Here is a 56462-nt window from a genome sequence, read left to right on the forward strand (position 1 = left end):
CCCGGATGGGTTCGGACTGGAGCGGGGTCAAGGTGGATGGTGGGGGCCCGCGCGATCCCTCGGCTGGGTCGGACGCCATGCTGGCGGCCCGGCAGCGAGTCCGCGCGGCACTCAGTGCGGTAGGCAGCGACCTGTCCGGATTATTGATCGATCTCTGCGGCTTCGTGAAAGGTCTGGAGATGATTGAAGCCGAGCGCCGTTGGCCGGCGCGTTCGGCCAAGGTCGTCATCCGTATCGCCCTGGCGCGGCTGGCGGAGCATTACGGGCTGGAGCGGGAAGCAGTAGGGCCTAGCCAGTCACGCCTGCGCCTATGGCGTGACCGTGCCTGAAGGGCTCAGGCGGCCAGTTGCGCGGCATCCCGGTGGATACGCTCGGCCATGGCCCGAACTCCGTTGGAGCGCTTCGACGTCAGGTGGGCACCAAGGCCGATCTGCTTGAAGACCTGGAAAACGTCGACTTGGGCGATCTCCTTCGGCGTCTTTCCATCGTGCAAGGCCATCACCAGGGCGATCAATCCTTTGGTGATGAACGAGTCGCTGGTTCCTCTCAAATGCAGACGCGGAGGCTGCTGCGAATGATCGACGTTAGAATCGACCCAAACCTGGCTTTCGCAACCATGGACTCGATTCTGCTCGGTGAGCAGTTCATCCGGGAAGGGCGGCAAGGCACGGCCGAGTTCCATCAGATACTCGAGCTGGTCCGGCCCGTCGTCGAGGATTTCGAAATTGTCGATGATCGTTTCGATGGGCGGAAGCATAATGGCGGGCTGAACTCTTACGAATGCCGACACGGCGCGCTGTGAAGGCGCGGCCCGTTGCAGCCATATAGGAAGCGGGGGCCACCCAAGCGACCCTCGCTGGCGCGAAAGTCCGTTATTCCGAGGGATGGACCAGAGCTTCGGGCAGTTGAAGCTCCATCGGATCCGAATGCGTTCCGGTGCCTCGCACCGCGATCTCGGCCTGTGCGGCATAGGCCGCCACCAGCCGGGGGCCAAGATTGGGCACATCCGCCACGCTGGCAGCCGGCTGATCGCCGCCGGAAACGATGGTGAGCCGAACCGGAGCGCCCGCCGTGGCATCGATGGTGATCGAGATCGTGCAGGACACGGAATCGGACGTGGCGTCGAGGCATTCGGCGACGACCTCGGCGACGATCATGCCCAATGCGTTGGCTGTCCTCGGCTCGACGAGGCTGGTGCCGCGCCCTCCCACCGTCACGCTGATCCGCCCGGCCCGCCGCAACTGGCCGAGGCCGGAGGCGAGCCGGTGGAGGTAATCGCGCAGGTCGATAGAGGCGATATGTGGCGCCTCATGCAGATGCTGCTGGACGAGGGCGATCGCGCGGACGCGCTGGCCGAGCGCCTCGAAGCTGCCGCGGCAAGGTGCCGGCGCGGCGCGGCCGTAAAGGCCGATCAGGCTCACCATCACCTGGAGGTTGTTTCTGACCCGGTGATACACTTCCGCGAGAAGGGCCTCCTTCTCGACGAGCGCGTGTTCGGCATGCTCCTCGGCGCGCTTGCGGTCGGTGATGTCGAAGCACGAGGCGAGATAGCCCTGGAACGTCCCGTTCTCGGTGAGAGGGCGGGCGTTGTTCAGCAGCCAGCGATAGGCACCGTCATGGCGGCGCAGGCGAAACTCGATGGAGTACGGCGCGCGCGATGCGAAGGCCTCTTCGACCAGCGCCGCGTGCCGGTCGAAATCGTCTGGATGCAAGCCACGCCGCCAGCCATGACCGAGCTCGTCGTCGCGGGACCGGCCGGTGAAGTCGAGCCAGCATTCGTTGTGGTGGATCGCCCCGCCCTCGGTATCGGAGCGCCACATCATCAGAGGCACGAAATCCGCGAAGCGACGGAAATCGTCGCACGGCACGGCCTCGTCGCTGTTTGCCTCGGTCGACTGTGTCTCCGCGGCCATGGTGCTCCTACTCTAACCGCTGCGCGACGCTCGCCCGACGATATCTATCGGCGCCGGTCAACGTATCGGACATGGCACCGTTCCTACGGCTTGGGTCTGCCGATGCACATAGATCGATAAACTAGCAAGCCTCGTGCAAACCCGGCTCCGGGCCGGAGGCGGCGACTTCAGAGCATGCTGGGCAGAATCCGGTCCGGCGGACGATGTCCATCCATGAAGGTCTTGATGTTGATGATGACCTTCTCGCCCATATCGGTCCGGCTCTCATGCGTCGCCGAGCCCATGTGAGGCAGGAGCACGACCTTGCCAGAACGCGCCAGCTTGACGAGGCGCGGGCTCACGGCCGGCTCCTGCTCGAACACGTCGAGGCCGGCGGCGGATATCTCGCCCGCTTCGATCAGGCGCGCGAGGGCCGTCTCGTCGATTACCTCGCCGCGGGCCGTGTTCACCACGATCGCCTCCGGCTTCAGCAGCTTCAAACGGCGGGCCGAGAGGAGGTGGTAGGTCGCGGGCGTGTGGGGGCAATTGACCGAGACGATGTCCACCCGCGCCAGCATCTGGTCGAGGGATTCCCAATAGGTCGCGTCGAGCTCGCGCTCGATCTGCGCCGGTGCCTTGCGCCGGTTGTGATAATGGATCTGCAGGCCGAACGCCTTCGCGCGGCGAGCGAGGGCCTGACCGATCCGCCCCATGCCGACGATACCGAGGCGCTTGCCGGTGATGCGGCGGCCGAGCATCCAGGTCGGGGACCAGCCTTCGTCCCAATTGTCGTCCGGAATGATCCGGGCGCCTTCAGCGACGCGGCGCGCCACAGCGAGGATCAGCGCCATCGTCATGTCGGCCGTGTCCTCGGTGAGGACGCCGGGGGTATTGGTGACGGTGATGCCGCGCTCCAGTGCGACCGCCACGTCGATATGGTCGACGCCATTGCCGAAATTCGCGATCAGGCGAAGGTTCGGGCCGGCCTGGGCGAGGAGACCGGAATCGATCTTGTCCGTGACGGTGGGAACGAGGACGTCGGCTTCGCGCAAAGCGGCGGCCAGCGCCTCGCTGCTCATCGGCTTGTCATCGGGGCTGAGGCGAATATCGAACAATTCGCGCATGCGTGCCTCGACCACCTCAGGCAGGCGACGCGTGACCACAACGAGTGGCTTGCGCTTCAACGACGACATGCACCCTCCGCGAACGTTTCTGCTAGGCCGGTCTCTGCCGTGAGCCGGAGTTCATGCCGAGGCTTGACCTCGCATTAACCACGCATCGGCCAGACAGGTCCCATAGCTCCGACGCCTTGGCTGCCGGTTCCCGAGGCTTCTCTACCAGAGAGGGCACGGAACACAACGTACCCCCGCGCCCGAAGCATCGCGCGGGGATCGCTATACGAGGATTCACGATGCCGATCGTGGCCATGACGATCATGGAGACATGGCCGTCCGGGAAAATGACGATCGCGAACCTTTGGGAAGACCGATGATGCGCCTGCCTGGATTCCTGTTCTTCACCTGCCTGACGCTGGCCTCCTCATGGGCAGCGCTGCCTTCGAGGGCGATCGCAGCCCCTGCAGGCGCGGGCGATGCGAATCGCGGCCCCGCGACGGGCCTGCCCCTACCCCGCTACGCGAGCCTCAAGACGGATCGCGTCAACCTGCGCGAGGGACCTTCGAAGGATCACCGCACACTATGGGTGTTCCAGCGTGCAGGCCTACCCATTGAGATCGTCGCCGAGTTCGAGACCTGGCGCCGTATCCGGGATTCCGAGGGGACCGAGGGCTGGGTGCTGCACTCCCTCCTTTCCGGCCGGCGCACCTCCATCGTCATGGCAGCCAAGGGAGGAGATTCTGCGATCCCGCTCCATGCGCGGGCGGAAGAAGGGGCGAGCGTGGAGGCGAAGCTCCAGCCCGGCGTCATCGGCAGCGTCAAGAGCTGCACCGGAAGCTGGTGCCGGGTCATCGTCGCGCTGCCACAGAAGAGCGGCGACGTGGACGGCTATATCCGCCAGGACCGCCTCTGGGGGGTGTACCCCAACGAGAAGATTGACTGAGCCGGAACGCGCAGTTCGGCGGACATGAAAAAGGCCCGGCTGAGCCGGGCCTTTTTCATGATGGCGGGCAGGAGGCCGTAGAGGTTCAGGACTGACGCGCACCGTGCCGACGGCGCAGGCGGACGATAACCTCGACCCCGGCGATCTCCATGCCTTCGGGCGCATCTGGGAGCGAATCGACGGTGATGCCGCAATCGGGCATGTCCAGCACCTGTCCCTCGTCTTCCAGGAAGAAGTGGTGGTGCTCACTCGGGTTGGTGTCGAAATAGGCCTTCGACCCATCGAGAGCCAACTGGCGTAGCAGGCCAGCCTCGGTGAACTGGTGCAGCGTATTGTAGACCGTTGCCAGTGAGACCGGCACCTTGGCGCGCATAGCCTCGTCATAGAGCATTTCCGCCGTGAGATGGCGGTCGCCGCGCCCGAACAGGAGCCAGCCGAGCGAAAGCCGCTGGCGGGTCGGACGGAGACCGGAGCGGCGCAAACGGTCGCGCAGGTCGGACAGGGGACATCCCCGACGACCGGCAGCCGAAGCGGCGTCGAGGGGAGCGCCACGAGCGTTCAGCATGGCTTGCAGCGGCAGCGAGTTGGACATCGGCGGTACTGACATCTCACGTAAATAACACAATACAGCGGGAACTCTATACGAACCTCCCCCCTCGTCGCAACCCGAGCTGGTTGATGGGTGGCCACGCGGTGTGAACATGAGGCTTGTTTAAAGTCATTCCATTGAACACGACGAAAACGAGGTGTTTTGAGGCGCAAAGCCGCTGTGTTAACGAAGCGCCGCTCGCGAGCTCGGATCGTGTCGTGGCCCTGGATGGCCATGCGCGTCCGATGTTTCGAGGGCGATGTCCGGCGTTTCGAGCGCGCCCTCCACCAAGGACCGACACACCGATCATGTCTTCCGATCCCGAATCGTCCGCCGCCGCCGGTTCAGCACAGACCGCCCCCCGCGCCTCCCACTACTCCCATGAGGAGTTGCTGGCCTGCGGTCGGGGCGAGCTGTTCGGTGCCGGAAACGCGCAGCTTCCCTTGCCGCCAATGCTGATGTTCGACCGCATCACCTCGATCGGGACCGAGGGCGGCGCCTTCGACAAGGGTCATGTCCTGGCGGAATTCGACGTGCGGCCGGACCTCTGGTTCTTCGGTTGTCACTTCAAGAACGACCCGGTCATGCCCGGCTGTCTTGGCCTCGATGCTCTCTGGCAGCTCGTGGGCTTCCATCTCGGATGGCTCGGTGCCCCAGGGCGCGGCCGGGCGCTCGGCGTCGGAGAAGTGAAGTTCAGCGACCAGGTGCTGCCCACCGTGAGCAAGGTCGTCTACGGGATCGACATCAAGCGCGTGCGCCAGGGCAAGCTCGTTCTCGGCATCGCCGATGGCTGGCTGGAGGCGGACGGCGCCCGGATCTACGACGCCAAGGATCTGAGGGTTGCCCTGTTCCAGGCACAAAGCTAACCCCGCTGCCGGTGCATCTCGGGGCCGACCGCCATCGCGGTGGTTGAGAATGCCCCGACATCATCCTACCTGACACGCGTCGGTGCGACGGCGCTTCGGCGAAAGAGAAGAGCGTTTCCATGCGGCGTGTCGTGATCACCGGGATGGGCATCGTCTCGTCCATCGGCAACAACACCCAGGAAGTCCTTGCCTCCCTGCGCGAGGCCAAGTCGGGCATCGGCCACTCGGCCTCCTATGCCGAACTCGGCTTCCGCAGCCAGGTCGAGGGACGACCGAGCATCGATCCTGAGGGGATCGTCGACCGGCGCGCCATGCGCTTCCATGGCGGCGGCACGGCCTGGAACCACATCGCCATGGATCAGGCGATCAGTGACGCCGGCTTGGAGGCTGGGGACGTTTCCAACGACCGCACCGGAATCATCATGGGCTCCGGCGGGCCCTCGACGAAGGCGATCGTCGAATCCGCCAACCTCGCCCGGGAAAAGGGCCCCAAGCGCGTCGGCCCCTTCGCCGTCCCCAAGGCGATGTGCTCGACGGCCTCGGCGACGCTCGCGACTTTCTTCAAGATCAAGGGCGTGAACTATTCGATTTCGTCCGCCTGCGCGACGTCCAACCACTGCATCGGCAACGCTGCCGAAGTGATTCAGGGCGGGCGTCAGGACATTATTTTCGCCGGCGGCTGCGAGGATCTGGACTGGACGCTTTCCGTCCTGTTCGACGCCATGGGCGCCATGTCCTCGCGCTACAACGACACCCCTGCCCGCGCCTCCCGTGCCTATGATGTCAACCGCGACGGTTTCGTGATCGCGGGTGGTGCGGGCGTCCTTGTTCTGGAAGAACTGGAGCATGCCAAGGCACGCGGCGCTCGCATCTACGGCGAGCTCGCGGGCTACGGGGCGACCTCCGACGGCCACGATATGGTGGCCCCCTCCGGCGAAGGCGCCGTGCGCTGCATGAGGCAGGCGATGGAAGGGCTCAAGGGCGCGAAGATCGATTACATCAACCCCCATGCCACCGCGACGCCGGTGGGCGATCTCAAGGAGATCGAGGCGATCCGCGAGGTCTTCGGGCGCGGCGACGATTGCCCACCGATCTCGGGCACCAAGTCGCTGACCGGTCATTCGCTGGGAGCCACCGGCGTCCATGAGGCGATCTATTCTCTCCTGATGATGCAGAACGGCTTCATCTGCGAGAGCGCCCATATCGACGAACTCGATCCGGCTTTCGCCGACATGCCGATCCTCAGGCAGCGCCGCGACAACGTTCAGCTCGGTCACGTCGTGTCGAATTCCTTCGGCTTCGGTGGAACCAATTCCACTCTGGTCCTGAAGCATATCGACGCTTGAACGGCTAAGCTTATCTAGCTCTACTTGGGTCATACTGTCCATATATCGGCCATTTTCTCGGAACCGCGAATTCGACTTCGCGTTTCCGGGATGGAGCCGAAAGTCTGCGATGGTGATGATCCTGATTTCCTTGAGTGCGCTGACTGGCCTCGGTGTCGCGGCCACGGCCTGCATTCGGGCTAAGCAGGCGCTCTTCGACACCGCACTCGACGAGACGCGCGGCTATTTTTGATCGCTCGCCATCCCCACAAGCCCAACGCGATAGTCGATCCGTACAAGGCCCGCACCCGAGTCCCGGTTCGCAGTGGGATTGGACAGTTCATCGATGCCCGCGCTAAGCGTCCTCGCAATGGCCGGAACTGTCTGACATTTCGGCGCGAGGGATGCGAGGATACGGATGACGGGTTTGATGGCAGGCAAGCGCGGCCTGATTCTAGGGGTCGCCAACGATCATTCCATCGCCTGGGGCATCGCCAAGTCCCTGCATGAGCACGGGGCCCAACTCGCGTTCACCTATCAGGGGGAAGCTCTCGGCCGCCGCGTGAAGCCGCTGGCCGCCTCCCTCGGCTCCGATATCGTGGTCCCCTGTGACGTGGAGGACATCGCCAGTGTGGACGCGCTGTTCGCTACCCTGGATGAACGCTTCACCGACGGGATCGATTTCGTGGTCCACGCCATCGGCTTTTCCGACAAGGGCCAGCTCAAGGGCCGCTATGTCGACGTGACCAGCCGCGAGAATTTCTCGCGGACCATGGTCATCTCCTGTTTCTCATTCACGGAGATCGCGCAGCGTGCGGCCAAGCGGATGCGCAAGGGTGGCGCGATGCTAACGCTGACCTATGGCGGTTCGACCCGGATCATGCCGAACTACAACGTCATGGGGGTCGCCAAGGCCGCGCTCGAGGCATCCGTGCGCTATCTCGCGGGCGATCTCGGCCCGGAGGGAATCCGCGTCAACGCCCTCTCGGCCGGCCCGATGCGGACTCTGGCCGGCGCCGGCATCGCCGATGCGCGCCTGATGTTCAATCACCAGCGCGCCCACGCTCCCCTGCGGCGCACGGTGACCCTCGAGGAAGTGGGCGGATCTGCGGTGTATCTGCTCTCGGACCTTTCCGGTGGCGTCACCGGCGAGGTCCATTTCGTCGATTCCGGCTACAACATCATCTCGATGCCCCGGCCCGACGTGCTTCAGGCACAAGACGAGGCCGGCGTCGCCGACGCCTGATCCTCCACCCGGCTCAGGCGCTGGCCGGTTCGGGCGGGTTGCTCTCCACCAGCCCGAGAATATCCTCCCAGCGGGACACGAAGGCGGCGACGCAATCCGGATCGAAATGGGTTCCGGCATGCTCTTCGAGGTGCCGGCGCGCCGCCTCGGGAGTCCAGGCCTTCTTGTAGACCCGCTCCGAAATCAGCGCATCGAACACGTCGGCGACGGCGACGATGCGGCCTGCCAGGGGGATCTGCGTCGTGCTGAGCCCCTGCGGATAACCGCCGCCATCCCAGCGCTCGTGATGGGTCAAGGCGATGTCGGAGGCGAGTTGCAGCAGATGCGAGGGGCTGTCGTACAGCATGCGATAGCCGCGGATCGCGTGGTGCTTCATCTCCTCGCGCTCGCTGTGGCTCAGCGGTCCCGGCTTCATCAGGATGCTGTCGGGGATGCTGATCTTGCCGATGTCGTGCATGGTCGAGGCCAGGGCGATATCGTTGGCGTCTCCCTCCGACAATCCGAGGCCCTCGGCGATGGCGATAGCGCAACCGGCGACCCGCGTGAGGTGGTCCCCCGCCTGATCGTCGCGGAACTCGGCCGCCAGCATCAGGCGGCGGATGATCTCGCGTTCCCGTGAGGCAGCCTCGGCGCCGGCACGGTCGACGTCACGGCTCATCGCATCCGATTGCCGGTCGAGTACCTGGCGAGCCAGAGCGAGTTCGAGCAGGTTGCAGACCCGGATCTGAAGGTCGAGTGGATCGATCGATCCGGTCATCACGTCGGTGGCGCCGGCCTCGACAGCCGGGCGCCGCAGGGCGGGGGAAGACCCGAGAAACAGGATTGCCGTGCGGGCGTGCCCCCCGTAGGCGCGCAGGTCCCGGATCACGGCCGAACCATCGATCCCGCTGTCGGGATCGTGCATCACGATGACGAGATCGGCCGGTTGGAACAGTTCGTCGCTCGCGGCGGCTTTCGCCCCGGTGACCAGCCGGATGGCGCAATCGAGACTTCGCAGGTTCAGGACGAGATGGACCGGCGCAGAGGCGCAGACGATGGCGATAAGGGCCGAAGCCGTCTCTACGGATGCGGGCATGGCAGGCATCAGAACACGGTCTCTCCCGACCTTCGAAAGCAGCGGCGGCTGCCGGACGATCCGGAAGACGGAACGCACGCGGGCGAGTCCGCGACGGACGCACGTTCCATCGCCGGAAGCACGGATACAAGGCTCATAGACGGAAATTGCGGCTGAGGATCGCGCCTCAGTTCTCTGACTTCGCGGCCCGCCTCCCGTGTCGCTTCTTGAGCGCTCTCCGCCGAAGTGGATGCCGGTTCGGCGAAAAAGGAGCGCGGCAGAACAAAGGCCTGAAGATGTGCCCCGACCCAACGTGGTCGGGCGCAGCTCTAGCGCCGGCCGGTCGATCCGAATCCACTTTCTCCGCGCCCGGATGGGGGTTCGGATTCGTCTGGATCGAGCGCGTCGACGATGGTGAAGTCCGGCCGTGTCACGCGGGTGAAGACCAGTTGCGCGATCCTGTCGCCGGGATGGATGACGATGGTCGCCGTCGGGTCGGCGTTGCGGTTCCAGGCCGAGACCATCAGAGGCCCCTCGTAATCCGCGTCGATGACGCCGGTCCCGTTGCCCAGCACCAGCCCCTCGCGATGTCCGAGGCCGGAGCGCGGGAAGACGAGGCCGCACCAGTTCGGGTCGCGGATCAGTACGCTGAACCCCGCAGCGATCAGCACGGGGGGAGCCTGAGGGGTAAGGAGCAGGGGCTCGTCGAGACAGGCATGGAGGTCGAGCCCCGCCGCCGCTGACGACCCCCAGCGCGGAAAACCCCATTCCCGCAGGCGGTTGTCGCGGATGAGCAGACCGACTGTCGGGGCGGCGGACTCGCCGCTCACGCCGCCCGTGCCGCGATGACGTCGGCGAGCGCGACGATGTGGGACGCCTCTACCGCATGGAGCCGCTCGATCATCCGGCCACGGAACGCGATGGCCCCGCGCGTCCGGTTCTCCGGCTCGGCGAAGACAGCGATGATTGCGCGCGCCTCCTCGATCTCATCCTCCGAGGGGCCGAACAATTCGTTGGCGGTGGCGATCTGGCCGGGATGGATCAGCATCTTGCCATCGAACCCGCTATCGCGACCCTGCTCGCATTCGGTGCGGAATCCGCTCTCGTCTCGGAATGCATTGTAGATGCCGTCGATCACGTCGATCTCGTAGGCCCGTGCCGCCATGACCACGTTCATTAGCCAGGGCATCAGGGCCGGACGGCCCGGTACTCCGAGCCGGACCCTACTGGTCTTGGCGAGATCGTTCGGCCCGACGAGCAGGCATGACAGGCGCGTATCCACGTCGCGGGCGGCGCTGGCGATCTCGTTGATGTGCAGGATGGCCAGAGGCGTCTCGATCATGGCCCAGACACGGGTATGGTCCGGAGCTCCGAGCCGGCGCAGGCGAGAGCCGATCGACACGAGGGCATCGGGGCCGGAGACTTTCGGAATCACGATCGCGTCCGGTCCCGCCGGCGCGATGCGGGCGAGGTCGGCCTCACCCCATTGGGTGTCGAGGCTGTTGATCCGCACCGCGACCTCGCGCCGGCCATAGGGCCGGGAGGCCACGGTGGCGGCGACGGCGTCCCGTCCCTCCGCCTTCATCTCGGGTGCGACGCCGTCTTCGAGGTCGATCATCACGACGTCGGTGGGCAGGCCGCGCGCCTTTTCCAGAACCCGCGGATTGGAACCGGGCATGGCAAGGACGCTGCGACGCGGACGGATGTCGGTCATGGGGCGTCGATTTCCCTGAAGCCGTGGCGTGATGCACGGCCGGCGATACCGCTCGCCCTCTCCGGTTTCAAGCTCTCACACTGTGGCGGGACCGTCCGAGACCCGATGCTCGGGCGCCGCTCGGATTTCGTGCAGGCCGGTCCGGTCTCGAAACCAGAACACCCGCTTGAACGGATTCGCCCCGGATTCCGGATACGAGGATGCCAATCTTCGAGCGAGCAAAACCGCTTCGCTCCGGGTCTGAATGGCATGGGCCAGCGTCTTCCAGGAGCTTTCGCCGTCACTGCCAATTCTTCGGACGTAGATCGAATGCGCCATGATTGACCTCCGCTGAACGAAAACTGGATGAACAATAGTTATCATTCAAGTCGCCCCGGCGGATTGTGGTGGCGCCAAATTCCTCGAAGGTTAACAGATTTTAATATAATCTCAGTTATTTTTAGCCCCGCCCCACCACGGGCGAAAAGCGCTAGAGCAATAGTGGCAAAGCATTAGCGGTGGGTCGAACACAAAGCCAAGCTCCGGCGGAACCGTCATCGGGTTCGGCATTTAAGTTCATATCGCGTGGTCCGTTTCGACCTGGGGGGTCATGTGGGCCAGGCGAAAAGACCCGTGCGCGAAAACTTCCCGTCATCCTCACCCGATCTCTCGAAACTGCTCTTTGACGAGGCCGCCGACGTCGATACCACCCAATGCGTTGGAAGGTCCGTTAGCATTTGATAGCGTACGCTGGTGGAAACCGCTCATGATCGGTGCCGACGCCATGTTCCCGAGACCATCGGCACCCGCCGCAATCGATGACCGACACTGCCCGACACAGGAAGCCGCGAGGCTCGCCGCCCTGCGCTCCTGCGGCATGATCGGCGCGGGCTCCGATGCCGGCCTCGACCGCATCGTCAGACTGACCGCGTCGAGCCTCAGGATGCCGATCGCTTGGGTTTCTCTCATCGACGAGGAGTTCTCGTGGCTCGTAGCCCGGATCGGCGTCGACCTGCAGCGGATGCCGCGGCATGGCCTTCCCTGCGAACAAATCATCGCGCGTTCCGATGTCGTGGTCGTCAACGAGGGTGACGGCACGCCGGGCCACCGGGATGGCGGCCTCTTTCGCGATCTGCCGGATGTCCGCTTCCACGCGGGCGCCCCTCTGATTACAGGCGACGGCCACCGGATCGGCTCACTCTGCGTGCTCGATACCGAGCCGCATGCAGATTTCGACGAAGCAGACCGGGACAGGCTCGCGGACTTCGCCGGCCTCGTGATGGACAGACTGGAAAACCATCGGACGCAATCGGCCAACGCCGCGGTGTTCGGGTTCGCCAAGGCTGCCGAATATGCCCTGTTGGTCGTCGATGGCGCGGGTACGATCGCCTTCTGCAATCCCGCGGCTGAGATCCTGTTCGGGCATGGTGCGGGCGAGATGCTCGGGCGGCCCATCGAAATCATCATTCCCGAACCGCTCCGGGCCGCTCACGCGGCGGGATTTCGACGGATCGCCGCCGGGAACGCGTCACATCTCGCTGGCCGCACCATCGAGTTGATGGCCCTTCATCGCGATGGCAGCACGTTCCCCATCGAATTCTCGATGTCGCTCTGGCAGGAGCCCGGCGGGATCGGGATGGGAGCGCTCATCCGCGACATCAGCGAGTGGCGCGCCCGCGACGCCAAACTGCTCCAGCTGGCCCATCACGATAAGCTGACCGGCCTCACCAACCGTGCTCTTTTCGACGAGCGCCTGGATGGAAGCCTCTCGACGGACCGCTACGCCACGGTGATGCTGCTCGATCTCGACGGCTTCAAGGAAGTCAACGACAGTCTTGGGCACGCCGTCGGAGACGCGTTACTCCAGGCTGTGGCGATACGGCTGTCGTCCTGCGTCACGCCCGAAATTACGGTGGCGCGTTTCGGCGGGGACGAATTCGCTCTTCTCCTGCCGGGACAGGGCAACCCGCTGAAAGCGGAAACCCTCTCCGCGAGAATCCTCGAGATCTTCCAGACCCCGTTCCCTGTGGCGGGACACGTCTTCCATGTAGGCCTCAGCATCGGAGCGGCGATTGGTGGTCCCGGCGCCGCCCGCGACGAGTTGATCGCCGATGCGGATCTGGCGCTCTATCAGGCCAAGCGGGACGGGCGGCGCTGCTTCCGTCTGTTCGAACAATCCATGCGTAGCGCGGTCGTCGCCCGCCGGGCGCTGCACGACGAACTGACCCGGGCAGTGGAGCATTCCGAACTGGTGCTGCACTACCAGCCGCAGGTCGATCTGGATTCCGGTCGGATCATCGGTGCGGAAGCCCTGCTGCGGTGGGCGCATCCCAGCCGCGGCCTGCTGTTACCTGCCACCTTCATCGACGCCCTCGAAGCCCATCCCCTCGCGGCCTCCGTCGGCCACTGGATCGTCGACGATGTGTGCCGGCAATCCGCCATCTGGCGCTCTCTCGGCCTCCCGCCCCTGCGGATCGCCGTGAACCTGTTCGGCGCTCAATTGAGGAAAGGCCGGCTGGCGGGCGAGGTGATCGCTGCGCTCGAGCGTCACGCCGTGCCACCGAGCCTCCTCGAGATCGAGGTGACGGAACGGATCGCCCTACAGGCCGACGACACCCTGCTGAACCCGTTGCGCGACTTGCACCGTCACGGGGTCTCCATCGCGTTCGACGATTTCGGCACCGGGTATGCCTCGCTCAGCTCGCTCAAGCGCTTCCCGCTGACACGGCTGAAGATCGACCGTGGCTTCATCCGCGACATCCTCACCGACCGCCATGACGCCGAGATCGTGCGGGCGGTACTCGGCATGGCTCAGAGTTTTGGCCTCGACGTCATCGCCGAGGGAATCGAGACGATCGAGCAGGATATGATGCTGCGCATGATGGGCTGCCGCGAGGGGCAAGGCTATCTCTATGGCCGGTCCATGTCAGCCGAGGCGCTGGCCGCCCTCGTCACGAGCATGCGGATGGAAGGAAGAACCGGACCGAAAGCGGCCTGACGGAACCTTGTATCAATCCGCAGTGGACCCAGCGGTCACGCGGAGAGCCGTCGATCGCGCGGCTCGGGCTCAGAGGGGACGAGTCGCGCTGGCCTTCTGGAGAAGCCAGCCCTTGGCGCGCTGGATCAGGGCCGGGCGGACCCGCGACACATCCTCGTCGTCCAGCAGGGGAGAGGTGGACAGGGCGGCGAGATACGCCGCTTCACTGCCGCGGCAGGATTTCACGGCGGATTCAGCGGCGAACGTCCGGCTCGTCAGGACGGCTTGCAGGCCGAAATGGCGTTGAAGGCATCCGCGCCAGGACGAATGCAGGGTGGCGACTTCGGAATCCTGCGCTGAGACATGAGGATTCTCGGCCAACGCCTGGGATATGCAGGACAACGGGACCAGGGCAGCCAGCAGGATGACTGCGGACACGCGGCTCAGCTTTGTCATGAGGAGAGTTTCCCGAACCCGGTCACCCTCGCCCATCCAAGCTTAACAAGTCGCTAATTCATCGCCTTTGAAGCGATCCCTCGACGGGATGCTGCCGCATCCGGGACCATGCTCTCTATCTGTTGGCCGTCGTCACCGGCGACGCGGCGCGGCCGAGGGAAACCCAGGCCATGGAGCTCTGGCTTTCGCGCTTGATGAAGGTGTAGCCGGTCTGGCGCCAGGGAAGGACATTGTTGGTCTTGTTGTCGAGGACGAGATCGCCGCGGTCGGTGATCAAGGTCAGGACGGCATGTCCCTCCCCCTTCTCGTCGATGACCACGGTCATCCGCATGGCCCGGCGCGGCAGGCCGGCTTCGGCGAGAAACTTGCGCTTCAGAAGCTGAAAATCCTCGCAATCGCCAGCGCCGGATTCCGCGAGGTCCCAGCGGTCGGCGACGCCGAGTTGCTCCATGTCGGTGACGGCGCGGATGGACTTGTTCACGCGGCGGTTCACCGAGACGATGGTGTTCCAGATCCCCGGGGTCAGCGTGATCGTGGCCGGCTCGGCGGCATTGACCGCGCATTCAGCGGCATAAGTCTCGCAGAACGTGACCCAGGCGCTGATGGGGCGGGCTGCGCCGGCGGTTGAGATGGCGCTCGGCACATTGGGGAGAGAGGCCAGCGTCTGAGCGGAAGCGACGTCCGGCACGGCGGCGAGGGACGCGAACGCGACACCCGAAACCAGGCTCAAACGCCCGATCGTCCGCCTAAGGGAGGCGACCGCATCGTGGAACTTCGAAATCGCGATCCGCATGGCCGCCGCTCGTCCCGTTAATCTGTTGTTAACGAAAGTCTCACGGCCACGGGGGAACGGCAATCGGCGGGTTAAGAAAAGGTTAACGCTGTGGATTTCAGGGTATCGCGGCGAAAGCCGGGGGACGTTGCACGGGCGCCACGAGGGTCCGCACCGACTGCGCGCCGCACACTACCCGGCTGAGCCGTGGCAGAGTGCGGCGGCCGGGGACGCCCTACGCGTCGGGGATGTCCTGGCTGATGCCGAGGGCAGCGAGGCCTTCGTCGAGGAGGTCACCGGCATCGGGCGAGCCCATGATCTCGCGCAGGGCGCCTTCGCCGACGGCTTCGCGTTCGCGGGCGAAGCGGACCGCCTCCCCCCATTCCTCGGCTTCCATGTCGCCACGCCCGACATAGAGAAGAGCCAGGAGGTTGGCCCGCTCGTCGTCGTTGAGGCCGTTGATCATGGAGCGGATCTCCGATTCCGTGGCATCGTCGGCGCTCGACGTGAGGACGTCGGTGGCGCCGTCATCGATCGGGTTGGACCCCGAATCGGGATCGGTCGGTCCTTCCTTCACGTCCAGCGCCCTGACCCGGAGAATGATCTCGGTGACCTTGTCGACGGCGATATCCATGAGACGATCCTGTGATGCGCACCGCCGGCGGCGGCGTTTCCTGGCCGGACGCGACGGCCCTTGTGGGGCGCCGTCCTTGAGCAGCGTCAACCCGCCAGAGCCGCCACGGTTCGCGTGACGCGCTGGATCGCCGGGCTCGATGGCTGCCGAGGCGCCTGGGCGGGCGTCCTCCTCGATCTGGATGATCCCGGCCGCTACCGCGCGATGCGGTTCACCCGCGTCGCCGATCTCCTCGACGGTCCGGAGGCGCCGGTCTGCATTGGGATCGACGTCCCGATCGGCTTGCCCGACCATATTGAAGGTAGGGGTCGCGTGGCCGACAGCGCGGCCAGGGCCTATCTCGCGGGCGGGAGATCGAGCGTCTTCCCGGTACCGCCGCGCGCGGCGGTTCATGCCGGCGACTACGAGGAGGCCAAGGCTCTCTCCCGCGCCGCCAGCACACCGCCCTTCGCGCCCTCCATTCAATGCTGGAACATCACCCGCTACATCCGCGAAGTCGATGACCTCCTTCTCTCGCGACCTGAAGCCCGCCGCGTGATCCACGAGGTTCACCCGGAGGTGGCGTTTCGCCGCCTCAACGGTGACCGGCCCCTCACATCCGCCAAGAAGGGACCAGAGCGGCAAGGGGGGCTGGCGGAACGCCGCGCGCTTCTGCGAAACGCCGGCCTTCCCGCCCCGCTGGTGGATGCGGCGCGACCACGGGGCGTAGGGGCCGACGACCACCTCGACGCTCTCGCCGCTTTGGTGGTGGCCCGCGACATCTTTCTGCGACGCGCCATCCCCCTGCCCGATCCGCCGGGACGCGACCGGCACGGTCTGCCCGTGGTGATCTGGGCTCCCGCTGGTCATGGTCCGATTCCCTGTTAAACCTTGACCATGATTCACCTTCCGACGACCGAAGTGCCCGGACGCTCTTCAAACGAAGAGACTCTCATTCATGGGTTTCGCAGGGAGGAAATTCTTGCCGCTCCCCTTCGCGACGCAGCACGTGCCCTGGTCTTCGACCCGCAGGACCGGCTGCTCCTGATCGCGTACGAGGCGCAACGGCCGATCGATCCCTCGAAGCCGGAGGATAGAACCTTCTGGTTCATGCCGGGTGGGGGTTTGGAACCCGGCGAAAGCCACGCGGAAGCCTGCCTCCGGGAACTGGGCGAGGAAATCGGGGTTTTCGATGCCGAGATCGGCCCACAGGTTGCCGCCTGCAATGGGCCGTTCTTGCTGTTCCCGCTGCTGCGCGATGCCCGCGAACGCTATTTCGTGGTGCGTTTGCCGAATGACGAAGTGGATACCACACGCCTCGCCGAAACCGAGGACAGCACGGTCCTCGGTACGCGCTGGTGGACGCTCGACGAGTTGGACGCCACCGGCGAACGGATCGAGCCGGCGGGCCTCGCTCGCATCGCCAGACGCATCGCGAACGGTGAGCGGCCCGATCCACCTGTCATGCTGGCTTGGCATAAGGTGTGAACCCGCACCGGGCCATCCACCGGAAGCTGGGCTAGGCCAGGCGTCGGAACCAAGTATGGCACGGGCCGTGGCTGCCAAAGCTACGTGTCGATAACCGGGCCGCTACGGCTGCCCTCAACAACAACGCTCAAGGAAGGCAAACGCATGTTTCCAGAAAAGCTGACCACAGGATACCGGTCGTTCCTCGATGGACGCTTGTCGGACGAGGCCAAACGCTACGCCGCACTGGCCAAAGGCCAGAATCCGGAAGTCCTGCTGATCGGCTGCTGTGACAGCCGCGTTTCGCCGGAAGTCATCTTCGATACCGGACCGGGCGAACTCTTCATCATCCGCAACGTGGCGAACCTCGTTCCCCCCTTCGAGGAGGGCGGCGAGTATCATGGCACATCGGCGGCCATCGAATTCGCCGTACAGGCTCTGGAAGTGAAGCACATCGTCGTGCTGGGCCACGCCACCTGCGGCGGCATCAAGGCCTATGCCAACCCGCCGGGCCCGCTATCCACGAGCGACTTCATCGGCAAATGGGTATCCCTGGTGAAGGGAGCCGAGGAGAAGCTCAAGGTTCAGAAGGGGCCGGATCACCTGACCCGCCTCGAATACGCGACCGTGGCTCAGAGCCTCGAGAATCTGCTGACGTTCCCCTTCGTCCGCGAGCGCGTCGCCGACGGCCGCCTGGCGCTCCATGGCGCGCATTTCGGCATCGCTCATGGCGAGCTTCGCCTGCGCAATCCCGAGACGGGGGATTTCGAGCCCGCCGTCGATGGTGGGGGGAAGCCGATGACGCCCGCCTCCCTGATGCATAGCAGCGAAGTCTGAGCAGATTCGCCCCCGTATCTGAATGGATACGGGGGCGGTCGTTTCAGCCAAGTCGGTCAGCCAAGTCGATTCACGAAGAAACGCCGGGCCTCGCCAGCCCGGCGTTTCTCGTTGCAAAGGATAGCGCCGCCGCTCCGAAGGACGGCGACGGGTCCCGAGACTTCAGCGAGCGCCGGGAAGACGCTGCGCCATCTGGTAATGCTGCTGCAGCACCGGAAGCGCCTGCTCGGCATGGGCGCGAAGCGCAGGGTTCGTGCCGGTCTGGGCATAGGACTGGTACATGCCGATCGACATCTCGTGCGACTTTACCTGGATCTGGCCGTAGAGGCGGTCGAAGCGCGGGCCGGCCGGGGCAGCGGCGAGTTCCGCGAGCATGGCCTGCTGCTCGGGGCTGACCGGGACCATGGTGGTGCCGGCGGTGGTGTCAACGTCGCCGTTGAAAGCCTGGCTACCGGCGGCGGCGCCACGGCTCGCGCCGCTACCGATTCCCTCGACGGCACCGACCGGGCCACCGCTCAGCGTACCGGCGACGACGCCGGTGGCAGCGCCCGTGGCCGCGCCGACTGCACCGCCGGCAATCGCCAGCGGGGCGCCGATCAGACCACTGGGGCCGCCGTTACCGGCAAAGGTGCGTTCGCCGCCGGCCAGGGCCACGTTGGCGGCGCGGTGGTCGCGCACGGCGTCACGGGCGAAACGGATCACCTGAGGGTTGCGGCTCTTCGACAGCGCGAGCTGGCTGGACTGAACCTCGAACGCATTGGCCTGCATCGCCTGCAGGCGGAAATCACCGGACATGGTCTGTGCGGCGGCGGGGGTCGCCATGGCGACGGCAATAGCGGAGAACGCAACGTACTTGTTCATGATGAGAACCTCTGGATAGGATCTGAAAACGTCTGGGCGGCGGTCAGGATCGCAGTTATGCAGATCGGCATGACCAACAACGCCACGTTTGGCGGACAACGATACGTCAACCGTTGGGTTCCAAACAAATGTCGTTCTGCATGCGGGCATTCTACTGACGTTCGTCATCATAGACCCAAGATGCACACCGTCTTATAGCCAAGCTTTATCGATACACCCGGCACCTACGATGAGCCCCCCACGGCGCGCCATCTTCCCCTACGCCGCAGAAAAAGCGGGGGTTCACGGGGAGGCGGAGTTTTCCCGAACGCGAAACCGCTTTAGCCTGCCGCCCCGACGACGTTGATGTGGATGGAGGCTCCCGGCGATGAAGACCCTGCTCGTTCCGGTGGCGCTCCATGACGCCCTGCCCTCGGTATTCGCCACGACGCTTCTGGTCGGACGTCGATTCGGCAGCTTGATCGAGGGAATTTCCCTGCGGCCGGCGCTCGCCGAATATGTGCCGGTGGACATGGTCGGCGGCATGACATGGCTGCGCGACGAAGAAGCCGACAAGGCCGAGGCCGAGGCCGCCGGGAAGCGCTTCGTCGATTTCCTCGTCGACGCCGGTATTCCCGTCGCTACCGAGGGTCCGTGCACCCCGGAATTCGTGGCCAGCGCCGGAACACGCTATCGCTGGCGGCCGGACGTACCGGCGGGCGATGCATTCCTCGGCCATCACGCCCGTCTGTTCACCGCCACCGTGGTCGGGCGCCCGGGCACGGGCGATGGCGCGCCGCGCATGACGACGTTCGAAACGGCGTTGTTCGAGAGCGGCCGGCCGATCCTGCTGGCGCCGCCAACTCCTCCGACGAGTGTCGGCGACGCGATCCTCATCGCCTGGAACGGGTCGAGCGAGACCGCCCGGGCTGTGGCCTTCGCCATGCCATTCCTGCGGAAAGCGTCCCGCATCCGCATCATCAGCGCGGAGGGCGGCATGGTACCGGGCCCGAGCGCGGAGGATCTGGCCAAGGCGCTCGCCTGCGAGGGAATCTTCGCAGACCACAAGGCCTTCTCCGAGGGTCGGCGCACACCCGGAGACATCTTCCTCAATGAGGCTCGGGATTTCGGCTGCGATCTTCTGATCAAGGGCGCCTACACGCAGAGCCGCCTGCGCCAGATGATCTTCGGGGGGGCAACCAGCCATGTCCTCGCCCATGCCACCATGCCGATGCTGATGGCGCACTGACAGCATCGGTCGCTCCCTGATAGCGCGCAATTGATTTGTGCGCATACGAACCCGATGCCACCCTGCGCGTTGTCGAAGCGCTTTCCGCCGCAATGGGGGAAGCGTTCGGCCCGGTTCCGAGAACCGGGACGGCTCCACCGCGAGGCATTTCATGACACGACGGATCATCACGGTCGGCACGCTGTGCCTCGGCCTCCTCTCGGGCCTGCCGGCAACGACTTCCTCCGTCCTCGCCGATCCCGCGGTGGTTCGCGTCCGGGGCACGATCGAGGCCGTCGAGGGCGACCACGTGACGATCAAGCCCCGGATCGGACAATCCGTATCGGTCAAGTTCGCCGATGCGATGAAGGTAGCGGCAGCCAGCAAGGCCGAGATCGGCGACATCAAGCCCGACAGCTATATCGGCACCGCCGCGACGCCTCAGGCCGACGGTACCCTCAAGGCCCTCGAAGTCGCCGTCTTCGCTCCGAGCATGCGCGGGACCGGCGACGGTCATTATCCGTGGGATCTCGAGAAGGAAAACACGATGACGAACGGCGCAGTGGGCGCGCTCACGGGCACTGCCGGCCGCACGATCACCGTGACCTATAAGGGCGGCGAGAAGACCATCACTGTCCCCGAGGACGTGCCGATCGTCGCCCTGAACCCGTCGGACAAGTCCGCCATCAAGGTCGGCGCCCGCGTGGTGGCGATCACCAAGGCGGATGCAACCGGCGCGGTCGTGGCCGACCGGTTGATCGTCGGCGAGAACGGTACCGTCCCGCCGATGTGACCCGCGCCTCAGCGCGACTTTGATCGTCCGGGGCATCGGCGCAGCCCCGGCACCGAGGTGTGATTCCTGCCGCCTGCCTCGGGTACTACGACGCCGAACTCCCACGCCTTGAGGGCACGCCATGCTCAAGTCCTTTCTGACGACGCTCACCTTGACGCTCGCCATGACGGCCACCGCCGCGCGGGCCGATGACATCACGCGCTATCGCGGGACCATCGAGAAGGTCGACGGGGCGGTCGTCACCATCAAGCCGCGCGTCGGGGAGTCGCTGACGGTGAGCATGGCGCCGGATGTGAAGGTGCTGGCGGCTTCCACCGGCAGGCTCTCCGACATCAAGCCCGACAGTTACATCGGCACGGCGGCGATCCCGCAGCCGGATGGAACGCAGAAGGCACTGCAGGTCACCGTCTTCGCCTCGTCCCTGCGCGGCACGGCCGACGGCCATTATCCGTGGGATCTCGGCTCCAACTCCACCATGACCAACGGCGCCATCGGAACGATCTCCGGCACCGAGGGTCGTAGCCTGCTGGTCAAGTATCAGGGCGGGGAGAAGAAGGTGACCGTACCGGAAGACGTGCCGGTGACCCAGGTCGATCCGGGCGACAAATCCATCGTCGTCGACGGCGCGAAGGTCGTCGCCTTCACCAAGAAGGGCGCCGATGGAAAGCCTTCCGCCGTGATCCTGATCGTCGGCCGCAACGGGACCGTTCCATCGATGTGACGGCGTTGTGCCCTCCCCTCTCTATGGGGGAGGGTACCGGCGGAGCAAATGGGAGTGGGCGGGGTACGCGAAACGCCGTTCGAGATGCATGTCAAAGGTCGAACACGCGATGTCACCGTCTGCCGCCGGCCACCCGCGCGTTGTGGTGATCCACCCCCTCCTTGTGCGCGTGACACATTGGATCAACGCGATCGCGGTGTTCTGTATGCTGTTCAGCGGGTGGGCGATCTATAATGCCTCTCCGCTCTTCCCCTTCGTATTCCCGAAATGGGCGACGCTCGGCGGATGGCTCGGCGGGGCGCTCGCCTGGCACTTCGCCGCCATGTGGCTGTTCGCCCTGAACGGCCTCATCTACGCACTCTACGGCCTGCTCTTCCGTCACTTCGCGCGTTCGTTCCTGCCGGTGAGCCCGGCGGCGTTCTGGCGCGACGCCACGGCCGCCCTCAAGCTGCGCCTGCCCCACCGGATCGGCCAGTACAACGCAGTGCAAAGGCTCGCCTATCTGGTGGCGTTCCTCCTCGGCATCCTGCTCCTCGCCTCGGGGCTCGCGTTGTGGAAGCCGGTTCAACTGCAGGGGCTGGCCAATCTCTTCGGCGGCTATGAAGCGGCACGGCGCGTCCATTTCCTCGCCATGTCCGGCCTCGTCGGCTTCATCCTGCTCCATCTCACACTGGTGATCCTGGTGCCGCGGACCCTCGTGGCAATGATCACCGGCCGCGCCCGTATCCCCGTCGATCCGGTGGAGGCACGCTCATGAGCCGTGATGAGAACGAGGCGAAACGCCTGAGCGGGCTCCGCCTCGAGATCCAGCCGGAACTGGTGAAGCTGGAGCGCCGCCTGTTCCTACGCTCCGGCCTGTCGCTCGGTGCCCTGTCGCTGCTCTCGGGCTGCGACCTCTCCACCGGCGCCAACGGCACGGTGATCGATCGGGCGCTCTGGGCGATGTCGCGGGCCAACGACCGGGTCCAGGCCTGGCTGTTCGATCCGAACACCCTCGCACCGACCTATCCGGCGAGCATGATCGACACGCCGTTCCGCTTCAACGCCTACTACCCACCCGACAATATACCCGAGATCGACGAGGCGACGTGGAAGCTCGATGTCGGCGGCCTCGTGGCCGACAAGACACCCTGGACTCTACAAAGGCTGCGCGCCCTGCCGCAGGAGAGCCAGATCACCCGGCATATCTGCATCGAGGGCTGGAGCCAGATCGGCCAGTGGAGCGGCGTACCGTTGAGGTCTTTTCTCGAACGGATCGGTGCCGACCTCACCGCGAAGTATGTCGGCTTCAAATGTGCCGACCGCTATTACGGCAGCCTCGACATGCCGAGCGCCCTCCACCCGCAGACCGTCCTGGCACTGGATTTCGGCGGTGTGCCGCTGCCCCTCGAATATGGCTATCCCCTCCGCGTGCGCGTGCCGACGAAGCTCGGCTTCAAGAGCCCCAAACACATCGTATCGGTCTTCGCGACCAATGATGATCCCGGCGGCTATTGGGAGGATCAGGGCTACAATTGGTTCAGCGGCATCTGACCCCGGGGCCCGGCGCACTGGGGCCGACGGTTAGTCCAGACATCGTCTCGGGCTCTAAAAGCACAAGCCTGCTCCAGCTTGATGAAGATGGGGGAGGATCTTTCCAGAAGCACCTGGACTTTGAAAATCCCTCTCGTTGACCCGGGAGGGTGAGAATAGGCACACTACATCCCAGCCGTAGAGAACGTCGTTTCTCCGCGAAATGCTTGCCAGGACTATCGTGTCCGGGCGCTGAGCTTCGATGGGATATCCGTGCCGAGCCACTTCGAGTCGCCCCCCGCCGATATCAACGCCTGTCCGGCAGCGATGAACGTCGCCGCCGCTGCAGAGCGGTCTGCAAGGCGGGCGCCGAGCGGAGCGAAACTACGGCAGCGTCGCGGACGCTGTTAGCGGTCCATAAATCCAGATCCCGTCCCTGCCGCCGCCCCCTCGAGGCCGAGGCCGGCCGGATGACGGTCCTCCCACATAGAAGACGACGCCCGTAGGAGCGAGTGATGGTTCTCGGAGATCAGGTCGTGTTTGCGAGGCTCGATGTCGCCGAAGCACTCGGAATCTGGCGCCATGCCACCGGACGCATTGTGGATGTCTTTCCCGCGGCCGGTGGCGCACAGGCCGTGGACGTCCACTTCGAAGGCCACGGCCTGCTCGTGGGCTACATCGCGACGCTGTTCCAGCGCGTCGGCTGATCTCTAACTCTTCGATCATGACAGGGCTCGTCCGAGCCCGCCCAGGACGCGAGACATATGACTGCCGGTGCTCAAGCCTCGCGCCGTTCCGGCGATCATCCGAACAGCAACATCCTGCGCCCGCCTCTGCGCAACGTGAGCCGGACCACGGCCGAATCCGACGTCTGGAACGCCATGCGCGCCGAGGCCGAGGCCGCGCTGATCGAGGAGCCGCTCTATGCCGGGATCATCCAGGCCACGGTCCTCGACCAGCCGAGCCTGATCCACGCCTTCGCCTACAGGCTCGCCCACCGCCTCGGCGACGGTGATCTCGCCCGCCTTTCCACCCGCGACCTCTGCCTCTCGGCTTTCCAGGCCGATCCTTACGCGGGCGACCATGCGGTGCGCGACCTCGTCGCCATCCGCGAGCGCGACCCCACCTGCCGACGCTACCTCGACCCCTTTCTGTTCTACAAGGGCCTTGCCGCCCTGGAGGGCTACCGCGTCGCCCATTGGCTCTGGCACCAGGGCCGCGTCACCCTCGCGCTGCATATCCAGAGCCGAATCTCCGAGGTGTTCGGAGCCGATATCCACCCGGCCGCGCGAATCGGCTCGGGGGTGTTCATCGACCACGCCACCGGGGTCGTCATCGGCGAGACCACGGTGATCGCCGATGACGTCTCGATCCTGCAATCGGTCACCCTCGGGGGCAACGGCAAGGAAAGCGGCGACCGGCACCCCAAGATCGAACGCGGGGTTCTGCTCAGCGTCGGAGCCAAGGTGCTGGGCAACATCCGCGTCGGCGAAGGCGCGAAGGTCGCCGCCGCCGCTGTGGTGCTGCACGACGTTCCCGCCCACACCACTGTGGCGGGCGTGCCGGCCCGCGTCGTCTCACGGATCGTCACGGCCGAAGATCCCGCACAAAGCATGGATCAGTTCTTCGGCGACGGGATCTAGCGAAACGATTTTTCAGCTCTTGGTTTTCGCCGAACCCCCTCGGGGTGGATTAAAAATCTCTCGATTTGGCGAATGATAGATCAGCATTATCATATAAGTCAGCGAATAGAATATCTGATCTAAGATATCCAAAAAATATAGAAATTAATTCCGTTGACCCGTTTCTGTAACAAGAGTTAGACACAGCCCATCCCTGCAGCGACGCTTTGTCTGATGCAGTGGATTATGGGCAAGATCAGCCCAAGATCATTCAATGGCGAAGGCGGACGCGCGACTGGTGCGGTTCCGATGCGGTCTTGCCGCGTCGCGGCTGATCGCTGCCTCCTGCCGGAATACGGAGATAAACCCCGATGAGTGGACCCGGTCTGAGCGTGAGCGCCTCGGCGGCACGCAATCTCGCGACGGCGACCGTCACTTCGGTTCAGAACGCGGCCAATACGCCACGCTGGTTCCATCGCCTGCTGCCCTTCGTCGACGTCGCCGGCGGCGTCTACCGGGTCAACCGCCGCGCGGTGGTGCTGGCCAAGCCCGGCCGCATCGAGCTCGCCACTGACGGCGGCACCCGCACCGTCCGCCCGGCCTCTCTGCGCAGCGTCCCGCTGTTCAGCCGTCTCGGCGACAACGAATTGTCGGCGCTGGCCTCCAAGTTCACCGTCTCCCAGCACAAGGCGGGCGAGATCATCGCTGAGGAGGGCTCCACCGGCCGCAGCCTCACCGTCGTGGCCGAGGGCACCGTCGAACTGACCCTGTCGGGCCCGTTCAAGAACCGCCTGCGCCAGGGCCTCGCCACCGGTGGCGACTATTTCGGCGACAGCGACCTTGTGAGCGAGAACGCCCCCGCCCCCGCCGTGAAGGCGCTCTCGGCGGTGACGCTCCTCACCCTCGACCGCTCCGCCATCGAGGATGAGGGCATCCGCTCGCGCATCGCCCAATACGTGGAAGAGCGTGACCGCCTCAAGGGGCACACCAACAGCGAGGGCGAGCAGGGCATCGAGCTTCTAGCGGTCCATACCGGCGAGCCGCGCCTGCCCACGACCTTCGTGGATTACGAAGTGAACCCGCGCGAGTACCACCTCTCCACGATCCAGACGATCCTCCACACCCACACCCGCGTCACCGATCTCTATTCCAACGAGATCGACCAGCTGCGCGAGCAAATCCGCCTCACGGTCGATGCCGTGAAGGAGCGGGAAGAGTGGGAGTTGTTCAACAATTCCGAGTTCGGCCTCCTCCACGAAGTCAGCCAGCGCCAGCGCATCCCCACCCGTGGCGGCCCGCCCACCCCGGACGATCTCGACGAGTTGCTGACCCTGGTCTGGAAGAAGCCCGCCTTCTTCGTGGCCCATCCCCGCGCCATCGCAGCCTTCGGTCGTGAAGCCACCCGCCGCGGCGTGCCCCCGGTGGTGATCCACCTGTTCGGCTCGCCCTTCCTCACCTGGCGCGGCGTTCCGATCGTGCCGAGCGACAAGCTCCCCATCGACATCGACCCGGTGTCCGGCGCCCAGACCACCTCGATCCTGCTGCTCCGCGTCGGCGAAGGCGAACAGGGCGTGGTCGGCCTGCAGAAATCCGGCGTCACCGGCGAGATCGAGACCGGCCTGTCGGTGCGCTACATGGGCACCAACGACCATTCCATCGCCTCGCACCTCGTGACCCGCTACTTCTCGGCTGCGGTGCTGGTGGAAGACGCCATCGCACGCCTCGATAACGTGCTGCTGGGCAACTACCATGACTACGCCTAACGCGCCGGGTCTCCCCACGGGCAGTCTCCCTACGGGGGTGTTCGGTGACACGGCGCATGCGGATCTCGTCGGGCGCCTCGCCCGCGAGATCTACGGTCAGGGTCAGGCGGCGTCCGCGCCCCTGACCCCCGCCCTGCCGCAGACGCCGCAAGCGCCGCAGGCCACCCCACAGCTGCCGCAGGCCCTGGAGAATGCGCCCCAGGGCTTCGGCCACCCGATCGCCCCCCAGGCCTTCGCCCCCAAAGCGGATCTCGGCACGCCGTCGATCCCCTCGGGCTCCGCGCCGTCGGGCCTCCAGCCCGACGCCTCGGCGCTGGCCGCCCGCTCGTTCGGAGCCCCTCCGGTCGGCCTCCCCGGCCTCACCGGTCCGGGCTTCGCGCCGCCCTCGGCGTTTCCCTCGGTCCATCCCGAGGCGCAGGCTCCCCGTGGGGGCCTGCCCGAGTTCTTCGTGCCGAGCGTCGCCGATGTCGCCGCCTTCCTCCCAGGCGGCCACGATCTCCACGCCACGATCGCCAAAGACCATCCGCGCGCCAATGCCTTCGCGCATGGGTTCGCGCCGTCCCTGGTGCCGGAAGCGCCCGGTCATCGGGGCCGGAACGCCTCGCATCAGGACGCCTCGCAGGAGACAGTCTCCCGCGCCGGCCGGACTTCTCCGAATGCAGGCCGGAAGGTGGAGATTGCCGACGAGCCGTTCTCGTCGGGCGAGTACTACTTCCTGACCGACCGCAGCCGGACGGGCAACGCCGCGCCTGCCCCGTCGCATCACCAAGAGCCTCGCCCCGGCCATGCGCCCCATGTCTCGTCGCAGGGCTCCAGCCCGGTGGCGGCCCCCTTCGACGTGGAGCGGGTGCGCAAGGACTTCCCGGCCCTGCACCAGAGCATCAACGGGCATCCGCTGGTCTGGCTCGACAATGCGGCCACCACCCACAAGCCGCAAAGCGTCATCGACGCGACGTCCGAGTTCTACGCCCGCCACAACTCGAACATTCACCGGGCCGCTCACACCCTTGCGGCGCGCTCCACGGACTTGTTCGAGGGCGGGCGCGAGAAGGTGCGTCGCTTCATCAACGGCGCCTCGACGGACGAGATCATCTTCCTCCGGGGCACCACCGAAGCGATCAACCTCGTCGCCAACTCCTACGGTCGCGCCAATATCGGCCCGGGCGACGAGATCATCATCTCGACCATCGAGCATCACGCCAACATCGTCCCTTGGCAACTCCTCACCCAGGCGACCGGGGCGACCCTGCGCGTGATTCCCGTGGACGATCGCGGCGAGATCATCTTCGAGCAGTTCGCGACCCTCCTGTCGGGCCGCACCAAGATCGTCTCGATCACCCATGTGGCCAACGCTCTGGGCACCATCAACCCGGTCCGTGAGATCATCGCCCTGTCGCATGCCTACGGGGTGCCTGTGCTGGTGGATGCGGCGCAATCATCGCCGCACATCCCCCTGGACGTGCAGGCGCTGGACGCCGACTTCCTCGTCTTCTCCGGGCACAAGGTGTTCGGGCCGACGGGCATCGGCGCCCTCTACGGCAAGCGCGCGCTGCTGGAGGCGATGCCCCCGTGGCAGGGCGGCGGCCACATGATCGAGGACGTCACCTTCTCGAAGACGGTCTACAAGGGCGTTCCCGAGAAGTTCGAGGCGGGCACGCCGGACATCGCGGGAGCGGTCGGGCTCGGCGCGGCTCTGGACTACCTCGAGAGCGTCGGCCTTCCCGGCATCGCGGCCTACGAGCACGACCTGCTCGAATACGCGCAAGCCGGGCTCGCCGAGGTGAAGGGCCTGCGCCTGATCGGAACCGCGCGACAGAAAGCCAGCGTCATGTCCTTCGTCGTCGACGGGCATGACAACGAAGCGGTGGCCAAGCACCTCGACGCCCGCGGCATCGCCGTGCGCTCGGGCCACCATTGCGCCCTGCCGGCCCTGCGCCGCTTCGGCGTCGACCAGTCGGTGCGCGCCTCGCTGGCCTTCTACAACACCCGCGCGGACGTCGACGCCTTCCTGAAGGGGCTCCACAGCCTGCCGCGCCGATAGCGTCGGGATCCGAGAACGCGATGCGACATCATTCGGCCCGGTCGGTTCTCCGACCGGGCCGAATGCATGTGCGTCTCACCTGCCGGATGCCGCAGCGGTGAAGCGATGGAGCACCATCCCCAAAATCATCGCGGCAACGAACCCAATGACCTGCGGCAGGCCCAGCGTCAGGCCCGCAAGCGCCGGGCCGGGGCAGAGGCCGACGAGGCCCCAACCGATGCCGAACAGAACGGCGCCCGCGATGAGGCTCGCCGTGATCGGGCGGTTGCGGGGAATCTCGAAACGCTGCGCGAGAACGGGTTTGTGCATCCGCGACACGAGCAGGTAGCCGAGCGCCGAGACGGCGACCGCGCCGGCCAGCACGAAGGCGAGGCTGGGGTCCCAGGCACCGGCCACGTCGAGGAAGCCGAGAACGCGCGCCGGGTCCATCATGCCCGACAGAGCGAGGCCGAATCCGAAGAGGAGGCCGGCAAGCAGCCCCACCGAGGCGCGCAGGGTTTCCATCACCATCCTCCGTGGCGGACGAGGAACACCGTCGCGGCGGCGGGGACCATGAAGGTCGCCACGGCCGCGATGGAGCGGGGCGACAGCCGGGCGAGGCCGCAGACGCCGTGGCCGCTGGTGCAGCCTCCGCCCAGCCGCGTCCCGTAGCCGACGAGGAGACCGCCGAGGACGATGAGGCTCCACGGCGCGTCGAGCTGCACGACGGGCCATGCACCGAAGGCGAGGCGATACAGGACCGGGCCGAGGAGCAGGCCGGCGAGAAAGGCCCAACGCCACGGCGTGTCCCGGCTCAACGGCATCATTGCCCCGGCGGTAATGCCGCTGATTCCGGCGATGCGACCGTTGAGGATGAGGAGCAGGGCGGCGGAGGTCCCGATCAGGGCACCACCGGCTAAGGCAGACAGGAAGGTACTCATGCCAGGCCACCGGCCCACCCGGAGGCGATTTGGCGGGAACCTCGCAATCCCGGCCTGGAACGACCGGCGCCGGCCGGTGACGGATCTGTTGCCATGGGTTTGAAAACTCGATGAGAGGCGGCTCGCCGTCTCAAGGAGAGGTCGAGCCGGCGAGCGCCGCTGTCAAGACAGTATTCCCGGGCGCGCTTGCCGATCGCCCCCAGGCCTGGAGATACAGGAGCCTCATCTCCGGAATCCCCGTTTCATGGTCCGCCGAGCCCCGCACCCGCCGGACCGTCCCTGCTCGTCGTGCCGGCCTCAGGCGGCCCGGACGGTCGCGAGGAACCGCTTGACCTCGGCGGTGAGATGCTCGGATTGATGTGAGAGTTCCGATGCGGAGGTCAGAACCTGGTTGGCCGCGGCCCCGGTCTCCTCGGCGGCGCTGGCCACGCCCGAGATGTTGCTCGTCACTTCGCTGGTACCCGTCGCGGCCTGGGACACGTTGCGGACGATCTCCTGGGTCGCGGCTCCCTGCTCCTCCACCGCCGCGGCGATCGTCGTGGCCACGGCGTCGATGTCGCGAATGCGCGTGGTGATGGTGGCGATCGCCGAGACCGCCTGCCCGGTCGCCCCCTGCATCTGGGTGATCTGCTCGGAGATCTCCTGCGTCGCCCGCGCGGTCTGGCCCGCCAGCTCCTTCACCTCCGTGGCCACCACCGCGAAGCCGCGTCCGGCCTCTCCGGCGCGGGCCGCCTCGATCGTGGCGTTGAGCGCCAGCAGGTTCGTCTGGCTCGCGATGTTCGAGATCAGCACGACGACGTCGCCGATGCGTGCGGCGGCCTGGCTCAGGGTCTGGACGAGGACCCCGCTCTGATCGGCCTCGACGACGGCACGCTGGGCGAGATCGGCCGACCCGCTCACCTGGCGGGCGATCTCCTGGACCGAGACGCCGAGTTCCTCGGCGGCGGCGGCGACCGTGTTGACGTTGGTGGCAGCTTCCTCGGCCGCGGCGGCCACGGTGGTGGATTGGCTCGCGGTCTCGGTGGCGGTGGAGGTCATGGTCTGCGCCGTCGCCTGCAATTCCGTGGCCGAAGACGAGACCATCCCGACGATTCCACCGATCGCCGCCTCGAAGGAATCCGCCATCTGAAGCATCCCGAGCTTGCGCTGCTCTTCGGCCGCCAGACGGGCCTGGACGGTCTCGGCTTCCAGGACGCGTGCCTGGATGATGCCGTCCTTGAACACCTGCACTGTGCCGGCCATCGTTCCGACCTCGTCGCGGCGATCCTGGAGGGTGACCTCCGTGGTGACATCGCCCAAGGCTAGCCGGCCCATGATGCCGGTGAGGCGTCCGATCGGCCGGGTGACGCCGACGATGACGACGAGGATCGCGACGATCATTCCCAGGCCGAGGCCGAGGCCGTTGATGAGGACCAGAGCGTGACGTGTCGCATTGGTCTGCGCGGTCAGGTCGGCGGCGGCATGGCCCACGAACTGCTGGAGATCGTCGGAGAGCTTGGCAATGGAGCCGGTGATTTGCGAGTAGATGGGATCGATCTTGTCATGGGCGACTGCCAAGGCCCTGCCGCGATCGTTCTTACGCGCTAGATCACGCACGTCTGTGGTCTGTCGGATATAGTTTTCGATCATGGTCGATTGCTCGGCCAGCCGCGCGGTGAATGTGGGAGCCTGCTCGTGAAGGAGCTTGAAAATGGCTCTGAGCCTTTCCGCAGCAACGTCGAAATTCGCGGAGGCCTCGTCCATCTGCTTCGGGTCCGTCTCGGCGATCAGCCGATAGACGTTGTAGTTGAGTTCGACGACGTGTCGGTTGGCTCGCCGCAAACTGGCAACCGCACGAGTCTCCCGCACGATGAACGAAGTGTAAGCATCATCGATTGCTGTCATGCGCGCTTCCGCATACCAGACGCAGCCGCCGACGATCATACCAATGAGCGCGATGACTGCACAAATCTTGTGAAGAATTTTGAAGCTTCCGAGATTCATATCAGTACCTACAATTGATATTGATATGAGATATCCCAAAAGAATGTATCTTTTATTACTATAGGCCCTGACGCTAACAATATGACTGGATATTAAGCGATCCTTCACCTTGCCCGGCGGTCTGTCGGTATCCTTTGCGAAGTGGCGGATGGCAAGGAGGCGGCCCTTGGATCTCCCAGTACCTCGTCTCATGGGGCCGATCCCGGCGAGGAGACCATTCACCACGAGGAGCTGGCTGCTTCGGCAAGAGCGGACAGGACAGCATTCATCGGGTGAATCCGGCCCCTCCCCATAGGCACATCCGAAACGCCCAGCACCGAGGATGCCGCACTTGACCGCTCGTGACGAACTCGTTGCCATGACCCGGAGGATGCGACGCAGTTCGCGGTGAGCTCGGTCGGCGGTCCCAACACGTCGGCGGCCGATTGGGGCCGGACGGGGACATAGCCGAGGAGGTGAGCGATCCGACCGCTCAGAACATTCCGTTCGGATTGGCGGAAGAATCCGGCAGGATCTGCAGCACGTCCCAGTGCTCGACGATCCTGCCGCCTTCATCGAGCCGGAAGATATCGATGGCCGCATAATCGTGGTCGCCCGGCCAGTGCTGCAGGCAATGCAGCACGACCAGATCGCCCTCGGCGACCGCCCGCTTCACCTCCACGCGCTTGCCCGGGCATTCGCGCGCCATGCGCTCGAAATAGGCGATGAAGCCGTCCTTGCCATTCGCCACATGCGGGTTGTGCTGGATGTAGTCGTCGCCCGCATAACGTTCGATGGCTTCTCGCGGCAGACACTCGTCGAACATCAACCGATAGAAGGCGATCACATTCGCCTTGTTCTGCTCCAGGTCGGTCATGTTGTCCCCTGAGCGAGGTGGATTCCAATCGAGAAAGGAGGCCCGCCTTTCTCGATACCATCCATCACGCCCTCGCGACCATGACCAGCCACCCGGCCCGGCCGTCAGTGACGTTCGGCCGACGCCGCCATCGCCCGGTCGAGGACCCGCGCGACATGGAGCGCTTCGAGCCCGAGACCGTCATGGATCTGGTGGCGGCAGCTGGTGCCGTCGGCCACGACGAGATCGTCGGGGCCGGCCTTGCGCAGGGCCGGGAACAGCGAGAGCTCGGCCATGGCGAGCGACACGTCGATGGTCTCGGCGCCGTATCCGAAGACGCCCGCCATGCCGCAGCAGCTCGACTCGATGACCCGCACGTCGAGTCCCGGCACCGCGCGCAGCACCGTCTCCACCGCGCCCATGGCGGCGAAAGCCTTCTGGTGGCAATGGCCGTGCAGATGGGCGACGCGGCCGCCCTGGTCCGCCAGAGGCAGGGCGATCCGCCCGGCATCGAGATCGACGGCGAGGAGCTCCTCGAACAGCAGGCTCGCCTTGCTCAGCTCCCCCGCCTCCGGGCCGGGGAGCAGGGACGCGAACTCGTCCCGGAAGGTCAGCAGGCAGGAAGGTTCGAGCCCGACGATCCGCGCGCCCGCCCGGATGAAGGGCAGTAGGGTGGTGAGCGTGCGTCGAGCCTCCTCGCGGGCCCGGTCGGTCTGGCCGGAGGCGAGGTAGGTGCGGCCGCAGCAGAGGGGGCGGCGTCCACGGTTGGGGAAGACCCGATGCAGACGGTAACCGGCGGCGATCAGCACACGCTCGGCCGCCTCCAGGTTCTCCCGCTCGAAGGCGCGGTTGAACGTGTCGCCGAACAGGACGATGTCGCGGAAGTCCCCGGTCACGTCGCCGGGATGCGCCGGCTCGCCCTGCTCGACCCAGGGCCTGCGCCAGCGCGGCAGGGTGCGGCGCGCCGAGAGCCCTGCCACCCGCTCCGACAGTTTAGCCAATGCGGGAAGGCGATCGCGCAGGTTGAGGAGCGGCGCCAGCCAGGCGGCGGTGCCGGCATAGAGCGGCAGGGCCGCCACCAGCCGTTCCTTCAGGGGTAGGCCGTGGCGGGCATGGTAATGGTGCAGGAACTCGACCTTCATCTTCGCCATGTCGATGCCGGTGGGGCATTCGCGGCGGCAGGCCTTACACGAGACGCAGAGATCCAGGGTCCGCTTCATCTCGGGGCTGGTAAAGGCGTCCTTACCGAGTTGGCCCGAAATCGCCAGCCGCAGGGAGTTCGCCCGGCCACGGGTGAGGTGCTGCTCGTCTTTCGTGGCCCGGTAGGACGGGCACATCGCCCCGCCCGCGAGCTTCCGGCAGGTGCCGTTGTTGTTGCACATCTCGACGGCGCCGCCGAAGCCACCCCATTCCGACCAGTCGAGGGCGGTCTTCGCCGGCTGGCTCACGGAATAGCCCGGCTGGAACCGCATCAGCGAGCGGTCGTCCATCTTGAGCGGCCGGACGATCTTGCCGGGGTTGAGCCGGTTCTCCGGGTCGAACCTGTCCTTCACCTGTTCGAAGGCGCGGGTCAGGCGTTCGCCGAACATCGGCGCGATGTATTCCGAGCGCGAGATGCCGTCGCCATGCTCGCCCGAATAGGAGCCCTTGAAGCGGCGGACCTGTTCGCTCGCGGCCTCCGCGATGGCGCGCATCTTGGCGACGTCCCCGCCCTGCTTCATGTCGAGGATCGGGCGCACGTGCAGACAGCCGACGGAGGCATGGGCGTACCAGGTGCCGCGCGTGCCGTGGCGGGTGAACACCTCCGTCACCGCGTCGGTGTAATCCGCGAGATGCTCCAGCGGCACCGCGCAATCCTCGATGAAGGAGACGGGCTTCGCATCCCCCTTCATCGACATCATGATGTTGAGGCAGGCCTCGCGTACCTCCCAGACCGATTTCTGGCGCACCGGTTCGGGAACCTCCACGACGGCGTCCACATGGCCGTTATCGGCCATGCACGCGTCGAGACGCCGAAGATCGGCCAGGAGCGCGTCCCGGTCGTCGCCGGCGAATTCCACCAGGAGCAGACTATTCGGCGTGCCACGGGTGATGTCGGCCAGCGTCGCCCGGAACAGCGGGATGTCGGCGCCGAGCACCAGCACGTTGTTGTCGACGAGCTCCACCGCCACGGGATCGAGATCGACGATCGCCTTCGTCGTCTCCATGGCGGAGCGGAACGAGGGAAAGTGGCAGACGCCCATGACCCGGTGCGTCGGCAGGCGCGACAGCTTCAACGTCACGCTGGTGGTGGCCGCCAGCGTGCCCTCCGAGCCGACGAGGAGATGGGCGAGGTTCGGCCTCGCCTCGATCAGCGCATCGAGATTGTAGCCGCCGACCCGGCGCTGCACGCGCGGGTACATGCGCAGGATCTCGTCGCGCTCGGATTCGGCCAGGGACCGCATGGCGGCGACGAGCTCGCCGGCCCGCCGCGAGCCGGTTACGCCCGTCGCCTCGTTGCCGGTGAGACCGAAGCCGAAGGGCTCGCCGTCATGGAACAGAGCCTCCATCCCGAGCACGTTATCGCTCATCTTGCCGAAGCGCAGGGAGCGGGCGCCGCAGGAATTGTTGCCGGCCATGCCGCCGATGGTGCAGCGGGTGGCGGTAGAGGGTTCCACGGGAAAGAACCAGCCGTCGGCCTTCACCCGCGTGTTCAACCGTTCCAGCACCATGCCGGGCTCGACGGTGATCGTTCCGGCTTGCGCGTCGTAGGCAATGATCCCGTTGAAATGGCGCGAGCAATCGACCACGAGGCCGCGCCCGATGGGCTGGCCGTTCTGGGAGGTGCCGCCGCCGCGTAGGATCACCGTCACATCGTGCTCGGCCGCGATCTTGAGGGTCGCTGCAATGTCGGCGGCGCTGCGGGGCAGGACCACCCCCGCCGGCATGATCTGGTAGATCGAAGCGTCGTTGGAATAGCGCCCCCGGGTGAAGGCATCGAACTTCGCCTCGCCGGCAAGGGCTTCGGCGAGGCGGCGCGGAAGGCCGGCGCCCTGGCGGTTGGCGGCGCGCGGACTGACCGGCCCCGCGACGGGCGAAGGGGCGCGGTTCGGGCCGGTGGCGGGCTCAGCCGTTGCGGTCATGATCCATCGTCCTCGTGGGAGTGCCGTCGGCCGGCTTCAAAGCGATGCAGGTTCCGGTAGGGTGGCGGGATCGTCCCGACCGGCTAGAATGGCCCGCACGGATTGCATGCAAAACAGGGCCGGCAGATGATCGATTTGTATAGCGATACGCAGACGCGGCCAACGCCCGGCATGCGCGACGCCATGGCACGCGCGGAGGTCGGCGACGAGCAATCCGATTCCGATCCGACGACCCTTGCCTTGTGCGAGCGCGTCGCTGACCTGCTCGGCATGGAAGCGGGGGTGTTCATGCCCTCGGGCACGATGTGCAACCTCGTCTCGATCCTGGTCCAAACCCGGCCCGGCGACGAGATCGTGGTCGACGATCAGTCCCATATCTACAACACCGAGGCTGCCGGTTCGGCGGCCATCGGCGGCGTCTCGGTGAAGGCCTTGGCGACCCCGGCCGGCATCTACACGCCCAAGGCGTTCGAGGCGGCGATCCGCCCGCCCGCCCGCACGGCGCCGCGCTCGGCCCTGGTCTCGGTGGAGCAGACCACGAGCTTTTCCGGCGGCTCGGTCTGGCCGCTCACCGACATGCGCCGCATCCGCGACCTCGCCCATCACAAGGGCATGAAGGCGCATATCGACGGGGCGCGCCTGCTCAACGCGGTGGCCGCCACCGACATCTCCGCCAGAGATTATGCCAAAGGCTTCGACAGCGCCTGGATCGACCTGAGCAAGGGCCTCGGTTGCCCGGTCGGCGCCGTTCTGTGCGGCTCGTCGCACTTTATCGTCGAGGCGTGGCGGTGGAAGTACCGGCTCGGTGGCGCCATGCGTCAGTCGGGCATCCTCGCTGCGGCCGGCCTCTACGCTCTCGATCACCATGTGGACCAGCTGGAACTCGACAATGCCAATGCCGGCGAGTTGAAGACCCGTATCGCTGGCGCGCCCGGCCTCGCCATCGCGCCCGATGCGGCCCAGTCCAACATCCTGTGCTTCTCGGTGGAGCCGCTGGGCATCACCGCAACGGCCTTTGCCGAAGCCTGCCTCACCGAGGGCATCCGCATCCGCGCCATCGGGCAGCACCAGATCCGCGCGACCACCCATCTCGACGTCGATCGGGCCGGAATCCTGGAAGCGGCGGAAGTGATCCAGGCCCAAGCCGAGCGATTTCACGGCGAGCGCCGCTGAACCGCCATCACGACGCGGCGGAGGCATCGTCCGGCGGAGGCGCCGTCTCCCGCCCTTCCGCCGCGCGGCGCTTATTTCGTAGGTGCCTGAACAAAATGTCGCTGAGCTCGCTGCCGGCGCGCCGACGCAACGCGTCGAGAATTTCCTCGTGCTCGCGCATCGCCTCGCCCCAGCGGTCACGGTTCTCGTCCAGATTGGCGGAGTAGCGCACACGGCGCAGGCGCCCCGCGAAGTTGGCGTAGCTCGTCCGCAACGGCTCGTTATCGGCCGCCTGAACGATCCGGTCGTGGATCGCCTGATTGCAGGCAAAATAGCCATGCAGATCGCGCCGCATGTAGCTGCTGTACATCTCGTGATGGAGACGCTCGATCTCCGCATAGGCTTCCGGCGTGATCTTTTCGCAGGCTAGGCGCCCGGCCAAGGCCTCAAGACCACCCATCACGTCGAACAGGTCCACCAGTTCCTCGGCGCCGAGCTGGCGCACCCGTGCGCCCCGGTTCGGCAGAAGCTCGATCAACCCCTCGGAGGCCAGGACCTTCAGCGCCTCGCGCAAGGGCGTACGCGAGATGCCGAAATGCTCGCAGAGCATGCGCTCCGGCACCCGTGCGCCAGCGGCGAGATTACCCTCGACGATGTAGTCCCGCAGGCGGGCCAGGAGCTCGCCGTGAAGAGATTTCACCAGTGATGGGAACGCGGGGAAACGCGCTCCGTCGATCGCGGCGAGGCCGGCATCGGCCTCCGGCTCTGTGACAGGGTCAAGCACCATAATGCGAACTTAGCAGCCGAGAGCGCGGAGGTCGAGGATGGATGTCCGCATAATAGTTCTTGCCCTCTCAAAAAATGAATGCAATTTTCCGCCCCGTTACCTCTTGAAGCATCGATCCGGGGTACAGCTTTCCCTCGACGGGCCATCGCGGAGATCTCGATGACGACACGGACCGGACGCCATTTCCTGCATATTCCGGGCCCCAGTCCGGTACCCGAGCGCGTCCTACGGGCCATGGACATGCCCGTGATCGACCATCGCGGTCCCGATTTCGCCGGGCTTGGCAAGGCGGTGCTGGAAGGCGCCCAGGCCGTCTTCCAGACGCGCTCGCCAGTGATCATCTATCCGGGTTCCGGCACAGGCGCTTGGGAATCCGCCATCGTCAATACGCTCTCCGCGGGCGACCGGGTATTGATGTTCGAGACGGGCCATTTCGCCACCCTATGGCGACAGATGGCGGCGCGCTGGGGCATCGAAGTGGAGTTCGTCCCCGGCGACTGGCGCCGCGGGGTCGATCCGGCGCAGGTCGAGGCGATCCTGGCCGAGGACCGCACTAAGTCGATCAAGGCGGTGATGGTGGTCCACAACGAGACCTCCACCGGGGCCACGAGCCGGATCGCGGACATCCGCAAAGCCATCGACCGGGCGAACCACCCTGCTCTCTTCCTCGTCGACACGATCTCGGGTCTCGGCTCGGCCGAATACGCCCATGACGAATGGGGCGTCGACGTCGCTGTGAGTTGCTCGCAGAAGGGCTTGATGCTGCCGCCGGGCCTCGGCCTCGTCGCTGTGTCGGATAAGGCCCTGGCCGCAGCGAAGACAGCGACCCTACCGCGCTCCTATTGGGATTGGGAGGACATGCTGAAGCCGAATGCCGGCGGTTACTTCCCTTATACGCCCGCCACGAACCTGCTCTACGGCCTGCGCGAAGCCATCGCCATGTTGATGGAGGAAGGCTTGGCCCAGGTTTTCGCCCGCCATCAGCGTCTCGCCGCCGCCACGCGCGCCGCCGTGGAGGGGTGGGGCCTGGAGGTACTCTGCCAGGAGCCGTCCGAATACTCGCCCGTGCTCACCGCCGTGGTGATGCCGGAGGGCCATGACGCGGATGCCCTGCGCAATCTGATCCTGGAGAAGTACGACCTCTCGCTCGGCACCGGCCTCGCCAAGGTGGCGGGCAAGGTCTTCCGCATCGGCCATCTCGGCGAATGCAACGACCTGATGCTGATGGCGGCGCTGTCGGGCGTCGAAATGGGCCTCAAGGCCGGCGGCGTCCCGCACACGCGCGGCGGCGTGCTGGCGGCCATGGACGCCCTGCGCTCCGGTATCGACGATTGAGTAGCAGGTCCCCTCCCCCTTGTAGGGAGGAGAGCCGCGCCGATCATACCAACCACGCGTGATCCCACAAACAACCGGTGATCAAACCGGGGCGGGTGGCGCGCTCAACCCAAGGAAACCCCGATGACGCCAGCCAAAAGACGCGTCTCAGCGTCGAACATGGTGCTGTTCCTGCTCTGCCTGATGTATTTCGTCACCTATCTCGACCGGGTGAACATCGCCACGGCGGGCGGCGAGATCATGAAAGATCTCGGGATGTCGAACACTCAGTTCGGCCTGATCCTGTCCGCCTTCGCCTATCCCTATGCCATCTTCCAAGTCATCGGCGGATCGGTGGGTGACAAGTTCGGCGCGAGGCGCACGCTCCTCGTATGTGGCCTGATCTGGGCCTCGGCGACGATCCTGACTGGAATGGTGGGCGGCCTCATCAGCCTGTTCCTCGCCCGGGTGCTCCTCGGCTTCGGTGAGGGAGCCACCTTCCCCACCGCCACCCGCGCCATGCAGAACTGGACCGCGCCGGGCAAGCGTGGCTTCGCGCAGGGCATCACGCATGCCTTCGCGCGACTGGGCAACGCAGTGGCGCCGCCCATCGTGGCCTTCCTGATCTACCAGTTCGGCTGGCGCCTCGGCTTCGTCATCTTAGGCGTGGCGAGCTTCGCCTGGGTCGTCGTCTGGTTCTGGTACTTCCGCGACGATCCGAAAGAACACCCGGCGATCACCCCGGAGGAACTCGCGGTCCTGCCACCTCCGAGCAAGGTCGGCGCCAAGCAGAACGTGCCTTGGGGCCGCCTCACTCGGCGCATGTTGCCGGTGACGCTGACCTATTTCTGCTACGGCTGGACCCTGTGGCTGTTCCTCGGCTGGCTCCCGAGCTTCTTCAAGCTCAATTATGGGCTCGATCTGAAGAACTCGGCCCTGTTTGCGTCGGGCGTGTTCTTCGCCGGTGTCGTCGGCGACACCCTGGGCGGCGTGTTCAGCGACCGCATCCTGAAGCGCACCGGCGATCTAAAGCTCGCCCGGCTCAGCGTCATCGTGGTCGGCTTCCTCGGCGCGGCGGCGAGCCTCACCGGCGTGTTCTTCACCAGGGACCTGACACTTGTGGCGTTGCTGCTCAGCTCCGGCTTCTTCTTCGCAGAACTGGTGATCGGCCCGATCTGGTCGGTGCCGATGGACATCGCACCGAAATATTCGGGCACGGCGGCGGGCCTCATGAACACCGGCTCGGCGGTGGCGGCGATCATCTCGCCGATCGTATTCGGAATGATCGTGGACATGACGGGGAGCTGGACACTGCCCTTCGTCGGCTCCATCGGCCTCTGCCTCCTGGGCGCGGGCCTCGCCTTCACCATGCACCCGGAACGGCCGTTCGAAGAGGAACCGGTGGTACCGCTCGGGCGGGCCGTGCCGGCGGAGTAGTGGGCATTCTACTTTCCCCTCTGCGGGCGGTGGCCTGCGCAGGGGGGCGATTGCAGATGCCAATCTGTCCGGCGGAAACCCACGCGCAGCACTAGGTCATCCCGGGGCCGCGCAGCGGAGCCCGGGATCCAGAAACATAGGTGGTGCAGGACTTTACAGCGTCGGCGGCTCTGGATTCCGGGCTCGCCTGCGGCGCCCCGGAATGACGGCGTGGTGCTCTGCGAGCGAGGCAAGGAGATGCGGGCAGACTTTGCCCCCGTCAGCGACATTCCAGCCGGCGGGCTACGTCCGCCCCCGGCGCAAAACAGGAAACGAGCACGATGGATCACTCCGTGCACGATGGCCCCCGCCCCCTCCCCCTCGCGGGCATCCGGGTTCTCGACGTGACGCAGGTGATGGCGGGGCCGTTCTGCAGCATGCTGCTCGCCGATCTCGGAGCGGATGTCATCAAGATCGAGCCGCCGGGCACGGGCGACCAGACGCGCGGCGCCATGGGGTTCAAGATGAAGGGGCCCGACAGCATGGGCTTCCTCAACATGAACCGGAACAAGCGCAGCGTTGCCCTGAACCTCAAATCCGATGCGGGGCGCGACCTTCTTCTCGATATGGCCGCCACTGCGGACGTGCTGGTCGAGAATTACCGACCCGGCGTCATGGCACGCCTCGGCCTCGGATACGAGGCGATGCGCGCCCGCAATCCGGGACTGATCTATGCGAGCATCTCGGGCTTCGGCCAGTCCGGCCCCTGGGCGAAGCGCCCCGGCTACGACCTGATGGCGCAGGCGATGTCGGGGGTCATGAGCGTCACCGGCCATCCGGGCGGCCCGCCGGTCAAGGCCGGCGTGCCCGTCGCCGATATCGGCTGCGCCTTGTTCACCGTCTACGCGATTCTTTCCGCCTATATTGGCCGGCAGGCCAGCGGCGAGGGCCAGTATATCGATGCCTCGCTCTTCGACGCGGCCTTGGCTTTCTCGATCTGGGACGTGTCGGAATATTGGGGGACGGGCCGGATCCCGCAGCCGCTCGGCACCTCCAACCGCATGAGCGCCCCCTACCAGGCGGTGCGCGCCTCCGATGGCTACTTCGTCATGGGGGCCACGAACCAGAAGCTCTGGCGCCTACTCTGTGATGTACTCGGCCGCGCCGAACTCTTCCAGGATAGCCGCTTCGTCGACATTCCCGCGCGGCTCGCCAACCGCGAGGAACTGATCGAGGAGTTGGAGCGGAGCTTTGCCGCCAAGACCGCCGAGGAATGGGTGTCCCTGCTCCTCGAAGCCGGCATTCCGGCCGGCCGCATGAACACTTATCCGGAGGCGTTCGAGAGCGAGCATGGCCGTCACCGGGAGATGCGCATCGAGGTACCCCATCCGATCGAGGGCACGGTGCCGAATATTGGTTTCCCCGTGAAGCTCACCGGCACGCCGCAACGCGCCCGCAGGCACGCGCCGCTTCTCGGCGAGCATACCGAGGACGTGCTCTCGGAATTCGGCCTCTCGACGGAGGAGATCGCGGCCCTGCGCTCGCGTGGCGCCTTCGCGGCCTGAGCGGGGTGCCGGCCCTCATATGCATATCGGACCCGTGTGAGGTGATTTGCGTGTGGGGCAACCTAGGCTTTGCCGGGCTCGCGGAGAATGGCAGAACCGCGCGGGCGGAGCCGCCTCCGGTGCCATGAAGGGAAGACGACATGACGGTGTCGAACGACGACGAGCTTGCCGGCCTGAAGCAGATCGGGCGCATCGTCGCCGACACCCTCGAGGCGATGGGTAAGGCCATCGAGCCCGGCATGACCACCCGCGAACTCGACGGGATCGGGCGGCGGATCATGGAGGCGGCCGGAGCTCGCCCGGCACCGGAACTGGTCTACGCCTTTCCCGGAGCCACCTGCATCAGCGTCAACGAGGAGATCGCGCACGGCATTCCGAGCGACCGCAGGATCAATCCGGGCGATCTCGTCAATATCGACGTGTCCGCCGAGAAAGATGGCTTCTTCGCCGATACGGGCGCGTCCTTCGCCGTGCCGCCGGTGACGCGGGCGGTGGAGCGACTGTGCAGGGACGGGCGCCGGGCGATGTGGACGGGATTGCGCCAAGTCGGCGCCGGCAAGCCCCTGGCCGATATCGGACGGGCCGTCGGAGCCTTCGCGCGGAAGAACGGCTACACCCTGGTCCGCAACCTCGCCAGCCACGGCGTAGGCCTGTCACTGCACGAGGAGCCGACTGAGATCGCCACTTGGCCCGACGCCTCCGAGCGACGGATCATGCAGGAGGGGCTGGTCTTCACCGTCGAGCCGTTCCTGTCCCTCGGCGCGGAGTTCGCCGAGGACGGCGACGATCCCTGGACCCTCTACAGCCAGCCGAAGGCCCTCACCGTGCAATACGAGCATACGGTCATCGCCTCGCGCAGCGGGCCGCTGATCCTCACCATGCCGGGGCAATAGCGGACAGATACCGAGCAGGACGGGGGAAGGCCGGCGGCACTGCGTCCAAACGGACCTTGCATGAAGACCGGACACGTCATAATCCCAAAGAAAGGCCAATGTTTACAGTAGATTAGACTGTTTAAAAACTATACTCGCCGCGAGAAGCAGGGAGGCTCCGGATGTCCGAAGGGAGGCCCTGTCACGTCGCGCACCGGTTCGCGGATCGATCGCCGCGTCATTCGAGGCCGGTAAAGTGCCTTCTCGGAGGAGCCGGCGTGTCCGGCGCAGGAGGATGGTTCCCAAGGTCCATGCCTATCCTCGACGGGCAACCGAGCCGAGCGGCGCGGATCGCATGAGCGGGATCTGGGTCGAGGGAGCGTCCAGGGCGTGGCGCCGGGCGCGGCCCCTGCTGCCGTTCTTCAGCCTCTACATCACCTTCGGGACCACGCTCGGCTTCCTGGCCAGCGGCGCCCCGCTGATCCTGCGGGCACGCGGCGTCGAACTCGCCGAAATCGGGCTGTTGCAGCTCATTAACTTGCCTGTCGGTCTGACGTTTCTCTGGGCCGTCGCCATCGACAGGCTGCGCCTGCCCGGTCTCCCGCATCGCATCGGTTGGATCGCGCTGATGCAGGGCGCGACCATCGCATTGCTGCTGGTGCTGAGCCTGGGCGAGGCTTGGCCGCTCGGCCTGCTCCTCGGCCTCGCAGTGGCGACCTGCTTCTGCGTCGCCACCATGGACATCGCCCTCGAAGCTTTGGTGGTCGAGACGGTGACCGCCGACCGGCGGCCCTTCGTGGCGTCGGCCAAACTCTCCGGTGCGTCGCTGGGCGGAATCGCCGGCGCGGGGCTACTGGTCGGGTACTACGACACGGTCGGCTGGCAGGCCGCCGTGCTGGGCATCGCCGGCCTCAACCTTCTCTGCCTGCTGCCGATGCTGCGCTACCCGGAAGTCCGGCTCCGCCGCGATGCCGCTGAGGCGGAGCGCGTGGCAGCTCCGTTCGAACGCCTGCGCCTCCTGGCGCCGCGCATCCTGGTCCTGGGCCTGTACTTCGCGGCCATGTTCGCCCTTTCCGGCCTGAACAACCTCACCCTGCTGGATCTCGGAGTGCCGTTGCGGGAGGTCGGATTCGTCACCGGTTCTCTCTCGCCTGTCATCAACCTCGTCATGGCCGTGGTCTCGGGCGTCCTCGTGCGACGGGTCGGGACCCTGCGGCTCATCACGGTCTCCGCGCTGGGCGTGATCGCCGGCGGCGGGTTGATGATTGCCAGCGCTGCCATCGGTTCGGCCACGCTCGCCATAGCCGCGACGATCCTCGGAATCGTCGGCGGCGGAGGGCTCGGAGTGCCGGTGTTCAACATGATCTATCGCTGGGCGCAGGGGCCTCGCCCCGCCACCGATTACGCGCTCCTGTTCGGGGCGGCATTCTTTGCCGCGATGCCCCTGCGCGTCGCCGCGCCGGCGCTCGCGGCGCATGTGGGCTGGCCGGGCTACTTTACCGCCGCGATCCTGTTCTACACCGTCGCCTTCGCCGCTCTGCGCGCGACGATTCGCCGGACCCTCGATGCCGATCGGGTCGCGGGGGTCGCATGATCGATCAACTCGCCGCCCTGGTTCCACCGTCGCTGTCGGCCTTCGGCTGCCGGATCGCCACGGCGCCGTCCGGGTCCGGCACCCGGCCGCTCTCGATCCTCACCAGCAAGGCCAGGTTCGACGAGGTGGTGGACGGGTTCGGCAGGGCATCAGGCGAAGGCTTCGAGACCGCCGACCGCCGCGCCCTCGTCTCGCTCTGGACGCAGTACTACCTCCCCGCCCTGATCATCCCCTACTTCACCGCGCTCAGCCGCCTCGGCCGTGCCCTGCCGATCGGGTTCGACCGGGTCGGCTTCGAACTCGACGAGGGCGGCATCGTCTCCCGCTTCATCGTGGCGGAGGAGGACGACCGGCGCGCAGCCCCGGAGCCCGGGCTCGAACCCCTGATCGAGGGGCATCTGCGACCGTTCTTCGACCTGTGCCAGACGCATTACGGCCTCTCCCGCCATGTCCTCTGGTGCAATGCCGGCGTGACCGCCGATTTCGCCCTACGCGAGTTGAGCGGGGACGCCCTGCCGGCCTCCTCCCGCGTCGAGGCATGCCTCGGACGTTGCGGCAGCGATGCGTTCGGCTGCTGCCCGCTGGCCCAGGCTTTCCGTGGCGGCGAGGAGCGGCGGCGGCGGGTTTGCTGTATGCGCTACCGCATACCGGGCGTCCCTTCCTGCGGTGCCCTCTGCCCCGTCGATCACCTGACGAAAGCATCATGCTGAAGGACTTCCTCGCTTATTACCGCCCGCACCGGACCCTGTTCCTTGTCGATTTCGGCTGCGCGGTCCTGTCGGGCCTGCTCGAACTGGGCTTTCCCATGGCCGTGAAGGCCTTCGTGGATGTGCTGCTGCCGCGCCAGGACTGGCAGTTGATCGTGCTCGCCGCCCTCGGCCTCGGCGTGATCTACGTGGCCAATGCCGGCCTCATGGTGGTGGTGACCTATTGGGGGCACGTGCTCGGCATCAATATCGAGACCGAGATGCGTCGCCGTGCCTTCGATCATCTGCAGAAGCTCTCGTTCCGCTATTTCGACAACCAGAAGACCGGTCACCTCGTCGCCCGCGTCACCAAGGATCTGGAGGAGATCGGCGAGGTCGCCCATCACGGCCCGGAGGACCTCTTCATCGCGGTGATGACCTTGGTCGGCGCCTTCGCGCTGATGGTCTACGTCCACCCGCCGCTGGCCTTCCTGACCGCCGCCATCCTGCCGGTGATCGCCTTCGTCACCCTCCGCTACGGCGGTCGCATGACACGGAACTGGCAGACGCAATACGGTCGTGTCGCCGCCTTCAATGCCCGGATCGAGGAGAATGTCGGCGGCATCCGCGTGGTGCAGGCCTTCGCCAACGAGCCGCATGAGCGGCGCCTGTTCGCCTCCGACAACCGGAAATACCGCGAAACCAAGCTCGAAGCCTACCGGATCATGGCCGCCAGCCTGTCGATCAATTATCTCGGCATGCGGCTCGTCCAGATCGTCGTGCTGCTGGGCGGCGCGGCCTTCGTGGTGCGCGGTGAGCTCTCGCCCGGTGGGTTCATCGGGTTCCTGCTGCTGGTGGGCGTCTTCTACAGACCGCTCGAGAAGATCGGCGCCGTCGTCGAGACCTACCCGAAGGGGGTCGCGGGCTTCCGGCGCTACGCCGAGCTGCTCGCCACCGAACCCGACATCGTCGACCGCCCCGGCGCCGTCTCCGTGCCGGCGCTGAAGGGCGACATCCGCTTCGAGGAGGTGAGTTTCGGCTACACCACCGGCCGGCCCGTCCTGTCGGGGCTCGATCTCGACATCGCGGCCGGAGAGACCGTCGCTTTCGTAGGCCCGTCCGGGGCCGGCAAGACGACGTTGTGCTCCCTCATTCCGCGGTTTTACGAGGTAGAGAGCGGGCGTATCACCATCGACGGCATCGACATCCGCGACCTCACCCTGGCCTCCCTGCGCCGGCAGATCGGCATCGTGCAGCAGGACGTCTTCCTGTTCGCGGGCACGATCCGCGAGAACATCGCCTATGGCCGGCTCGACGCCACCGAAGCGGAGCTCGCGCAGGCCGCGGAGCGGGCCAAGCTCACCGCCCTGATCGAGGGCCTGCCCAACGGCCTCGCTACCGTCGTCGGCGAACGCGGCGTCAAACTCTCGGGTGGCCAGAAACAGCGCCTTGCCATTGCCCGCGTGTTTCTCAAGAACCCGCCGATCCTGATCCTGGATGAGGCCACCTCGGCCCTCGACAGCGAGACCGAACAGGCGATCCAGGGTTCCCTCGTGGAACTCTCCGAGGGCCGCACCACCCTCGTCATCGCCCACCGGCTCGCCACGATCCGCAAGGCGGACCGGATCGTCGTGGTCGGTCCCGAAGGCATCGTGGAGCAGGGACGGCACGAGGCGCTTCTCTCGGCGAACGGGGCATACCGGCGCCTCTACAACGCGCAATTCGCCCAGGCCGACGATGCAGCGGACCGGGTGCGGATGGCCGCCCGGAAGGTCATCTTGGAGAACGCTATGCCGTGATCCCGAGGGCCGGCGCGTCCTTTCGGATCGGCCCTGCCGTTCTGACGGCCCCCTTCCTTGGCAATGGCACGAACCAAATGCAGGGACGTCAGGACGCCATTCAAGAGATGCCATCGCGCCGCAAAGGCGGATGCTCGGCTTCTTGCTCCAACACAGTCGCTGAGCGCCGATAACTTCCTGTTCTAGACCGCGCCTTCAAGCGGCAAAGAACGCGGCGCGTGCCATCCCATGGACCGGACCGGAATTGCATCCGAGCCGGCCCATGAATCCCGTCTCGACCGGGATGACCGATGCGAAACGCTTCATTTCGGTCGGCCGGGAGGCGAGCGAGAACCACCAGCATCGTGGATGCGACCGTGTCCGCGACGGTGGAACCGATGCGTTTCGGGCTCCGGGCTCGATTCTTCCTCTCCACGCTCTTGAAGCGACGCATAACGATGTGCGGAGCGGGGATTCCGACGCCCGAACGAGAAGGTCGCCAGCGTAACGACGCTCGCATCGACGACATCAATGGATGAATGTGCAGTTTATCGATAGGTTTCGCTAACTGCCACTCGTGATGCTGTTTGCAAAACGCGAGTTCACCATGCGAAATCCCCTCGCCATGTGAGGATCATTACGATGAAGCCATGCATTCCCGCCCTGGTCGCTATCTGCAGTTTGGCATCGGTGCCTGCGATGGCCTTTCCCATCGCCTCAAATCTTGCGAGTGAGGCTCCGGTGCTGGGCGTTGCCGGAGGCTGCGGCCCGGGAGCGTGGCGTGGCCCATGGGGCCATTGCCGCTCGACGCCTTATGTCGGACGCCTGCCGGGCGGCTGGTATCAGGCACGGGCCGGCAATGGCTGCCCTCCCGGTTACTGGCGCGGGCCGTGGGGGCATTGTCGCAACACGCCCTATCACGGCCGCCTGCCCGGTGGCGGCTGGAAGTAGCGGGTCCGGTTTCCCGAAGCCTGGGGCAAGGCTCACTCTCCGTGAGCACCGGTCGCCGGCACCCGGCATCTGAACAGGTCGGCGGCGAGCCAGGAAGTCGCGGCTTTATAGAGGAAATCCCGTCTCGATCAGACCTCTATTATAACTTAAGGCAAAAGTTCCGAGTTTTTTAAACCGTACCCCGGCAGGCTCGCCTCTAATTGGCGAAAGGCTGTCGTTGGATGTATCGTGCATTTTTGTGCATGACCGAGGAGCATCACTGGTGGGTCGTACCACTGGCGATCCTCGTATGTTGGGTGTCGAGTCACACCGCTCTGCGGCTCGTTCGCCACGTCTTTCGAAGCCAGGGCTTCGAGACATGGGCTTGGCTGTTCGCGGCTGGTTTCTCGGCCGGTGCCGGCATGTGGAGCACCCACTTCATCGGGATGCTCGGCTATGATCCAGGCCTCGCGACCGGCTACGATCTGACGCTCACCCTCGTTTCCCTTCTCGTCGGCATTCTCGGTTCGATGGTGGCGCTCGCCTTGTCCCGATGGAGCGCGGCCCCCGCAGTGGCTGTCGCGGCCGCGGTGATCCTGGGCATCAGCATGACGGGGATGCATCTCGCGGGGATGGCGAGCCTGCAGGTCGCCGCTACCCCTGTGATGAACTGGCCGCTTCTCGCCACGGCGCTGCTCATCGGCTGGTCGCTGACGGCCATCGCCTTCGTGATTTTTGCACGCGACACGCTTCGATACGCCACCACCGTGGCGGCAACGCTCCTGACGATTTCCGTCGCGGGCGTGCATTTCGCCGCCATGGGCGCAGCCGAGCTGATCCCGAACATGGCCGCGCCCGAGATTGCGTCGAGCCTGCCGCGTTTCGCGCTGGCGTCGGGCATCGCCGCGACCATGCTGACGATTGTCGGTTTCGCGGGACTCGCCCTGTTCGTCGACCGCATGCGCCGGGCCAACCAAGCCTTGCGCACGAGCGAAGCCGCTTATCGGCTTCTCGCGGAGAACACCAAAGACGTCATCATCTGGTCCGACCTCGATACCATCCGCCGTTATGTCTCGCCCGCGTCGGTGGCGGTGCTCGGTTATCCTCCCGAAGACATCATCGGCACCCGGCCCATCGATTTCGTCCATCCCGAGGATGTCGCCCAATACCGACATGTTCTCTCCGACCTTGTCGAGGGCCGGATCGAGGGAGCTATCACGACCCAGCGCTATCGTCGGCAGGACGGCTCCTGGGTATGGATCGAAGCGTGCCTCAAGGTCACGCGCCTGCCCGGCTCGTCCGAGCCCATCGGCTACGTGTCGTCGTTACGCGACGTCACCGACCGCAAGGCCGCGGAAACGGCGTTACGATCCAGCGAAGAACGGCTCGCTTTCGCCCTGGACAGCGGCAGCGACGGCCTTTGGGACTGGGACCTCCCGACGGGCAAGGTGTGGCTCTCGGACCGTTGGCAGAGCATGCTCGGCTACGATCCCGGCGAGATCGAGGGGCATATCAAGGCATGCGAACAGCTAACGCATCCCGTCGATGTCGTGACGGTCCGGCGACTCCTCCTCGACCATATCGGCGGGCGAACGCCGATTTTCGAATGCGAACTTCGCATGCGAAAGAAGGACGGGGGCCATACCTGGATCTTATCGCGCGGCAAGGTGGTGACACGCGACGCAACCGGACGCCCGCTGCGCATGGTCGGCACGCATATCGACATCGCGGAACGCAAGCATGCGGAACATCAGCTCGAACATCTGGCCACGCATGATGTGCTGACCGGCCTGCCCAACCGCGCGCTGTTCCGGGACCGGCTCGGCCGGGAAATGGACAATGCCCAACGACGCGGGCACATCTTCGCCGTCCTCGCCTGCGACCTCGACCGCTTCAAAGCGGTCAATGACAGCCTCGGCCATCCGGCGGGAGACAGCCTCCTTCGAGCCGTCGCCGAGCGGTTGACGTCGGTCATTCACGAGGGCGACACCGTTGCGCGATTGGGCGGCGACGAATTTGCCATCGTGCTGAGAGAACCCGATCTCCTTCAGACTGCCACCACCACGGCGCAGCAGGTGATCGAGGCGCTGCAATCGCCCTTCGACCTCGGCGGCCGCTCCGTCAGTGTCGGCGTCAGCATCGGCATCGCTGTCGGGCCGCAGGATGGCGGCGACCCGGATCAGTTGTTCAAGAATGCCGACATCGCCCTTTACCGCGCCAAGGCGGCCGGGCGGAACACGTTCCGCTTCTATGAGCCCGGCATGGATGCGGCGATCGCCGCGCGCAACGTTCTCGAACTCGATCTGCGCGAAGCCGTGCGGCTGGGTCAGTTCGAATTGTACTATCAACCGATCATCGAGCTTGCCACCGACACGACCAGCGGCTTCGAGGCCCTGATGCGCTGGCGTCACCCCGTCAAAGGCTTGGTTTCGCCGGCTGATTTCATCCCATTGGCCGAGGAGACCGGCCTGATCGTTCCCCTCGGCAGCTGGGCCCTGCGGGAAGCCTGCCGCGAAGCGGCGGCTTGGCCAGGCGACCTCCGGGTGGCGGTGAACGTCTCGGCCGCGCAATTCACGACGCCCGGCCTAGAGCATTGCGTCGTATCGGCTTTGGCCGCGTCCGGTCTGCGGCCGGACCGCCTGGAGCTGGAGATCACCGAGAGCGTGCTCATTGGTGATGCGGACAGCGTGACGGCTTGCCTTCACCGGCTTCGTGCGCTCGGGATCCGCATCGCGCTGGACGATTTCGGCACCGGCTACTCATCCCTCAACTACCTGCGTCGATTTCCCTTCGACAAGATCAAGATCGACCGGTCGTTCGTTTCCGAGATCGCCGATGCGGACACCGCCGCCATCGTCCGCGCCATCGTCGGACTTGGCGGACGCATGGGAGCGAGCATCACGGCGGAAGGGGTCGAGAACGACGTTCAACTGTCCTGCATTCGTCGCGAAGGATGCACGGAAGCTCAGGGCTATCTTCTGAGCAGGCCCCTCCCTGCCCTGGAAGCGTTCGAGTTCGCTTCCACCAGGAAGCAAAGCGCTGCCGCTTGAAGCTGGTCACGAACTCCCGGTGATGGATCGGTCTCCCCCGGGGAGTCAACGCAAAGGAAGACTCGTCAGAAACGTCCTGTCCTACCTGACCGCAAACCCGGGAGACTTCGCATCGGCCAAAGCGGCGTCAGCGGTCTTCACTCAGGATTCTCAAGGCGCAAATTTTCTGGTCGAGCGCGATCAGCATGTCGATGAGGGTGTAAGGCGCGGGTCCGCGATGCGCCATCTCCCGCGCAAGGGCCTGCTTTTCCAATTCCAGCTGATCGATGAGCGTGTCGAAGCAGATCATGCCCGAGATACGCGGCAACCAAGGCAATAGTTTCACCTCCTGTGACGGACGCGTCTTGAGCGCATGTTTCGACACCGCCGCAAAGAGGGCGAGGTTAATTATCTGTTAACGATAGGGTGGCTCATCGGGCCCGGCGGCCAATCTCCGCCTCGGATTTCCGCCGCGCGACGTTCGCTCCCCCGCGATGGCCCGTCACTCGTCCGCTGGACTCGATCGAGCCCCGAAACACGGGCGGCGCGACGACCAGATCGACGGCGAGGGCCATCCCCTCCGGCCCCCAGAGCCCTATCTTACGTGGCACGGGGCGAACGCGCGCCGCAGGACACCGCATGGCCCTTTCCCGCGACATTCTGGATATCAGGACGATCTACCACGAGCCTGCGGTTTCGAATTTTCCGCGCGGCCTCGCCATCCTCGACCGCTTCCCCGACGCCGAGCGGATCGAGGTGCCGTCGCACTGGAACATCCCCTCCCTGCACGGCAACGAAGGCTCGGCGGAGGACTGGCTGCGGATCAAGCGCTCGACCTTGGTGCTCGGGGTGAAGAAGGGCCTGACGATGCGGCCGAATGGGCGCAGCGCCCATTTCATCGCGCCCTCCACCTCGAATGGCTGCGCCATGGCCTGCGCCTATTGCTACGTCCCCCGTCGCAAGGGTTTCGCCAACCCGATTTCCCTCTTCGTCAATGTCGAGCAGGTCTGCGCCGCCATCGCCCGCCATGCCGCGCGCCAGGGACGGCTCCCCGAGCCGGATACGGTGGATGCGGACCATTGGGTCTACGATCTCGGCGAGAATGGCGATCTTTCCGTGGATGCGAGCCTCTCGGACAACGTGCGCGACATGGTCGGTCTGTTTCGGGATCTCACGAACGCCAAGGCCTCCTTCGCCACGAAGGCCGTGAACCGGGAGTTGCTGACCTACGATCCACAGGGCAAGACCCGGATCCGCTTCTCCCTGATGCCAGAGCGGATCGCGAAGGTGGTGGATGTGCGCACGGCCCCGATGCGTGAACGCATCGCAGCCATCGACGACTTCGTGGCGGCAGGGTTCGAAGTCCATGTGAACTTCTCGCCGGTCATCCTCTACGAAGGCTGGGAGGCCGATTGGCGAGAACTGTTCACCGCCATCGATGACGGGATCGGGGCGGCGGCGAAGGCGCAGCTCAAGGCCGAGATCATCCTGCTCACGCACAATGCGGATCTCCATGCCGTCAACCTGAATTGGCATCCGCGCGCAGAGGACCTGCTCTGGCGGCCCGATATCCAGGAGGGAAAACGGTCACAGGGTGGCGGCGACAACCTGCGCTATCGAAGCGGCTGGAAAGGGCGGTGGATCGCGCGTTTCAAGGATCATCTGGCCGAGCTGATGCCCTATTGCCAAGTCCGCTATGCCTTCTGAAGCGATGGCGTCCGAGGTGCCGATGCACCCGGCCTAGGTTTCAGACCGGCTTGAGGAACTTGCACTTCCCCTCCTGCGACCAGGGCCCCTTTACGCCGGCTTCCGCGCAGAAGGCGTCGACCGCCCGCGTGACCCCGGGGAAGCTCCCACCCAGGCGGTCATAATCGTCGGCGACGAACAGGCCGCCCGGGCGCAGAACCGGCCACCACGCCCGAAGGTCCGCCGCCACGGAGGCCTCTTCGTGGCCGGCATCCAGATGGATGACGTCGGCCGTGACGTTGCGTAGGCGCATCAGTTCCGCAGCGTTCACCGAGTCCAGTGGAAGCGGCACGACCCGGTCCGCCAGCCCCTCGCGCAGGACGTTGGCAAGGAAGCTCCGGTAGAGGCTCGGATAGCCGTGTTCGGTGGCAAGTTCGGCGAACAGACCCGAATCCGCCCAATGATCGACGGCGCCGAGCCAGGTATCCACCGCGATGACGGTTCCCTCGATGCCATGCGCCGCCATGGTCCTGGCCAGATGCAGTGTGCTCGCGCCCTTCCAGGCGCCGATCTCCACCACCACGTGAGGCCGGAATTCGATGACGGCTTCGTCGAGATAGGGATGGACGCTGCGCCAGCCCTGGAGATCGAGGGGCCGCAGGTCATCCGGCGGGTTCGCGAAGGGATCGCGGCCGTGCCAGAGGGCGTCGATGACTGCGCGGCGGGTCCAGGGAATGGGGCTCATGGGCGGCTCACGAAGAGGTTGCGCCCAACCTCGGGGCGGGCATCCGGAGGGGCGAGGGAACTCAGGGCCGCTTCACCTGCGCCTGCACTTGCGCGTAGAGGGCCTCGCAGCGTTCCAGCCAGAGATCGCGGGTGAACAGGCGCATGACACGGGCGTGCGGGACCTCGCGCGGGATCGTGAGGGTCTCACCGATCGCGACGGCGAGCGCAGAAATGTCGTCCGGCGGCACGAGGTATCCGGCCTCGCCCACGACCTCCGCGGCGGCCCCCATCATGATCCCGGCCACCGGCACGCCGCAGGCCATGGCCTCGATCGCCACGAGGCCGAAGGGCTCGTCCCAGCAGGGCGTGAACAGGAAGACGGAGGCGCGGCCGACCTCCTTCGCAAGGGTGTCGCCGGAGAGGTGGCCGCCGTAGCGGATGGCGCCGCCGAGCTGCGGGGCGACCCGCGCGTCCCAGTATTCCCGATCCTCGATCGGACCGAACAACGTCAGGGGGAGGTCGGCGCGCTGCGCCGCCGCGACGGCGAGATGAGTGCCCTTGATGGGCGCGATGCGCCCGGACCAGACGGCGCTGCCATCGCCGCGATCACGATAAGGCCAGGCGCGAGGATCGATGCCGTTATGGAGGACGGACACATTCTCCGGTGGCGCATCGGGCCACCAGACCCGGCGCTGGGCCTCCGACGTGACGGTGATCCGGTGCCCAGGCACGAGGCTCTCGTGCACGAACCAGCGCAGGGCGTCGTAGGGCGGGACGTGGAGCGACGTCACGGTCGGCACCGCCGCCAAGCGCCGACGCTCCAGGGGCAGGCGGCTCAGCGAGTTGTTGTGCAGCACGTCGAAGCCGCCGGCCGCGATCCGGTCGCAGGCGGCGGCGTAGCCGGCATCCACATGAGCCTTGAGCCCGGAATCGCCCCGGTGCTCCAGACCGGGGAAGCTGCGCTCGTGATGCACCGGGATCACCGGATCGATCGCGAAGCGCGGGTCGCTGTCCCCGGCGGCGAACAGCACCACCTCGTGTCCCCGCGCCATCAGCCCCTCGGCGAGGGTCCAGCAATGGGCTTCCATGCCGCCGGCGAAGGGGGCCGCCACCGGATGGCGCAGATGGGCGAGGAGCGCGATCCTCACGCGGTGAGAGCCGTGGCCGACTGGGCTTCGAGGTACCGGATGACGGAGGCCGAATTGCTGTAGGGCTGATGGCTCTGCTGGCCGGTGAGTGCGAAATCACCGGGCTCCGGCCGGCGCAGGATGCGGATCGGCTGGTCGGGAGTGTCGTCGATCAGGCCCATCACCTTGAAGGCGTAGAGCCAGTGGCCCATCGTCCGGTAGCCCCACTTGGCCTCGAACAGTTCGGCGTTGCGCACCACACTGTCGAGATGGTGGACAGGTGGCATGTGGTGCGGATGGTACTGGTGATAGGCGAGGCCGCCCTTCATCCAGGCGATGGGAATCCCACCCTGGTCGAGGATCTTGCCGAAATCCGTGTCCTCGCCGCCATAGCCGGTATAGCGCTCGTCGAAGCCGCCGGTGGCTAGGAAGGTCGATCGCCGGATGGCGAAGTTGAGGGACCAGAAGCAGCGATAATCGGGACAGATTTCGAGGCCGGAGGCCGGGGGGCCCCGGCGGTCGGAATGCTTCTCCGCGACCGCTGCAAAATCCGCGATGGTCCAGTCGCCCGCAGTGGCGTGCTCAGGCAGGTGGAGCACCTCACCCATCAGCAGGCCGTCGAGTTCGGCGAGGCCTCTTGCATAGTCGGCGACGAGTTCGGGGGCCGGGATGCAGTCGACGTCGAGGAAGATGACCGCGTCCCCGCTGGCTTCCGCGACACCCCGGTTGCGGGCCGCCGCCAGCGGCAGATCCGTACCCGGCACCAGGATCTGGCGGACCGGGAAGCCGACCTCGGGCAGGTCGTAGGGCATGTCCTGCATCACCGCGATGATGAACTCGGCGGGCCTCTGCGTCTGGCGCTCCAAGCCCCGCAGCACGTTGCGCAGGTGCGCGGGCCGTCCCTTGGCCAAGGTCACGACGGAAACGGTGGACATCGGTCGGTCTGGCTCCGGGCGGGTTTCAACGATGGGGTCGAGGGGCATTCAGCCTGCGGCAACGACGGTGAGCGCGGGATGCTCCGCTGCGCCCTGCCAGAGTTCGTCGGTCAGCCCTTCGAGCCAGCCGGCGGCACGACGGGCGGCGTCCGGCGCGTAGAGGCTGCGCAAGGGCGCGGGGTCGAGGGCGCGGGCCCGGTCGAGGAGATCGCGCCAGCCCTGCAGGTCGCCGGGCCAGACCGGGGCCTGGACGGCCGCACCAAGCCGGACCAGGGCCTCGGCTTTGCGGGTCTGCTCACCGAAGTAGCGCCATTCCGGCATGACGATCAGACGCCCGCCGACGCGCGCGACCTCGTGGATCGTGTTGTCGCCCGCCGACGCCACGACGATGTCGGCCGCGGCGAGATAATCGGTCACCGAGGGTACCCAGCCGAGTTCGCGCAGGTTGGAGAAATCCGTCTCGTGCCCCTCGCGGTGGGTGGGCCCGAGAGTCAGCCAAAGGGCTTCGGGCGCGGCGCGTGCGGCCACCGTCAGGGGGGCGTAGGGGGTGCCACTGCCCCCTCCCCCCGTGACCGCGACGACAACCTCGCGGTCGGGGTCGAGGCCGAGCTTCGCACGTGCCTCGGCGCGGCCCAGGACTCCGTCGACGCTGGTGCAAAGGCCGCCGCTGTAGAAAGTCTTGGCCCGCAGCTGAGCCGGGTAGTCGTCCTGTTCCATGCGTTCGTCGAACGGGGCCAGCATGCCGACACAGGCCTCGTAGGCGCCCAGATGGCCAATGTCGGAGCGGTCCCCGTGCATGCGAATCTGCACCGCCGGAACGCTGGCGATGCGCGCGAGCAGCGCGATCTCGGCGGAGACGTCGACCACGAACAGGCCGACGTCGCGCTCGTCGAGATGGTCGAGGATGCGCCGCATGGTCCGGCGCATCTCGGTGAGGCCGAGGGGCACGCAGTGCATCACCTGCGGCGTCGGCTCCGCATAGAGTCGCGGGGTCGGTACCTCGGCGCCGATCATGTTCGGCAGCGTCACGATCTCGATATCGCGGGAAAACCCCTCGAACAGCTGCGGGCCGGCGGTGAGCACGGAAACGGGCCGGTCCCGCGCGAACTCGGCCGCCACCGCCATCGTGCGGTTGGCATGGCCGCGTCCCTGGTGGTGGACGAAGAACGCGATGGGCTTCTTGATCGATGTCACGGGTCGCATTTCGTCAGGAGTAAAGGGCGTCGGGCCGCAGGGCGGCGGCGATTTCGGCGGTACTCGGATGGCGGATGACCCGGATCGCGGGGGAGTCCGCGTCCCAGGCGATCAATCCGACAGCCTCGAACTGACCGAGCCAGTAGGTCATGCACCAGCGTCCATGCGCCCGGCGGAAGCGGGTGGCATTGGCGAGGATGGGCTCGAAATGCTGCAGCGGCGGCACGTGGACCGGGTGGTACTGATGATAGGCGCGCGCCCCCGCGACCCAGAACGTCGGGAGACCGGAGGCGTCGAGGCGGGTGGCGAGGTCGGTCTCCTCGCCGCCATAGCCGGCATAGGCCTCGTCCATGCCGCCGACGGCGCGCCAGGCGCGGGCTGGCAGCGCGAAGGACAGGCCCCAGAGTTGGCCGGGATCGGGCTCCCGGCGCAGGCCCGTTCGCGGG

The 56462-nt window shown here is 66.0% G+C and carries 53 protein-coding genes (2 of these 53 cut by a window edge); 30 read left to right on the forward strand and 23 right to left on the reverse strand.

Annotation, left to right across the window (positions count from 1 at the left end):
* A protein-coding gene (locus RQI43_RS04055; RefSeq protein ID WP_311274283.1) for a DUF6456 domain-containing protein crosses the window boundary here: on the forward strand, positions 1-329 show its final stretch. It extends 526 nt beyond the left edge of the window; the window shows 329 of its 855 coding nt (coding positions 527-855); the start codon falls outside the window, past its left edge; its stop codon occupies positions 327-329.
* Positions 330-334: 5 nt separating this feature from the next.
* On the opposite strand, the gene RQI43_RS04060 is transcribed toward RQI43_RS04055, so the two are convergent.
* The 3 genes from RQI43_RS04060 to RQI43_RS04070 all read right to left on the reverse strand — a co-directional run bounded on the left by RQI43_RS04060 (position 335) and on the right by RQI43_RS04070 (position 3085).
* On the reverse strand, positions 335-757 hold the full coding sequence (locus RQI43_RS04060; RefSeq protein WP_056423581.1) for a SufE family protein: 423 nt from the start codon (positions 755-757) through the stop codon (positions 335-337).
* Between the two features lie 115 nt (positions 758-872).
* The gene (locus tag RQI43_RS04065) at positions 873-1913 is read right to left on the reverse strand and encodes a PAS domain S-box protein (protein ID WP_311274284.1); all 1041 of its coding nucleotides are present in this window, start codon (positions 1911-1913) and stop codon (positions 873-875) included.
* Between the two features lie 167 nt (positions 1914-2080).
* Complete coding sequence (locus tag RQI43_RS04070) at positions 2081-3085, reverse strand: D-glycerate dehydrogenase (protein WP_056423577.1); 1005 nt, start codon at positions 3083-3085, stop codon at positions 2081-2083.
* A 298-nt stretch (positions 3086-3383) separates the two neighbouring features.
* Here RQI43_RS04070 and RQI43_RS04075 point away from each other — a divergent pair, with 298 nt between their 5' ends.
* Complete coding sequence (locus tag RQI43_RS04075; protein WP_056423738.1) at positions 3384-3950, forward strand: SH3 domain-containing protein; 567 nt, start codon at positions 3384-3386, stop codon at positions 3948-3950.
* 85 nt (positions 3951-4035) lie between these two features.
* On the opposite strand, the gene irr is transcribed toward RQI43_RS04075, so the two are convergent.
* Positions 4036-4542 carry a Fur family transcriptional regulator Irr gene (gene irr / locus RQI43_RS04080; protein WP_056423575.1) on the reverse strand — a complete coding sequence of 169 codons (507 nt, stop codon included), beginning with the start codon at positions 4540-4542 and terminating at the stop codon, positions 4036-4038.
* Between the two features lie 305 nt (positions 4543-4847).
* On the opposite strand from irr, the gene fabA reads away from it, so the two are divergent.
* The 4 genes from fabA (at position 4848) to fabI (ending at position 7976) form a co-directional block, all read left to right on the forward strand.
* The gene (gene fabA, locus RQI43_RS04085; RefSeq protein ID WP_311274285.1) at positions 4848-5405 is read left to right on the forward strand and encodes a 3-hydroxyacyl-[acyl-carrier-protein] dehydratase FabA; all 558 of its coding nucleotides are present in this window, start codon (positions 4848-4850) and stop codon (positions 5403-5405) included.
* A 119-nt stretch (positions 5406-5524) separates the two neighbouring features.
* Positions 5525-6751, forward strand: coding sequence for a beta-ketoacyl-ACP synthase I (gene fabB / locus RQI43_RS04090; protein ID WP_311274286.1), 1227 nt, complete (start codon positions 5525-5527; stop codon positions 6749-6751).
* 109 nt (positions 6752-6860) lie between these two features.
* Entirely contained in the window at positions 6861-6983 is a 123-nt protein-coding gene (locus RQI43_RS04095) for a hypothetical protein (protein WP_281435301.1), read from the forward strand.
* A 165-nt stretch (positions 6984-7148) separates the two neighbouring features.
* Complete coding sequence (gene fabI / locus RQI43_RS04100; protein WP_056423568.1) at positions 7149-7976, forward strand: enoyl-ACP reductase FabI; 828 nt, start codon at positions 7149-7151, stop codon at positions 7974-7976.
* 13 nt (positions 7977-7989) lie between these two features.
* On the opposite strand, the gene RQI43_RS04105 is transcribed toward fabI, so the two are convergent.
* The 3 genes from RQI43_RS04105 to RQI43_RS04115 form a co-directional block, all read right to left on the reverse strand.
* Positions 7990-9051, reverse strand: a complete 1062-nt coding sequence (locus tag RQI43_RS04105) for an HD domain-containing phosphohydrolase (RefSeq protein ID WP_311274287.1) — start codon at positions 9049-9051, stop codon at positions 7990-7992.
* A gap of 308 nt (positions 9052-9359) precedes the next feature.
* Positions 9360-9860: a dUTP diphosphatase gene (gene dut / locus RQI43_RS04110; RefSeq protein WP_311274288.1), complete on the reverse strand. Its 501-nt coding sequence runs from the start codon at positions 9858-9860 to the stop codon at positions 9360-9362.
* Positions 9857-10744: a CoA ester lyase gene (locus tag RQI43_RS04115; protein ID WP_311274289.1), complete on the reverse strand. Its 888-nt coding sequence runs from the start codon at positions 10742-10744 to the stop codon at positions 9857-9859. The genes dut and RQI43_RS04115 overlap by 4 nt, the downstream gene beginning before the upstream one ends.
* 745 nt (positions 10745-11489) lie before the next feature.
* On the opposite strand from RQI43_RS04115, the gene RQI43_RS04120 reads away from it, so the two are divergent.
* Positions 11490-13721, forward strand: a complete 2232-nt coding sequence (locus tag RQI43_RS04120) for an EAL domain-containing protein (protein WP_311274290.1) — start codon at positions 11490-11492, stop codon at positions 13719-13721.
* 69 nt (positions 13722-13790) lie between these two features.
* Here the strand turns inward: RQI43_RS04120 and RQI43_RS04125 are convergent, their stop codons facing one another.
* The 3 genes from RQI43_RS04125 to RQI43_RS04135 all read right to left on the reverse strand — a co-directional run bounded on the left by RQI43_RS04125 (position 13791) and on the right by RQI43_RS04135 (position 15562).
* On the reverse strand, positions 13791-14156 hold the full coding sequence (locus RQI43_RS04125) for a hypothetical protein (RefSeq protein ID WP_311274291.1): 366 nt from the start codon (positions 14154-14156) through the stop codon (positions 13791-13793).
* Positions 14157-14271: 115 nt separating this feature from the next.
* Positions 14272-14949 (reverse strand): transglutaminase-like cysteine peptidase, encoded by a 678-nt coding sequence (locus RQI43_RS04130; protein ID WP_311274292.1) that lies wholly within the window; start codon positions 14947-14949, stop codon positions 14272-14274.
* Positions 14950-15163: 214 nt separating this feature from the next.
* Positions 15164-15562 (reverse strand): DUF3775 domain-containing protein, encoded by a 399-nt coding sequence (locus RQI43_RS04135; RefSeq protein WP_056423558.1) that lies wholly within the window; start codon positions 15560-15562, stop codon positions 15164-15166.
* Between the two features lie 114 nt (positions 15563-15676).
* On the opposite strand from RQI43_RS04135, the gene RQI43_RS04140 reads away from it, so the two are divergent.
* From RQI43_RS04140 to RQI43_RS04150, 3 genes are all read left to right on the forward strand, one after another.
* Positions 15677-16429 carry a DUF429 domain-containing protein gene (locus RQI43_RS04140; RefSeq protein WP_311274293.1) on the forward strand — a complete coding sequence of 251 codons (753 nt, stop codon included), beginning with the start codon at positions 15677-15679 and terminating at the stop codon, positions 16427-16429.
* 9 nt (positions 16430-16438) lie between these two features.
* Positions 16439-17029, forward strand: a complete 591-nt coding sequence (locus RQI43_RS04145; RefSeq protein ID WP_082469881.1) for an NUDIX hydrolase — start codon at positions 16439-16441, stop codon at positions 17027-17029.
* A 144-nt stretch (positions 17030-17173) separates the two neighbouring features.
* Positions 17174-17845, forward strand: coding sequence for a carbonic anhydrase (locus RQI43_RS04150; RefSeq protein WP_056423555.1), 672 nt, complete (start codon positions 17174-17176; stop codon positions 17843-17845).
* Positions 17846-18007: 162 nt separating this feature from the next.
* Here the strand turns inward: RQI43_RS04150 and RQI43_RS04155 are convergent, their stop codons facing one another.
* A complete protein-coding gene (locus RQI43_RS04155; RefSeq protein ID WP_311274349.1) occupies positions 18008-18709 on the reverse strand; it encodes a DUF4142 domain-containing protein in 702 nt (233 codons plus the stop codon).
* A gap of 364 nt (positions 18710-19073) precedes the next feature.
* Here RQI43_RS04155 and RQI43_RS04160 point away from each other — a divergent pair, with 364 nt between their 5' ends.
* The 9 genes from RQI43_RS04160 to RQI43_RS04200 all read left to right on the forward strand — a co-directional run bounded on the left by RQI43_RS04160 (position 19074) and on the right by RQI43_RS04200 (position 28365).
* Positions 19074-19934 (forward strand): universal stress protein, encoded by an 861-nt coding sequence (locus RQI43_RS04160; protein ID WP_311274294.1) that lies wholly within the window; start codon positions 19074-19076, stop codon positions 19932-19934.
* 151 nt (positions 19935-20085) lie between these two features.
* Positions 20086-20706, forward strand: a complete 621-nt coding sequence (locus RQI43_RS04165) for a hypothetical protein (RefSeq protein WP_311274295.1) — start codon at positions 20086-20088, stop codon at positions 20704-20706.
* Positions 20707-20827: 121 nt separating this feature from the next.
* Positions 20828-21427 (forward strand): hypothetical protein, encoded by a 600-nt coding sequence (locus RQI43_RS04170; RefSeq protein WP_056423549.1) that lies wholly within the window; start codon positions 20828-20830, stop codon positions 21425-21427.
* A 109-nt stretch (positions 21428-21536) separates the two neighbouring features.
* Positions 21537-22184 carry a cytochrome b/b6 domain-containing protein gene (locus RQI43_RS04175; RefSeq protein WP_311274296.1) on the forward strand — a complete coding sequence of 216 codons (648 nt, stop codon included), beginning with the start codon at positions 21537-21539 and terminating at the stop codon, positions 22182-22184.
* A complete protein-coding gene (locus RQI43_RS04180; protein WP_311274297.1) occupies positions 22181-22960 on the forward strand; it encodes a molybdopterin-dependent oxidoreductase in 780 nt (259 codons plus the stop codon). The genes RQI43_RS04175 and RQI43_RS04180 overlap by 4 nt, the downstream gene beginning before the upstream one ends.
* 494 nt (positions 22961-23454) lie before the next feature.
* Complete coding sequence (locus RQI43_RS04185) at positions 23455-23646, forward strand: hypothetical protein (protein ID WP_056423545.1); 192 nt, start codon at positions 23455-23457, stop codon at positions 23644-23646.
* 57 nt (positions 23647-23703) lie between these two features.
* Positions 23704-24582, forward strand: coding sequence for a serine O-acetyltransferase (gene cysE, locus RQI43_RS04190; protein ID WP_056423543.1), 879 nt, complete (start codon positions 23704-23706; stop codon positions 24580-24582).
* 350 nt (positions 24583-24932) lie between these two features.
* On the forward strand, positions 24933-26324 hold the full coding sequence (locus RQI43_RS04195; protein ID WP_311274298.1) for a family 2B encapsulin nanocompartment shell protein: 1392 nt from the start codon (positions 24933-24935) through the stop codon (positions 26322-26324).
* The gene (locus RQI43_RS04200) at positions 26311-28365 is read left to right on the forward strand and encodes a family 2A encapsulin nanocompartment cargo protein cysteine desulfurase (RefSeq protein ID WP_311274299.1); all 2055 of its coding nucleotides are present in this window, start codon (positions 26311-26313) and stop codon (positions 28363-28365) included. The genes RQI43_RS04195 and RQI43_RS04200 overlap by 14 nt, the downstream gene beginning before the upstream one ends.
* A gap of 75 nt (positions 28366-28440) precedes the next feature.
* Here the strand turns inward: RQI43_RS04200 and RQI43_RS04205 are convergent, their stop codons facing one another.
* The 5 genes from RQI43_RS04205 to RQI43_RS04225 form a co-directional block, all read right to left on the reverse strand.
* A complete protein-coding gene (locus RQI43_RS04205) occupies positions 28441-28869 on the reverse strand; it encodes a DUF6691 family protein (RefSeq protein WP_311274300.1) in 429 nt (142 codons plus the stop codon).
* On the reverse strand, positions 28869-29285 hold the full coding sequence (locus tag RQI43_RS04210) for a YeeE/YedE family protein (RefSeq protein ID WP_311274301.1): 417 nt from the start codon (positions 29283-29285) through the stop codon (positions 28869-28871). Before RQI43_RS04210 ends, RQI43_RS04205 begins: the two co-directional genes overlap by 1 nt.
* Positions 29286-29582: 297 nt before the next feature.
* The gene (locus RQI43_RS04215; RefSeq protein ID WP_311274302.1) at positions 29583-31268 is read right to left on the reverse strand and encodes a methyl-accepting chemotaxis protein; all 1686 of its coding nucleotides are present in this window, start codon (positions 31266-31268) and stop codon (positions 29583-29585) included.
* 472 nt (positions 31269-31740) lie between these two features.
* Positions 31741-32124 carry a nuclear transport factor 2 family protein gene (locus tag RQI43_RS04220; protein ID WP_311274303.1) on the reverse strand — a complete coding sequence of 128 codons (384 nt, stop codon included), beginning with the start codon at positions 32122-32124 and terminating at the stop codon, positions 31741-31743.
* A 104-nt stretch (positions 32125-32228) separates the two neighbouring features.
* The gene (locus tag RQI43_RS04225) at positions 32229-35225 is read right to left on the reverse strand and encodes an FAD-binding and (Fe-S)-binding domain-containing protein (RefSeq protein WP_311274304.1); all 2997 of its coding nucleotides are present in this window, start codon (positions 35223-35225) and stop codon (positions 32229-32231) included.
* A 126-nt stretch (positions 35226-35351) separates the two neighbouring features.
* Between RQI43_RS04225 and RQI43_RS04230 the strand changes: the two genes are divergently transcribed.
* A complete protein-coding gene (locus tag RQI43_RS04230) occupies positions 35352-36398 on the forward strand; it encodes a threonine aldolase family protein (RefSeq protein WP_311274305.1) in 1047 nt (348 codons plus the stop codon).
* A 7-nt stretch (positions 36399-36405) separates the two neighbouring features.
* On the opposite strand, the gene RQI43_RS04235 is transcribed toward RQI43_RS04230, so the two are convergent.
* Positions 36406-37164, reverse strand: a complete 759-nt coding sequence (locus RQI43_RS04235; protein WP_156467659.1) for a GntR family transcriptional regulator — start codon at positions 37162-37164, stop codon at positions 36406-36408.
* 159 nt (positions 37165-37323) lie between these two features.
* Between RQI43_RS04235 and RQI43_RS04240 the strand changes: the two genes are divergently transcribed.
* The 9 genes from RQI43_RS04240 to RQI43_RS04280 all read left to right on the forward strand — a co-directional run bounded on the left by RQI43_RS04240 (position 37324) and on the right by RQI43_RS04280 (position 50369).
* On the forward strand, positions 37324-38499 hold the full coding sequence (locus RQI43_RS04240; protein ID WP_311274306.1) for an aminotransferase class V-fold PLP-dependent enzyme: 1176 nt from the start codon (positions 37324-37326) through the stop codon (positions 38497-38499).
* A 123-nt stretch (positions 38500-38622) separates the two neighbouring features.
* Positions 38623-39915: an MFS transporter gene (locus RQI43_RS04245; protein WP_056423520.1), complete on the forward strand. Its 1293-nt coding sequence runs from the start codon at positions 38623-38625 to the stop codon at positions 39913-39915.
* 320 nt (positions 39916-40235) lie between these two features.
* On the forward strand, positions 40236-41459 hold the full coding sequence (locus tag RQI43_RS04250) for a CoA transferase (protein WP_311274307.1): 1224 nt from the start codon (positions 40236-40238) through the stop codon (positions 41457-41459).
* 140 nt (positions 41460-41599) lie between these two features.
* On the forward strand, positions 41600-42352 hold the full coding sequence (gene map, locus RQI43_RS04255) for a type I methionyl aminopeptidase (RefSeq protein WP_311274308.1): 753 nt from the start codon (positions 41600-41602) through the stop codon (positions 42350-42352).
* Between the two features lie 334 nt (positions 42353-42686).
* Positions 42687-43925: an MFS transporter gene (locus tag RQI43_RS04260; RefSeq protein ID WP_311274309.1), complete on the forward strand. Its 1239-nt coding sequence runs from the start codon at positions 42687-42689 to the stop codon at positions 43923-43925.
* Positions 43922-44635 carry a siderophore-iron reductase FhuF gene (gene fhuF, locus RQI43_RS04265; RefSeq protein ID WP_056423509.1) on the forward strand — a complete coding sequence of 238 codons (714 nt, stop codon included), beginning with the start codon at positions 43922-43924 and terminating at the stop codon, positions 44633-44635. Before RQI43_RS04260 ends, fhuF begins: the two co-directional genes overlap by 4 nt.
* Entirely contained in the window at positions 44629-46410 is a 1782-nt protein-coding gene (locus tag RQI43_RS04270) for an ABC transporter ATP-binding protein (protein WP_311274310.1), read from the forward strand. Before fhuF ends, RQI43_RS04270 begins: the two co-directional genes overlap by 7 nt.
* A 621-nt stretch (positions 46411-47031) precedes the next feature.
* A complete protein-coding gene (locus RQI43_RS04275; RefSeq protein ID WP_405030549.1) occupies positions 47032-47340 on the forward strand; it encodes a GCG_CRPN prefix-to-repeats domain-containing protein in 309 nt (102 codons plus the stop codon).
* A 296-nt stretch (positions 47341-47636) separates the two neighbouring features.
* Positions 47637-50369, forward strand: coding sequence for an EAL domain-containing protein (locus RQI43_RS04280; RefSeq protein WP_311274311.1), 2733 nt, complete (start codon positions 47637-47639; stop codon positions 50367-50369).
* 127 nt (positions 50370-50496) lie between these two features.
* Here RQI43_RS04280 and RQI43_RS04285 read toward each other — a convergent pair whose 3' ends face one another.
* Complete coding sequence (locus tag RQI43_RS04285) at positions 50497-50685, reverse strand: hypothetical protein (protein ID WP_156467658.1); 189 nt, start codon at positions 50683-50685, stop codon at positions 50497-50499.
* A gap of 302 nt (positions 50686-50987) precedes the next feature.
* On the opposite strand from RQI43_RS04285, the gene RQI43_RS04290 reads away from it, so the two are divergent.
* On the forward strand, positions 50988-52055 hold the full coding sequence (locus tag RQI43_RS04290) for a spore photoproduct lyase family protein (RefSeq protein WP_311274312.1): 1068 nt from the start codon (positions 50988-50990) through the stop codon (positions 52053-52055).
* A gap of 40 nt (positions 52056-52095) precedes the next feature.
* Here RQI43_RS04290 and RQI43_RS04295 read toward each other — a convergent pair whose 3' ends face one another.
* The 5 genes from RQI43_RS04295 to RQI43_RS04315 form a co-directional block, all read right to left on the reverse strand.
* On the reverse strand, positions 52096-52779 hold the full coding sequence (locus RQI43_RS04295; RefSeq protein WP_311274313.1) for a class I SAM-dependent methyltransferase: 684 nt from the start codon (positions 52777-52779) through the stop codon (positions 52096-52098).
* A gap of 61 nt (positions 52780-52840) precedes the next feature.
* Positions 52841-53908 (reverse strand): glycosyltransferase, encoded by a 1068-nt coding sequence (locus RQI43_RS04300; RefSeq protein WP_311274314.1) that lies wholly within the window; start codon positions 53906-53908, stop codon positions 52841-52843.
* Positions 53905-54822, reverse strand: coding sequence for a galactosyltransferase-related protein (locus RQI43_RS04305; protein WP_056423494.1), 918 nt, complete (start codon positions 54820-54822; stop codon positions 53905-53907). Before RQI43_RS04305 ends, RQI43_RS04300 begins: the two co-directional genes overlap by 4 nt.
* 48 nt (positions 54823-54870) lie before the next feature.
* Positions 54871-56007: a glycosyltransferase gene (locus tag RQI43_RS04310; protein ID WP_311274350.1), complete on the reverse strand. Its 1137-nt coding sequence runs from the start codon at positions 56005-56007 to the stop codon at positions 54871-54873.
* 22 nt (positions 56008-56029) lie between these two features.
* A protein-coding gene (locus RQI43_RS04315) for a galactosyltransferase-related protein (RefSeq protein ID WP_311274315.1) crosses the window boundary here: on the reverse strand, positions 56030-56462 show its 3' portion. The gene runs 455 nt beyond the window's last position; 433 of the gene's 888 nt are visible here — the last part of the coding sequence; its start codon lies beyond the right edge, outside the window; it ends in the stop codon at positions 56030-56032.

This window comes from Methylobacterium sp. WCS2018Hpa-22 (genome assembly GCF_031843785.1).
Lineage (GTDB): Bacteria > Pseudomonadota > Alphaproteobacteria > Rhizobiales > Beijerinckiaceae > Methylobacterium.

What these genes read in the sequence shown, in the direction of transcription:
- RQI43_RS04195 (WP_311274298.1), top strand. Translation starts at nt 24,933, where the DNA reads ATGAGTGGACCCGGTCTGAGCGTGAGCGCCTCGGCGGCACGCAATCTC.
- fabB (WP_311274286.1), top strand. Translation starts at nt 5,525, where the DNA reads ATGCGGCGTGTCGTGATCACCGGGATGGGCATCGTCTCGTCCATCGGC.
- fabA (WP_311274285.1), top strand. Translation starts at nt 4,848, where the DNA reads ATGTCTTCCGATCCCGAATCGTCCGCCGCCGCCGGTTCAGCACAGACC.
- RQI43_RS04105 (WP_311274287.1), bottom strand. Translation starts at nt 9,051, where the DNA reads ATGCCCGCATCCGTAGAGACGGCTTCGGCCCTTATCGCCATCGTCTGC.
- RQI43_RS04150 (WP_056423555.1), top strand. Translation starts at nt 17,174, where the DNA reads ATGTTTCCAGAAAAGCTGACCACAGGATACCGGTCGTTCCTCGATGGA.
- RQI43_RS04170 (WP_056423549.1), top strand. Translation starts at nt 20,828, where the DNA reads ATGCTCAAGTCCTTTCTGACGACGCTCACCTTGACGCTCGCCATGACG.
- RQI43_RS04135 (WP_056423558.1), bottom strand. Translation starts at nt 15,562, where the DNA reads ATGGATATCGCCGTCGACAAGGTCACCGAGATCATTCTCCGGGTCAGG.
- RQI43_RS04290 (WP_311274312.1), top strand. Translation starts at nt 50,988, where the DNA reads ATGGCCCTTTCCCGCGACATTCTGGATATCAGGACGATCTACCACGAG.
- fabI (WP_056423568.1), top strand. Translation starts at nt 7,149, where the DNA reads ATGACGGGTTTGATGGCAGGCAAGCGCGGCCTGATTCTAGGGGTCGCC.
- RQI43_RS04225 (WP_311274304.1), bottom strand. Translation starts at nt 35,225, where the DNA reads ATGACCGCAACGGCTGAGCCCGCCACCGGCCCGAACCGCGCCCCTTCG.
- RQI43_RS04145 (WP_082469881.1), top strand. Translation starts at nt 16,439, where the DNA reads ATGATTCACCTTCCGACGACCGAAGTGCCCGGACGCTCTTCAAACGAA.
- RQI43_RS04240 (WP_311274306.1), top strand. Translation starts at nt 37,324, where the DNA reads ATGACGACACGGACCGGACGCCATTTCCTGCATATTCCGGGCCCCAGT.
- RQI43_RS04115 (WP_311274289.1), bottom strand. Translation starts at nt 10,744, where the DNA reads ATGACCGACATCCGTCCGCGTCGCAGCGTCCTTGCCATGCCCGGTTCC.
- RQI43_RS04075 (WP_056423738.1), top strand. Translation starts at nt 3,384, where the DNA reads ATGCGCCTGCCTGGATTCCTGTTCTTCACCTGCCTGACGCTGGCCTCC.
- RQI43_RS04220 (WP_311274303.1), bottom strand. Translation starts at nt 32,124, where the DNA reads ATGACCGACCTGGAGCAGAACAAGGCGAATGTGATCGCCTTCTATCGG.
- RQI43_RS04215 (WP_311274302.1), bottom strand. Translation starts at nt 31,268, where the DNA reads ATGAATCTCGGAAGCTTCAAAATTCTTCACAAGATTTGTGCAGTCATC.
- RQI43_RS04250 (WP_311274307.1), top strand. Translation starts at nt 40,236, where the DNA reads ATGGATCACTCCGTGCACGATGGCCCCCGCCCCCTCCCCCTCGCGGGC.
- RQI43_RS04210 (WP_311274301.1), bottom strand. Translation starts at nt 29,285, where the DNA reads ATGAGTACCTTCCTGTCTGCCTTAGCCGGTGGTGCCCTGATCGGGACC.
- RQI43_RS04120 (WP_311274290.1), top strand. Translation starts at nt 11,490, where the DNA reads ATGATCGGTGCCGACGCCATGTTCCCGAGACCATCGGCACCCGCCGCA.
- fhuF (WP_056423509.1), top strand. Translation starts at nt 43,922, where the DNA reads ATGATCGATCAACTCGCCGCCCTGGTTCCACCGTCGCTGTCGGCCTTC.
- RQI43_RS04125 (WP_311274291.1), bottom strand. Translation starts at nt 14,156, where the DNA reads ATGACAAAGCTGAGCCGCGTGTCCGCAGTCATCCTGCTGGCTGCCCTG.
- RQI43_RS04305 (WP_056423494.1), bottom strand. Translation starts at nt 54,822, where the DNA reads ATGTCCACCGTTTCCGTCGTGACCTTGGCCAAGGGACGGCCCGCGCAC.
- RQI43_RS04130 (WP_311274292.1), bottom strand. Translation starts at nt 14,949, where the DNA reads ATGCGGATCGCGATTTCGAAGTTCCACGATGCGGTCGCCTCCCTTAGG.
- RQI43_RS04235 (WP_156467659.1), bottom strand. Translation starts at nt 37,164, where the DNA reads ATGGTGCTTGACCCTGTCACAGAGCCGGAGGCCGATGCCGGCCTCGCC.
- irr (WP_056423575.1), bottom strand. Translation starts at nt 4,542, where the DNA reads ATGTCCAACTCGCTGCCGCTGCAAGCCATGCTGAACGCTCGTGGCGCT.
- RQI43_RS04180 (WP_311274297.1), top strand. Translation starts at nt 22,181, where the DNA reads ATGAGCCGTGATGAGAACGAGGCGAAACGCCTGAGCGGGCTCCGCCTC.
- RQI43_RS04205 (WP_311274300.1), bottom strand. Translation starts at nt 28,869, where the DNA reads ATGGAAACCCTGCGCGCCTCGGTGGGGCTGCTTGCCGGCCTCCTCTTC.
- RQI43_RS04260 (WP_311274309.1), top strand. Translation starts at nt 42,687, where the DNA reads ATGAGCGGGATCTGGGTCGAGGGAGCGTCCAGGGCGTGGCGCCGGGCG.
- RQI43_RS04295 (WP_311274313.1), bottom strand. Translation starts at nt 52,779, where the DNA reads ATGAGCCCCATTCCCTGGACCCGCCGCGCAGTCATCGACGCCCTCTGG.
- RQI43_RS04175 (WP_311274296.1), top strand. Translation starts at nt 21,537, where the DNA reads ATGTCACCGTCTGCCGCCGGCCACCCGCGCGTTGTGGTGATCCACCCC.
- RQI43_RS04230 (WP_311274305.1), top strand. Translation starts at nt 35,352, where the DNA reads ATGATCGATTTGTATAGCGATACGCAGACGCGGCCAACGCCCGGCATG.
- RQI43_RS04060 (WP_056423581.1), bottom strand. Translation starts at nt 757, where the DNA reads ATGCTTCCGCCCATCGAAACGATCATCGACAATTTCGAAATCCTCGAC.
- RQI43_RS04070 (WP_056423577.1), bottom strand. Translation starts at nt 3,085, where the DNA reads ATGTCGTCGTTGAAGCGCAAGCCACTCGTTGTGGTCACGCGTCGCCTG.
- RQI43_RS04245 (WP_056423520.1), top strand. Translation starts at nt 38,623, where the DNA reads ATGACGCCAGCCAAAAGACGCGTCTCAGCGTCGAACATGGTGCTGTTC.
- RQI43_RS04200 (WP_311274299.1), top strand. Translation starts at nt 26,311, where the DNA reads ATGACTACGCCTAACGCGCCGGGTCTCCCCACGGGCAGTCTCCCTACG.
- RQI43_RS04185 (WP_056423545.1), top strand. Translation starts at nt 23,455, where the DNA reads ATGGTTCTCGGAGATCAGGTCGTGTTTGCGAGGCTCGATGTCGCCGAA.
- RQI43_RS04160 (WP_311274294.1), top strand. Translation starts at nt 19,074, where the DNA reads ATGAAGACCCTGCTCGTTCCGGTGGCGCTCCATGACGCCCTGCCCTCG.
- cysE (WP_056423543.1), top strand. Translation starts at nt 23,704, where the DNA reads ATGACTGCCGGTGCTCAAGCCTCGCGCCGTTCCGGCGATCATCCGAAC.
- RQI43_RS04095 (WP_281435301.1), top strand. Translation starts at nt 6,861, where the DNA reads ATGGTGATGATCCTGATTTCCTTGAGTGCGCTGACTGGCCTCGGTGTC.
- RQI43_RS04275 (WP_405030549.1), top strand. Translation starts at nt 47,032, where the DNA reads ATGAAGCCATGCATTCCCGCCCTGGTCGCTATCTGCAGTTTGGCATCG.
- RQI43_RS04065 (WP_311274284.1), bottom strand. Translation starts at nt 1,913, where the DNA reads ATGGCCGCGGAGACACAGTCGACCGAGGCAAACAGCGACGAGGCCGTG.
- RQI43_RS04165 (WP_311274295.1), top strand. Translation starts at nt 20,086, where the DNA reads ATGACACGACGGATCATCACGGTCGGCACGCTGTGCCTCGGCCTCCTC.
- map (WP_311274308.1), top strand. Translation starts at nt 41,600, where the DNA reads ATGACGGTGTCGAACGACGACGAGCTTGCCGGCCTGAAGCAGATCGGG.
- RQI43_RS04270 (WP_311274310.1), top strand. Translation starts at nt 44,629, where the DNA reads ATGCTGAAGGACTTCCTCGCTTATTACCGCCCGCACCGGACCCTGTTC.